The sequence below is a fragment of the Streptomyces sp. NPDC093568 genome (assembly GCF_044764945.1).
GTDB lineage: Bacteria > Actinomycetota > Actinomycetes > Streptomycetales > Streptomycetaceae > Streptomyces.
The window spans coordinates 837954-893483 of the sequence record NZ_JBIWJD010000002.1; the positions used below are offsets into that span (position 1 = coordinate 837954).

The window sequence follows — 55530 nt, forward strand, 5'->3', positions numbered from 1 at the left end:
AAGGGCCTCTCGTGGGAGCGGGAGGCCCTTCGACGTATGCCGAGGCGTCTGCCTCGGTCAGGGGGCGATAGGTCCGCTCCCCCGGTGGGCGCCACCACACCGGGTCGGTGCACCGCACGCCCTCCCGGCGCAGGCCCGCCCTTTGGATCTTGTTCGTGGCCGTCACCGGGATCCGCTGCACCACCCGCACGAAGCGGGGTGACATCTTCGTCCCCAGGTCCGGCTGGGCGAGCAGGAACGCGGTGAAGGCCTCCGGATCGAAGTCGCCCGCGATCGTCGCCATGACCTGGTCGCCGGTCACCGGATCCGGCACCGCGTAGACGGCGACGGCGTCCGCGCCCTCGTAGCGGGCGAGGATGTTCTCGATCATCGCCGCGGACAGGTTCTCCCCGTCGACCCGGAGCCGGTCGTCGCCGCGGCCCGCGAAGTAGAGGTAGCCGTCGGCGTCCCGGCAGAACAGGTCCCCCGTCCAGTACCAGCCCTCCCGCCGCCGCTCCGCCTCCGCGCCGGGATTGCGCCAGTACCCCTCGAAGGGGTTCGGCCCCTGGTTGACCAGTTCCCCGATCGCCTCGTCCCCGTTGACCAGCCGCCCGCCCGCGTCGAACACGGCCGGCGGACACTCCGCGCGGGTCTGCGGATCAAGGACGACGAGCCCGGGCCCCGCCCGCCCCACGGCCCCCGGCGGCGTCCCCGGCGACCACTGCACGGCGGCCCCGCCCTCGGACGACCCGTACCCCTCCACCAGCCGCACCCCGAACCGCCTCTCGAAGGCGGCGGCGTCCACGGCACCCGCCTCGGTGCCGAAGCCGAGCCGCAGCGGGTGATCCCGGTCGTCGGGACGCGGCTCGGTGGCGAGGAGGTACTGGATCGCCCGGCCGACGTAGGTGAAGTACGTCGCCCGATACCGCCGTACGTCGTCGAGGAATGCGGACGCGGAGAACCGCCGCCGCAGCGCGATCCCGGCGCCGGCCGCGAGGGCGGGTGCCCAGTCGGCGATCACCGCGTTGCCGTGGAACATCGGCATGCAGACATAGTGCACGTCGTCGGGGCGGACGCCGAACTGGTCGGCCAGCGAGCGCCCGGCGGCGGCCAGCCGGCCCTGGCTGCAGATCGCGGCCTTGGGGGCGCCGGTCGAGCCGGAGGTGAAGTAGAGCAGCAGCCGGTCGCGCGGGGCGGCCCGGGAGGGGTCGGGGCGGGCGTCGGCGTACGGGGCGAGCAGGGCGTCGTACTCCGGTGTGCCGGTCAGCAGCAGGCGCAGGCCGGGCAGCTCCAGGCCGTCGAGCAGCGGCAGCCGGGCCCGCTCGGTGATCAGCACGCGGCACTCGGTGTGCAGGATGTCCCGGGCGAGCTCGGGCCCCCGGCGCGTGGGGTTGATCCCGGCGACGGCGGCTCCCGCGAGGGCGGCCGCGCCGAGCCACAGCGGGTACTCGGAGGTGTTGTCGAGGAGCACGCCGATGTGCGGTTCGGCCCCGGGTGGCAGGAGGTCGGCGAGCAGCGCGGCCCGGACGGCGGCGCCGGCGGCCACCTCGTGCTGCGTGAGCACCGCGTCCTCGAACCACAGCCCCGGCCGATGGTCACCCCACCGCGCCGCGACGAGCTCCGCGACCGTACGCCGTCCAGTGGAGTCCCTGGAGTCCATGGGCGCGCACGGTAGTTGACATACCGTCAGATGTGGAGGGTCATGGGGTCATCGTGACGCCGTCGACGACTACGGTGTCGGCGGCTCCGCCGGGGTCCTCGCCGAAGCCGATGCCGAAACCGTCGAAGACCTGGTTGTACGTGACCACGAAGCCCACGCAGAAGACCACGACCACCCCGAGGAACGCGAGGATGCCCAAGGTGGCCGCCGTCTGCCGGACGCGGCCCGGAGCGTGGGCCGTGGCCACCACCCGCGCGCCCTCGGCGTAGTGGACGGTGACGAGGTCGCCCTCGACCGTCGTCCCGGGACCGCCCTCCTCCTCGAACCGGACGACACGGCCGTCGCGCGCGGTGAACTCGTACACGTGGTGCAGGGTGGTGTGCACGGACGTGTCGCCGTGGCCGCCGCTCACGGTCGTGTACGCCCGAAGACAGCGCGCCCGCGCGGTCAGCCCGCTGTTCCACGCACTGCGTATCTGCAGCGAGCGGCGCACCACCCGGTACGCCATGAAGAGCGCCCCGGCCATGATCAGGCCGGGTACGAGGTAGAAGAAGAAGTCCATCGTGCGGTCCCCCGAGGTCGGTACGCCGACCCCGATCGGCCGGCGTGGAAGGGATCTACCCACGCCGGCCTGGGTGCTGACTCAAGGGAACCTCAGAACGTGACGTCCGAGCACGCGTAGAACGCGTTGCCCGTGTCGGCGATCGTCCACACCGCGAGGATGACGTGGTGACCGCTGAGTCCGGACGGCAGCCGGCCGCTGTGCGAGAGCGTGGACGGCGGGCGCTGCCCGTTGTACGGGACCGTGAAGAACGGCGTGAGGTTCAGGTCGGAGCGGGACAGGTTGTGGTTCTGGTTCCAGCCCGGCTTGGTGACGTAGTATCGGAAGTCGGTCGTGGCGTGCATGGCCGTGAACTGCCAGCGGAACGTGTAGTTCTGACCGCCGGTCACCCGGGTGGTCGGCCAGGCGCCGCCGGACGGCGTCTTCGGCGCGCTGAGCTGGCTGAACTGGCCGAGGCCGGCGTTGCATATCTGGCCGTCGGCCGGTCCGGAGCCGGGGAAGCCCTTCGGGCCCTCGACGCTCTGCGGCTCCCACTGGATGGAGCCGCAGTTGGTCACGGTGCCGTTCTGGCAGAGCTTCTGCCGGCTGATGGGGAGATCGGTGTAGCCGTGGCTGCTGGCGCCGCCGCCGGAGAGCACGACGGCCCCGGCCGTGGTGAGTCCGAGCGCGGCGGCGTACCACTTGGTCCTTCTGCGCATGCTGCTGCTCCTGGGAACGTGGGGGAAGTTCGACGAGCTTGCAGGTCTAGACCAAGTCCCAGATTATTGCTGACCATTGAACATGTCCATACCAATCAGGGACCCTGTTCGCCGCGTCCCGCGCAGAACGCCACCGTCAAGTCCTTGACCAGCGTCTTGCGTTCGTAGTCGTCCAGCTCGACCAGGCCCCGCATGGTCAGCCGCGTCACCGTGTCCTCCACCGAGTCGACGACCGAGTCGACCATGCTGGCCCGGTCCTGGGCGTCCAGCGCGGCGATCCGCCGCCGGTGCATGGCCGCGGCGACCTCGGGCGCGTACTCCACCCGCACCGGCCGCACCGAGAACACCTCGAGGCCGACCATGCCGGCGTCCCGCACCGCCAGCCTGGTCAGGGTCTCCGCCGCCGCGTCGACCGACGCCCGCGCGGTACCCGGCATCTCCACCGGCACCCGGACCAGCGCCGCCTCGACGCACTCGCGCAGATACGACTCGTGGTCCTCCACCCCGAGCGTGGCCCGCGCGGTGTCCTTCACCCGCCACACCACCAGCACGACCACCCGCAGCGCGACCCCGTTGCCGTCGGCGGCCGGCATCGGCTCGCTGCGCCAGTGCCGCAGCCGTACGTCGACCCGGCGGCGCAGCAGCAGCGGGTTGACCCACATCAGCCCGGTGCGCCGGACCGTCCCCCGGTAGCGGCCGAAGAGCCCGAGCACCCAGGCCCGCCCGGTCCGCCCCCGCGCCAGCCCGCCCAGTCCGAACAGGCCGAGCGCCCCGGCCCCCGTGAACGCCGCCCACTGCGCCGGGCCCAGCCCGGTCCCCGCGGACACCGGCAGCCCGAGCGCCTGAACCATCAGCGGCGGCAGCGCCCCGGCCCACCACGAGGTGGCCAGGCAGCCGACCGCCCCGCAGGCACCGGCGAGCACCCCGGCCGCCCCCGGCAGCACCTGGGCGGGCCGTTCCACCAGCTCGGGGTCGACCTGTGGCGCGGGGCGCGGCTTCGGCTGCACCGGGCGGCGCAGCCGCGGCTGTTCGCCCGTGCCCTGCCGGCGCGCCACGACCGTCGGCCTGAGCGGCACCGAAACCGGCCCGGCCTCGTCGCGGAACAGCAGATGCACCGGGATCTCGGTGGTCGCCTCGTTCTGGATCAGCCGCCCGGGCCGGACCGGCGGCTCGGCCGGCCCCGCGAGCCCCTCGGGCTCGGGTGTGTGAGAAGTGGTCGTGGTCATGCGTGCCTCCAGCCTCCGCGCCAGATGCGTCACAACAGGGGTTGCCGGGATGCCGGGCAACAGGAGTGGTCGGAATTCCGGTTCACGCGAACAGCCGCCGCCAGGTCTCCGGCCCCGGGTAGCCGTCCGCGGCGCCGCCCCGCCAGCCCTGGGCGCGTTGGAAGGCCTCGACGGCACGCCGGTCCGCCTCGCTCCAGCGCGGACCGGGCCCCATCTCGTAGTGCTTGCCGAACCCCTTCTTCACCAGCTGCTCGCCGAGCTGGGTGACGTACTCGTTGTCGGCGCCGGGCCGGAACATCGCCCGGCCCGGATAGCCGGCCACCCCGTGCGAGGCCGGCTGCTCGGGCGGGCGCGAGCCGGTCGTCGCGGCCGGGACGTCCTTGCCCTTGCCCGTCACCAGCAGCCTCCATGTCCCCGGCCCCGGCAGCCCGTCGGCGTCCTGCCCCCGCCAGCCCTGCGCCAGCTGGAAGGCCTGGGTGGCCCTGCGGTCCGCGTCCGACCAGCGCGGCGAGGGGCCGCCGGTGTAGTACCGACCGGCGCCACGGGCCACGAGCAGTTGGCCCAGCCGGGCGACGTGCCTGTTGTTGGCGCCGGGCCCGAAGTGCGCCCGCCCCGGGTACGGCGTCGGGGGCTCGGCGTCCACCGGGCCGGCGGTGTCCGGCTTGGCCGCCCCCGGCTCCCCGGCGTCCGGCTCGGTGGCGGGCGGTTTCTCGGCCGGGGGCTGCTCCCCGCCCTGCTCCTCGCCGTCCTGTTTCGTACCCGCCTTGAGCCCCTTGTAGCGGTAGGCGACATAGCGGTCGGAGTGGTTCCAGTAGGCGTATGGGGTGCTCCGCCGGCGGGCGTGCGGCGGGGCCGCCTCGTAGGCGATGTAGTAGGTGTGCGTGTGGTCCGTCCAGCCGCCGAAAATGACGACGTGCGACCCTTTCTGGGGGTTCGCCAGATTGTGGAAAAGCAGCATGTCACCGGGCTGCAGATCAGCCTTGGTGATCCGCACGCCGTACTGGCCGAGGCTGCCGGTCCATTCGTTTCCGGGAAGCTTCCAGGCCATCGAGACGAAGCCCGAGCAGTCCTGCCGGTATCCGTCCGACCAGTACTTGGACATGCTGTACGGCACTTTGGCCGCGACCCATTTCTTGGCCCGTTTGATGATCTCCGCGCGGGTCGTCGCGGGTGTCTTGATCGGGCCGGAGGGCTGGGCCGGCGTGCCGCCGGGGCCGTGCAGCGGGGCCTTGCCTCCCTGGGGCGTCTCGGGCTCGTCACCTGCGGGAACGGCGGGTCGGTCGAGGGTGTGGGGGGCGGCCACGGCAGGGGCCGTATGGCCTACGGCGATGGTCGTGGAGGCGGCTGCGGCGAGGATCAGCGCCCGGGTGGCGGCCGGGTGACGGCCGGTCGTGGAATGCGGCAGTACGCGTTGCCAGTGAACGCATCCGGGGCAGTCGCAGTCACTCGCCGGATCGAATTCCTCGAATACCGGAGAACGAGCCTCCATGCGATTCCCCTCACACTCCAGTCGGAAATGTCCGCGGCTGTACACTCCGTCAGTTTCTCAACTGTCTTCCGGACTCGCATGTTGACGGTCCGAATGGTTTACGCCCCCCTCCGGACCTGCGCACCTTCCCGGCCGGCTGGTCCGGAGCACCCCCCGAGGTCATGTAGAGTTAACGCCGTCAGCACGCGCCGCTAGCTCAGTTGGTTAGAGCAGCTGACTCTTAATCAGCGGGTCCGGGGTTCGAGTCCCTGGCGGCGCACAGACAGTGAAGGCCTCTCGCGACTGCGGGGGGCCTCCGCTTTTTGAGATGGTCGGCGCACAGACAGCCCGCGGCTGCGCCGCGCGCTTGGGGGCTCTGCCACCCACACCCCCCCCTTCAGCCGGAAGCCCCTCGTGCAAGCGGGGGGCTTCTCGCGTGTTTGGCCGGATACCCTCTGGCCATGGCAGCTCGTGACCTGCAGGAGCGGATCAAGAAGCTCATCATTGACCGGCGGCTGGCCTCGGGGGCCCCGTTGCCGACGGAGCCCGAGCTGATGGCTCACCTGGGTGCCAGTCGCAATTCCGTGCGCGAGGCGCTCAAGGGTTTGCAGGCGATGGGCATCGTGGAGATCCGGCACGGCTTCGGCACCTACGTCGGCACGATGTCCCTCGCCCCCATGGTCGAGGGCCTCGCCTTCCGCACGGTCGCCGGGCACCACCGGGGCGAGGACACCCTGCTCCAGCTGGTGCAGCTGAGGGAGGCCGTGGAGACCGGGCTGGTCTCGCGGCTCGCGGGGCGGCTCCCGGACACCGACCTCGTTGAACTGGACGCGCTCGTCGACCGTATGGAAGAGCAGGCCGCGCTGGGCGGTGACGGCATCGCCGAGACCGACCGGGCGTTTCACGCCACCCTCTACCGGGGGCTGGACAACGCACTGCTGGGCGAGGTCATGGAGGCGTTCTGGGACGCCTTCCACCGGGTTCACACCGACCTCGGTGGCGCTCCGCAGGATCCCCTGGTCACCTGCCGGCAGCACCGGGAGATCGTGGACGCGGTGCGTTCGGGCGACGCGATACGGGCAGAGGAGGCCATACGGGAGCACTTCGGCAACATCCGCGCTCGCGTGTCCACAACGGGTACACAACACCCCCACAGGTGCCACAATGAGCGCGTATGACCGGTAAACACCTCGTTTCGCATCTTGCGATCATGTGGAACGGCGTAGAACCCTGGGGATGGGTTTACCAAGATGCTGCGAATACGCGGCAGTTGGGGGGCAAGGAGCCGGTTGCCGGTTTTTGCGGGGAGTAGGGGGCCCCGTTCATGACCGCATGCCGAGGGGGGCATGATGCAACCGGAAGGTCGCGTTTCCATGTCTAAGGTGTGGAAGATGTGGTGACTGCGGCCCACCACTGATACGCCTGTGAAGGTCGAGGGGGATCGACACAGTCGTTAAGGAACCGACAGACACGCGGGTGACCTGCGTGTGGGGGGATGACTCATGACGTCGACGCCGACGGGCGCCCGGCAGAACTTCGACCCGTCTCAAACCACCCAACTACGGGTGCCTTCGCAAACGCGCACCGGCGCGTTCCGCCGGATCAAGAAGACGCTGCCGAAGTACGACTACGAGCACTACAGCCGTCTGGCCGGCCCCCTCACCCAGCCCGATCCGAACAAGCCGTACCGGGTCGAGTACCGCTCGCTGATCTCGCAGGAGCCGCACCGCATCAGGGTCGCGCTCATGCTGGCCGCGGCGCCGGTGCTCTCGCTGGTCCTGCTGTTCTGGCTGCTGCAGCCCGAGCACTGGACCGAACGGGACTATCCCGCCTACGACTTCCTGCCGGCGCTCGACATAGTCATGCTCGTCTCGATCGGCCTGATCGAGTTCTTCCGCTGCATGAACGTGCTGTCCAACGCGCACGCCACGCTGGTCGCCCGCGACCCGATCCCGGTGGTGCCGGAGACCGGCACGAGAGTGGCCTTCCTCACCTCCTTCGTGCCCGGCAAGGAGCCGCTGGAGATGGTGACGAAGACCCTGGAGGCGGCCGTCAAGCTGCGCCACCGGGGTCTGATGCACGTCTGGCTGCTCGACGAGGGCGACGACGCGGAGGTCAAGGAGGTCTGCGCCCGGCTCGGTGTGCACCACTTCTCCCGCAAGGGCATCGCGAAGTGGAACCAGGCCAAGGGCCCGCACCGCGCCAAGACCAAGCACGGCAACTACAACGCCTGGCTGGACGCACACGGCGACGACTACGACTTCTTCGCCTCGGTCGACACCGACCACGTGCCGCTGCCGAACTACCTGGAGCGGATGCTGGGCTTCTTCCGCGACCCGAACGTCGGCTTCGTCATCGGCCCGCAGGTCTACGGCAACTACGACAACTTCGTCACCAAGGCCGCCGAGTCCCAGCAGTTCCTCTTCCACGCCCTCATCCAGCGCGCGGGCAACAAGTACGGCTCCCCGATGTTCGTGGGTACGTCGAACGCCGTACGCATCAAGGCGCTCAAGCAGATCGGCGGCCTGTACGACTCGATCACCGAGGACATGGCGACCGGTTTCGAGATCCACCGCCACAAGAACCCGGCGACGGGCAAGAAGTGGCGCTCGGTCTACACGCCGGACGTGCTCGCCGTAGGTGAGGGCCCGAGCGCCTGGACGGACTTCTTCACCCAGCAGATGCGCTGGTCGCGAGGGACGTACGAGACGATCCTCAAGCAGTACTGGAAGGGCTGGTACTCGCTGCCGCCGAGCAAGCTCTTCAACTACACCATGATGATCATCTTCTACCCGATGTCCGCCCTCAACTGGATCCTGGCGGCGCTGAGCTGCGCGCTGTTCCTGGGCCTGGGCGCCTCGGGTGTGAACATCGACCCCACGATCTGGCTGATGCTGTACGGCAACGCCTCCGCGCTCCAGATCGGCCTGTACGTCTGGAACCGCCGCCACAACGTCTCGCCGCACGAGCCCGAGGGCTCCGGCGGTGTGGCCGGCATGGTGATGTCCGCGCTGTCGGCGCCGCTGTACGCGAAGGCGCTGATCGACTCGGCGCTGCGCAAGAAGAGCAAGTTCGTGGTGACGCCCAAGGGTGATTCCGCCAGCCCCGACCGGTGGTTCGGGACGTTCCGGTACCACTGGTACTTCATCGCGATCTTCGGCGCCTCGATCGCCGCCGGGTTCGTCTACGGGCACGCCCACCCCGCGATGATCATCTGGGCGACGTTTGCCATGCTGATCACGGCGACGCCGATCTTCGCCTGGCGCTACATGCTGCGGCAGGAGAAGAAGAAGCCCGCCGCGACCGTGCCGGCCCAGACCGGGCCGCAGGACGCGGTGGCGACGGGCGGCGCGACCGCGGCGCAGTACCAGCCGCAGCCGCTGCCCACGCACGCCGCGCCGCCGCACGCACCGCACGGCCAGCACGGCCAGCACGGCCAGCACGGCCAGCACAAGCCGAGCTGGGCCGCGTCGGGCAGCGGTGGCAATGACCAGACGATGCAGATCGCCCTGGGTGGACTTGGGGGACGTAAGGAATGAACGACCGTGCAGGCCGCCGCCGCGCCCGTCGACTCGCGATAGGTACGGCGGTGGTACTCGCGCTGGCCGGAATGAACGGGCCGTGGCTCTATCGAGTCGGCACCGAGAAATACCACCAGTACCAAATCAACAAGCCCGAGTACAAAGCCGAGAACGGCAAGTGGGAGATCGTCGATTTCCCCGAGGAGTACCGCCAGAACACCATCCACGCGGCGCTCCTGCACACCGGCAAGGTGCTGCTGATCGCGGGCTCGGGCAACAACCAGGACAACTTCGACGCGAAGAAGTACGACACCCGGATCTGGGACCCGGTCAAGGGCACGATCAAGAAGGTGCCGACGCCGAACGACCTGTTCTGCACGGGCCACACCCAGCTGTCCAACGGCAACCTGCTGATCGCGGGCGGCACGAAGCGGTACGAGAAGCTCAAGGGTGACGTCACCAAGGCCGGCGGCCTGATGATCGTCCACAACGAGAACCCGGACGAGCCGATCACGCTGCCCGCGGGCACCAAGTTCACAGGCAAGGAGAACGGCAAGACGTTCGTCTCCAAGGACCCGGTGCTGGTGCCGCGCGCGAAGAAGGTCTTCGACAAGGCGACCGGCGAGTTCCTGCGCAACGACCCCGGTCTCGGCCGGATCTACGTCGAGGCGCAGAAGAAGGGCGCCAAGTACGAGACCGGCACCCAGGACAACTACCGCATCCAGGGTCTGAGCGGTGCCGACGCCCGGAACACCTACGGCATCGCGCAGAAGCTCGCGCTCGACAAGAAGGACTTCCAGGGCATCCGGGACGCCTACGAGTTCGACCCGGTCGCCGAGAAGTACATCAAGGTCGACCCGATGCACGAGGCCCGCTGGTACCCGACGCTCACCACCCTGAGCGACGGCAAGATCCTCAGCGTCTCCGGCCTCGACGACATCGGGCAGCTGGTGCCGGGCAAGAACGAGGTGTACGACCCGAAGACCAAGGAATGGACGTACCTGACGAAGGTGCGGCAGTTCCCGACGTACCCGGCGCTGTTCCCGCTGGAGAACGGCAAGATCTTCTACTCGGGTTCGAACGCGGGCTACGGGCCCGACAACGTGGGCCGTGACCCGGGCATCTGGGACGTGGACACCAACAAGTTCAGCAAGCTGCCCGGTCTGAGCGACTCCAAGCTGATGGAGACCTCGGGCACGGTGCTGCTGCCGCCGGCACAGGACGAGAAGTACATGGTGATCGGCGGCGGTGGCGTCGGCGAGTCCAAGGAGTCCAGCGAGAAGACGCGGCTGATCGATCTGAAGGCGGACGCCCCGAAGTTCGTGGACGGGCCGTCGCTGGAGAAGGGCACGCGGTATCCGCAGGCGTCGGTGCTGCCGGACGACACCGTGCTGGTGTCGGGCGGTTCGGAGGACTACCGGGGTCGCGGCGACTCCAACATCCTCCAGGCGCACCTGTACCGGCCGGGCGCGAGCGAGCTCGACCGGGTCGCCGATCCGCTGGTGGGTCGTAACTACCACTCGGGGTCGATCCTGCTGCCCGACGGGCGCGTGATGTTCTTCGGCTCGGACTCGCTCTACGCCGACAAGGCCAACACCAAGCCGGGCAAGTTCGAGCAGCGGATCGAGATCTACACGCCGCCGTATCTGTACCGGGACGCGCAGCCCTCGCTGTCGGGCGGGCCGCAGACCATCAAGCGGGGCGGGACGGGCACGTTCACCTCTCGGCACGCGTCGTCCATCGAGAACGTGCGGCTGATCCGGCCGAGTGCGTCGACGCATGTGACGGATGTGGATCAGCGGTCGGTGAAGCTGGACTTCAAGAAGTCCGGGGACAAGATCACGGTGGATGTGCCGACGAACCGGAATCTGGTTCCGTCGGGGTGGTACATGCTGTTCGTGACGGACGATCAGGGGACGCCCAGCAAGGCGCAGTGGGTCAGGGTGCCTTAGACGCAGGAACGCTCCCGCACCTTGTTCTTCGGGTGCGGGAGCGTTGTGGTTTTCGCACACGCGGCGGAGCCGCATATGTCACGGCCCCGCGCCCCTAGGGGGTTGTCGCCTTCGCCAGTTTCAAGGCGTAGTCCGCCCACCACTCGCCCGCCTTCGGGCCGCCCTTGCACTCGCCGTCCGACTCTCCGGGGCGCTTGACCCAGACGTAGGCGTCGACCAGGGGGTCGGACGTCTTGGTCGTCGGGGTCTCCCCCAGTGCGCGGCCGGGCGGGTTGCACCAGCGTTCGTTCGGGTCGCCCTCGGTGTAGGGGCCGTTGCCGTTGCGGCTGGTGTCGATGACGAACGGCTTGTTGCCCACCTTGCCGGAGAGCTGCTTGCCGTACGCGATCGAGTCCTTGGTGGTGTAGAAGTTGGACACGTTGACGGAGAAGCCGTCGGCCTGGTCGATGCCCGCCCACTTCAGAGGCTCGAAGATCTGGTCGGGATGGCCCCAGCCGGCGTTGCCCGCGTCCACGTAGACCTTGGTGTTCTTCAGCGACTTCAGCTTGCCGATGGCCCCCTTGAGGAGGTCGTAGCGCTCCTCGTGGAACTCGTCCGGGGTGCAGCCGTCCACCAGGTGCAGCAGCGCGTCCGGCTCCAGGATCACCGTGGCGGCGCGGTCCTCGATGCCCTTGGCCACACCGTCGATCCAGTCCCGGTAGGCGTTGCCGTCGGCGGCTCCGCCCTGGGAGTACTGGCCGCAGTCGCGGTGGGGGATGTTGTAGAGGACCAGCAGGGCCGTACGGCCCGCCTTGTCGGCGGCCTCGGTGTAGCCGCGTGCCTCCTGCTCCGGGTTCTCCGGGCCGATCCACTCGCCCGTCGGCTGCTGCGCTATCTTGCGGATCTCCTCGGCGTCCTCCTTCTTGCCGTCCTTCTCGTAGGCGGCCACCTGCTGTGCCGCGTTCCCGTCCGGGTTCACCCAGAACGGGTCGGTGTCCTTGGGCTGTTGGGTGATCCCGGCGCCGGCGTTGTCGTCCGGTTCGTCCTTGTCCCCGGAGGAACATCCCGCGATCAGCAGTGCCGCCCCCAGCACCATCGCGGACGTCCGCGCGCGAGCGCCCCTCCAGGCCCCCCTCTTCAGGTACATCCAGCTCCCCCTCGGGTGCTTCGTTCGAGGCTCAATCCTGACATACGTGTCGTGAGGCACACGAGGTCGCCGAGCCTTGTCGGGGACCTGTTACAGCCACTATGACGGGCTTCGTCGAACGGGGTGCGGTGCCGCCCTCGGGGCGGTGTCCACCGGGGAACAGGGGAAGGGGAGGGTGCGGTGATGCACCGGTCCACCCGGGAGATCCGGCTCGCGCAGGCGTTGGTGGAGTCGGCGGACACCCTCGCCGACGACTTCGAGGCCGCGCACTACTTGTCCCGCGTCGCCGACCACTGTGTGGGGTTACTGGCCGCGCGGGCGGCCGGTTTCATGCTGATCGAGGAGGGGCGGACGGTGTCGCTGGCGGCGGGCGGCATCGGGCGGGAGGTCGCGCTGGAGCTCCTGCGGGCCCAGCACGGCGGCGGGCCCTGCCCCGACAGCTATGGCTCCGGCCGGCCGGTGCCGCCGGTCTCGATCAGGGCGGCCCGGGCCGACGGGCGCTGGCCCGAGTTCACCGAGCGGGCGCTCGCGCACGGCATCGCCACCACCTACGCGGTCCCGCTGCGCCGCCGGGAGCGGCTGCTGGGCGCGCTGGGCGTCTTCGGCGCCGACCTGCCGGGCGGCTCCCCCGCCGAGGACGACTCGACGCTGCGGCTGGCCCAGCTCGTCGCCGACTGCGCGGCCCTCGGGCTGGAGAACGGCACCCGGTACGCCCAGTGCCGCACCCTGGCCGGTCAGTTGCAGCGGGCGCTGTCCAGCAGGGTGCGCATCGAGCAGGCCAAGGGCATGCTGGCCGAGCGCTGGAACACCCCGGCCGACGACGCGTTCGTGGCGCTGCGGCAGTACGCGCGGCGCCATCAGCTGCCGCTGGACCGGGTGGCGCGGGCGGTCATCGACCGGGTCGCGGACGACGCCGAGCTGCGCCGGGAGGCGGGGCGGGCGGACGAGGAGGGACGCCCGTAGCGCCCCCTGGCCCGTTCCCCCAGGTCGTGTTCCGTTCTAGAGTCGTGCCCGGACGACCCCAGCCCCCGGTCGGACCGTCTCCACCGTGGTCATACAGACCTCCCGCGTCGTGCGCCGGGTTACTCCCGCGGCCCGTGCGCCCGCGGTTGAGGACCAGCCCGGTCGACGGCTTCGGGGGGAGCGGGTCGTCGACCGGGCCAGGTGGGGCCCGATGACGGCCTACAGCACGGCCCCGCTGAGATACGCCGAGACGATCAGGTTGGCCGTGTAGCCGCGGGTCGCCCGGTCGAAGGTGCCGGCGCAGGTGATCAGGCGCAGTTCGGCGCGGCCCGGTCGGTGGACGCCGTAGGCCTGGTGGGCGTCGAAGCGGTCGCGGGGGACGGTCCGGACGTCCTCCACGGTGAACACGGCGACGCGGCCGTCGGCGCGGATCACCCGCAGCGTCGCGCCCGGCCTGAGCGCGCCGAGGTGCCGGAAGACGGCGGGCCGGGTCTCGGTGTCGAGGTGGCCCACCATGAGCGCCGCTCCGGCCGCTCCGGGCCGCACCCCGGCCGCGTACCAGCCGACGGCGCCGGCCTGCGCGTAGGGCGGTGGGTCGGGCGCGCCGTGCGCGTCGAGGCCCCGGGCGACGACCGGTGCCCGCACGTCGAGTCCGGGGATGTCGAGGCGCAGCGGCCGGGCGTCGCCGCCCAGCGGCCGGGTGACGGGCGGCAGTCGCACCGACGCCGGCCGTCCGACCGCCGCGACGTCACCGGCGACCGGATCGGACCGGTCCTGCCGTACGTCGGTGACCTCACGCCCCCACAGCCACAGCCCGAGCAGCAGCAGGGTCCAGACGACGCCCGTCAGGACGCGGCCCGCGTGGGTGGAGCGCTCGTGGTCGGCCATGGTCAACGGTGCCGTCTGCTCCTGCGGGCGCTGCGCAGGGCGACAGCGGTGGCGGCGACGCCGGCCAGGATCAGGCCGGTGACGGTGTGCGCGGTGCCGGGGCCGGCCGCGCGGGCGTCGACCATGGCGAGCTTCGTCGTGCCACCGCCGCCGGCCCGGACGGGGGCCACGGGAGAGGCGGGGGCCGAGGGCTCGGGACCGTGCCGTACGGACTGCTCCGCGCCTTTGCGTACGACGGTGACGGCGGCGGTTCGGGACTTCTGCCCGCAGGCGACCTTCACGTCGTAGGTGCCCGCCTTGGCCGTGGAGCGGACGCGGCTCTCGCCGGCGAGGGTGCCGTCGGCGACGACGGTGAGGCGCGCGTCGGCGACGAACGCCTCGGAGACGGCCGTGGCGGTGCGCTGGGGGCATCCGCCGACGCGCAGCGTGATGTCGCCCCCGGGGCGTGGGGCCGACGGACTCAGCGAGACGCCCCCGTCCGACGCGTGTGCCGTCGGGGTTAACACGGCCACGCCCAGAGCGGCCGCCGCACAGAGAGTGACCCGCAGTGATCCCATCGTGAACCTCCAGATATCTGGAGACTCCCCCCGGAGGGCGGGCCCCGCATCCTCAGCGGGGCCCGTACTGCTCCGTACGGGTCATATGACCGCCGCCGAGGGTTTCAGACCCGGTCGACGAGGTCCGCGATGGAGTTGACGATCTTGGACGGCCGGTACGGGAAGTTCTCGACCTGCTCGGGCGTGGTCAAGCCGGTGAGCACGAGGAAGGTCTGCATCCCGGCCTCCATGCCGGCCAGCACGTCGGTGTCCATGCGGTCGCCGATCATGGCGCTGGCCTCGGAGTGGGCGCCGAGGGCGTTCAGGCCGGTCCGCATCATCAGCGGGTTCGGCTTGCCCGCGAAGTACGGCTGCTTGCCGGTCGCCTTGGTGATCAGCGCGGCGACGGCGCCGGTCGCGGGCAGCGGGCCCTCGGCCGACGGGCCGGTCTCGTCGGGGTTGGTGCAGATGAACCGGGCGCCGGCGTTGATGAGCCGGACCGCCTTGGTCATGGCCTCGAAGGAGTAGGTGCGGGTCTCGCCGAGGACGACGTAGTCGGGCTCGTGGTCGGTGAGGACGTACCCGATGTCGTGCAGCGCGGTGGTCAGGCCGGCCTCGCCGATGACGTACGCCGAGCCGCCGGGGCGCTGGTCGTCGAGGAACTGGGCGGTGGCCAGCGCCGAGGTCCAGATGTTCTCGATCGGCACTTCCAGGCCCATGCGGTTCAGCCGGGCGTGCAGGTCGCGCGGGGTGTAGATCGAGTTGTTGGTGAGGACGAGGAAGGGCTTGCCGGACTCCCGGAGCTTCTTGATGAAGGCGTCGGCGCCGGGGATCGGTACGCCCTCGTGGATCAGCACACCGTCCATGTCGGTGAGCCAGGACTCGATGGGCTTTCGGTCTGCCATGTTGCTGTGACTCTCCTGCGTGCGGGATGAGCGGGGGCGCCGGAACCACGGCGTGCCGACGCCCCCAGCGTAGTCAGGACCGGCTGATCCTGACCCCGTCGATCACCCAGTACCAGTTGTTGGAGCCGGTGTAGCGGAACCGGAAGTTCACGCTGGAGGCGCCGGAGGGTACGTCGACGGTCAGCGACTGGGGCTGCGAGACGACATCGGAGGTGTAGCTCTTGACGACGGTGGGGGTGCCGCCGTTGAAGGAGGCGAGGACCTGGGCCGTCTGGGCGCCCTCCTGCCGGTAGAAGGTCGTGAAGTCCAGCCGCACCTTCGTCCTCCCGGTGACGTCGTACACGGGGGTGACCAGGGTGGAGTCGTAGGAGCCGGAGAAGGTCCGGTCCGACCACTCGTCGGAGTCGGCGACCGCGAAGACGCCGCGGGCGCGGACGTTGAGCTCGCGCCACTGGTCGCGCTGGGTGCGGGACCAGAACTCGTCGGTGGCGAAGGCCCAGCCGCGCCACTCGGTCATCCCGCCGGTGCCCATGGCGTTGTTGATGACGGACCAGCCGCTGGGCGGGGTGTGTGTGAAGCCGAGCACGCCGGCCGGGATGCCGGTCTCGTCGACCCGTCCGGCCAGTGCGGGCTGGAGCGCCTCGAAGGGGTCGGTGGAGCGCTCCTGGATGGGCTTGCCGTCCAGGCCCCAGGCGGGGTCGGGGGTGATGCCGAGCTGCTTGAAGACGGTGGCGGCGACGTCCACGAGCCGGGTGTCGATCGGGCGGGCGCCCGCGGCGATGCCGGGCCCGGTGGCGAGGACGAAGGTGCGCCGCTCCTCGATCGAGGATCCCCCGTGGCCGCCGGCGTTCAGATGGCCGTGGTCGGTGGCGACGATCACGGTCCAGCGCTCGGTGGCGTGGCCGGGCCGGGCCTTGATCGCGGCGCGCAGTCTGCCGAGGTAGGCGTCCTGGACGGCGATCTGGTCGAGGTAGGCCTGGCTGCCGGCGCCCTGGTTGTGGCCGACGATGTCGGACTGGCCGAAGTAGACGAACAGGACGTCCGGGTTCTGGTCGCGGATGATCGCCTCGGCCTCGCCGGCGATGGTGGCGTCGTGGCCGGTGTAGCCGTCGGCGTCGCCGTCGAGGACCAGCTTCGCGTCCGCGCCGGGGGTGACGGTGCCCTGGGTGTCCAGGGGCTTCCAGTCGACGGCCGCGTAGGTGGACAGCGCCGGGCGGACCTGGGCGAGGCGGGCCAGGAAGCCGGGGTACTGGGCGTACTTCTTGCCGGCGAAGGTGTTGTCCTTCACGCCGTGCTTGTCGGGCCACACACCGGTGGAGATGGTGGACCAGCCGGGGCCCGAGGAGGTGGCGGCCATCGGGCTCGCGTACAGCAGCGAGGTGCCGTAGGTGCCCTCGCTCATCATGGCCTTCAGGTGCGGGGCGTTCGCCGCGTCGATGCGGTCGTGGCGCAGCCCGTCCATGCCGATGACGAGCACCTTGTCGTCGCTGGTGCCGTTCGGGAGCGTGGGGACGGCGTGGGCCTGGGAGGCGCCGGCGGTGCCGAGTGCCAGGGTGGCGGCGGTCGCGGCGGTGGTGGTGAGGACGGTGCGGCGGGACAGGTGTGACGTCACGTGATCCTCCTGGGGCGGGTGGGTGCGGGCATGGCGACGCCCCCGGTGGTTCCAGGGGCGTCGCGGGTGGGGCGGCTTCGCGGATGTGGCCTTGGTGGTATCGCCTCGGCGGGTGGATTCGAGGAGGCGGCTCAGCTGCCGGTGGCCGACTTCCAGGCGTCGACGTACGACGTCAGGTTCTTGTCGATGTCGTCCCAGTCGGGCTCGAAGACCTCGACCCCCTCGATGATCTTGGCGAGGGCGATGGCGTTGGCGTCGGTGGCCTTGACGTCCTGGCGGGCGCTGAAGCCGCCGCCGATCTCGCTGACCTGCTGCTGGGCGCCCTGGCTCAGCATGAAGTCGAGGAGCTTTCTGCCGTTCTCGGTGTGCGGGGCGTCGGTGACGAGGCCGGCGGCGTAGGGCAGGGCGAAGGTGGTGGGCCTGCCGCCGTCCTTCGCGGGGAACCAGATGCCGAGGTTCGGCATGGACTTGGACTGGGCGAAGTTCATCTGGACGTCACCGTTGGCGACGAGGAGTTCGCCCTTGTCGACCTTGGGGGCGAGCTTGCCGGTGGAGGCGGACGGGCCGACGTTGTTGGACTGGAGCTTGCCCAGGTACTCCAGTGCGGCCTTCTCGCCGCCGAAGTCGTGCATGGCCTTGATGAGGACGGCGGTTCCGTCGCCGGCGACGCCCGGGGTGGAGTACTGGAGCTTGTTCTTGTACGTGCCCTCCAGCAGCTGCTCCCACGTGGTGGGCGGCTGCTTCAGCTCCTTCTTGTTGTAGATGAAGCCGAAGTAGTTGTTGACGACCGAGGTCCAGGTGGCGTCGGCGCTCTTGTCGGCGCCGTTGACCTGGTCGGAGCCCTTCGGGGCGTACTTCTGCAGCAGGCCCTTGCCGTCGGCCTGCTGGATGAAGGGCGGGAGGGTGACGAGCACGTCGGCCTGCGGGTTGTTCTTCTCCCGGGCGGCGCGCTGCACCATCTCGCCCGAGCCGCCCTCGACGTACTCGACCTTGATGCCGGTCTCCCTCTCGAAGTCCTTGAAGACCTTGTCGTACCAGCCGTCGCCCTTCTCGCCCTTGAGGCCGTCGGCGCTGTAGACGGTGACGACCTTCTCGTCGGAGGCGGCCGAGTCGCCGCCGCAGGCGGACAGCAGCGGGGTGGCGAGCAGGGTGAGGGCGAGGGCGAGCTTGAGGGTGTTTCTGGGCATGACGGGGTGAACTCCTTGCACGGGGAGGGGCGTCGGGGTCAGCGGTAGGAGGCTTTGGTGCGGACGCGGGAGACGGCGAACAGGGCGAGCAGGGTCGCCGTCATGAGGACCACCGCGAGGGCGGAGCCGGCGAAGAGGGCGCCGCGGTCGGTGGCCGCGTAGATCAGGACGGGAAGCGGGGTCCAGTCGGGCGGGTAGAGCATCATCGTGGCGCTCAACTCGCCCATGGACAGGGCGAAGCAGAGGCCGGCGGCGGCGGTGAGCGAGGGCAGCAGCAGGGGGAGCCTGACCCGCCACAGGACGTAGCCGGGCCGGGCGCCGAGGGAGGCGGCGGCCTGTTCGTAGGCCGGGTCGAGGCGGGCGAGGGCGGCGGACACGGACTGGTGGGCGAAGGCGGTGACCAGGACGGTGTGGGCGAGGATCACGATCTCCCGGGTGCCGTTGAGCAGGAACGGCGGCTGGGAGAAGGCGACCAGGATCGCGAGGCCCACCACCACGGAGGGCACGGCGACCGGGAGGACGAAGAGCGCGTCGAGCACCCTGCGGTGGCGCCGCTTCAGCCCGGCCGCGGCCAGCGCGGCCCAGGTCCCGGTGGTCAGGGCGAGCAGGCTCGCGGCGGCGGCCGTGAGGAGGCTGGTGGTGAGGGCCTGGAGGGCCTCGCCGCGGGTGGCGGACGAGTAGTTGCCGGTGGTGAAGCCGGAGGGCAGCACGCTCGACCAGTTGGTGGCGAAGGAGGCGCCGAGGACGACGAGGAGCGGAAGGGCGAACAGGGGCAGGAAGAGGACGAGGAAGACGGCCCATACGGCCCACTTGGCCCCGCGGCTATGCACCAGCACGGCGGCTCACCACCCGGTAGAGGCCGTAGAGGCCTACGGAGATCAGGACGTTGACGACGGCGACCACGCAGGCGCCCGGGTAGTCGGACTCCAGGATCGCCTTGCTGTAGACGAGCATCGGCAGGGTCGTGACGCCCTTCGCCCCGGTGAACAGGACGATCCCGAACTCGTTGAGGCACAGCACCAGCACGAGGCTGCCGCCGGCGGCGAGAGCGGGCACCGCCTCCGGGAGGATCACCCGGCGCACGATCCGCAGCGGCCGCGCGCCGAGCGAACCGGCCGCCTCCAGCTGGGCGGTGTCCAGTTGGGAGAAGGCCGCGAGCAGGGGGCGTACGACGAAGGGCGTGAAGTAGGTGATCTCGGCGAGCAGCACGCCCCAGGGGGTGTTGAGGAACTGGAAGGAACCGACGATGCCGGTCGTGCCGTAGATGAACAGCAGGGCGAGGGTGATCAGGAAGGACGGGAAGGTGAGGAAGACGTCGACGAAGCGGGCGACGATCCTGGCCCCCGGGAACGGCACGAAGGCGATGATCAGCGCGAGCACGAAGCCGAGAACCAGACACCCGACGGTGGAAGCGACGGCAATCCACACGGTGGTCCACAGCGCCTCACGGAAGGAGGTCGAGGCGAAGACGTCGGCGTAGGGCTGGAGGGACGTCCCCCCGGTGTCCGGCTGAAAGGACTGCTGGACGACGAGGGCGAGGGGGTAGAGGAAGAAGAGGGCGAGCAGGACGACTGGCGGGAGAGCACCCACCCAGGGGCGCGGGGCCTTGTTGAGTTCGCGGCTGCCGCCGCGCGGGCGCGACCAGCCCCCACCCCGCCGCACCCGACGGACAACCTCAGTCATGGCCCACCCCTGCGGCCAGCAGCACCGCATCGTCCGGGGAGAAGTGCAGGGTCACATCGTCCCCGTGGACCGGCGGATCCTTGAGTTCCCGCACGTCCGCGATGACCCGGTGACCGTCGACCTCGACATACAGCCGGTGCGTGGCGCCCCGCCACTGGATCTCGCTCACCGTCCCGGCGAGCCGGTTCGGCCCGTCGCCGAGGCCGACCAGGTGGGGCCGGACACAGAGCGTCGCCTTCGCGCCCGGCGCCGCGCCCACCGTGTCCACCTTCAGCTCGCCGCCCCCGAAGGTCACGCCGCCCGAACCGACCGTCACCGGCAGCAGGTTGGCGTTGCCGACGAAGGAGGCCGTGAACTCGTTGGCCGGCGCCCGGTACAGCTCCCGCGGCGTGCCGCAGGCCTGGAGCCGGGCGCTGTCCATCACCGCGATCCGGTCGGCGAGGGTGAGCGCCTCGACCTGGTCGTGGGTGACGTACAGGATCGTCACGTCGGGCAACTCGCGGTGCAGACGGGCCAGTTCGGCGAGCATGCCGGAGCGCAGCCGGGCGTCGAGCGCGGAGAGCGGTTCGTCGAGGAGGAGGACGCCGGGGCGGATGGCGAGCGCGCGGGCGATGGCGACGCGCTGCTGCTGGCCGCCGGACAGCTCGCGCGGGTAGCGGCGGGCGTAGGCGGCCATGCCGGTCATCTCCAGGGCCTCGGCGACCCGGGTGCGGATCTCGGCCTTGGGCACCTTGGGCGACTTCTGCGCCCTCAGTCCGAAGGCGACGTTCTCCTCGACCCGCATGTGCGGGAACAGGGCGTACTGCTGGACGACCATCCCGATGCCCCGCCGGTACGGCGGCAGGGCCGTGACGTCCCGCCCGCCGAGGTACACCCGCCCGGAGGCGGGCCGTACGAACCCGGCGACCGCCCGCAGCGCGGTGGTCTTGCCGGATCCGGACGGCCCGAGCAACGCCATGACCTCGCCGGGCTCGACGGTGAGGTCGAGGGAGTCGAGGACGACGTTGCCGTCGTAGGCGACCGTCACCGAGTCGAAGCGGATGCCGGTCATGTGAGCACTCCCGGCAGGTCGGCCACGCTCCGAAGCACATGACTCGCCCCGGCCGCCCGCAGCGCGTCCGCGTCGTGCGCGCCGGTCAGGACGCCGGCGACCAGGCCCGCGCCCGCGCGGACGCCGCTGAGCATGTCGTAGGAGGTGTCGCCGGCGACGGCGATCTCCCGGACGTCGTCGGCGGCCGAGGTCCGCAGCAGGGCGGTGAGGACCATGTCCGGGTACGGCCGCCCCCGGCCCCCGGCGTCGGCGGGGCACAGGGTGAGCGGCACCAGGTCCCGCCAGCCGAGCGCGTCGAGGATCGCGTCCTGGGTGACCCGGGCGAAGCCGGTGGTCAGGACGACGGTGCGGCCGCCGCCCTGGAGCTCCTCGATGGCCTCGCGGGCGCCGGGGACCGGTGCGACGAGCCCGCCGTCGACGAGTTCGCCGTACGCCTTCTCGAAGGCCGCGTTGGCGCGCCTTGCCTTGTCCTCGTCGCCGAACAGGTGCCGGAAGACGGAGATCTTGGACTCGCCCATGGTGGCGCGGACGTAGGCCAGCTTGTCGGCGTGGTCCGGGGAGCCGGGCTCGACGCCCAGTTCGGCGGAGGCCGCCGCGAAGGCGCGCTCGACGAGGCCGCCGTCGGCGACGGTGGTGCCGGCCATGTCGAGGACGACCAGCCGGATGTCCTGATGGAGCGTCATGTCTGTCACCAACCCAGTTCGTTCGCGGTCGTCTCGGCTATCGCGGGCGAGCAGGTCATGCCGCGCCCGCCGGGCCCGGTCACCAGCCACACCCCGTCGCGCACCTGCTGGCGGTGCACCACCCGCGTCGTGTCGGTGCACTGCGCGTACACGCCCGCCCAGCGGCGGCGGATCTTCGGCAGCGGGCGGCCGAGGAGGGACTCGACGACCTCGGTGAGGTGGTCGTAGGGGTCCTCCAGGGTGTCGAAGGCGAAGGGGTGCTCGTACTCGTGGGTGTCGCCGATGGTCAGCCCGCCGTCGGCGCGCTGCACCATCAGCAGCTGCATCCGGTGGGCCGCGGCGGTCTCCGTCTGCGCCTGACCGGCGTTGAGCTCGTCGAGCGCGGTGGAGGCGTAGGCCGGGTAGTAGCGGAAGCTGTCGGCGTCGGCGACGGAGGTGGTGAGTGGTTCGCCGAGCGGGTCGGTCTGCATCATCTGCAGGCGTACGCGGCGCACCGGCAGGTCGGGCCCGGCCAGCTCGCGGACCAGACCGCCGAGCCAGGCGCCGGTGCACAGGACGACGACGTCGCCGCCGTGCACGTCTCCGTGGTCGTCGCGGACGGCGTCGCCGCCGATGACCTCGCGGACCTCACGGCCGGGCTTGAAGGTGTAGTTCGGCGACTTCAGCAGCTCCTGCCGCAGGGCGAGCTGTGCGGTGCGCGGTTCGACGGCCGCGTCCCGCTCGCAGTACAGGGCGGCGGTGAACTCGCCGCGCAGGGCGGGGTTCAGGGCGCGCGCCTCGTCGGGGGTCAGCAGCTTGTGACCGCGGGCGGCGGCGTCCTCGCGGGCCACGGCGGCCTCGGCTACGGCGAGTTCGAGGTCGCCGCGGACGGGGGTCAGGGAGCCGTTGGGCCGGAAGCCGAGGCCCGGCACGCGGTTCCCGATCTCCTCCCACAGTTCCCGGGCCCGCAGGGCGGTCTCCAGCTCCGCACCGCCCGCGCGTCCGCTCACCCAGATCTGGCCGAAGTTGCGCAAGGACGCGCCGCGAGCCTCCGCCTCTCGCTCGATCTGTACGACCTCATGGCCGCGTTCCACTGCTTGCCAGGCGTGCATGGTGCCCACCACGCCGGCTCCGACGACTATCACTCTCACGACGGCCACGCTCCTCGGGATCGGGGAACCGGAAAGGTCCGGCTGCCAACGAGAGCGTGAACTGGCTATCACATTTGGGCTAGACCCGTTATCTGTTCGTGATATTCAAGGGCGTGACAAATCGGTCGATTTTCCGACCATTCAGCCGCGTAGATGTGCGCTGAAGGAGAAGCGGTCCCCCCGGTACAGCGTCCGCACCCGCTCCAGCGGCAGGCCCTCGGTGTCCCGTGAGACGCGGTGGATGAGCAGCATCGGCAGCGCGGGCGGCGTGCCGATGAGCAGCGCCTCGCGCGGGGTGGCCAGCACCGTCTCGATGCGCTCGTCGGCGTCACCGAAGCCGATGCCCTGCCCGTCCAGGAAGGCGTAGAAGGAGGAGTCGGGGTCGAAGTCGACGTCGAGGCGCGGCACCCGGGCCACGGCGACGTACGTGCTCTCCAGGCCGACCCGCTCGTCGTCGGCGAGCAGGACGCGCTCCAGGTGCCAGACCGGCTCGCCGCGCTCCAGCCCGGTCTCGGCGGCGAGTCCGGCGGGGCAGGGGAAGCGGTCGAGGGTGACGAGGGTACGGCCGGGGGTGCGGCCCTGGCGGCGTACGCCCTCGGTGTAGCTGGCGAGGGAGAGGGGCTGTTCGAGCTTGGGCCCGGCGACGACGGTGCCCCGTCCCCGCCGCCGCAGCTTGCCCTCGAGGACCAGCTCGCGGATCGCCTGCCGGACGGTCTCGCGGGCGACCTCGTACTCCTCGGAGAGGTCGCGCTCGGTGGGCAGCGGGTCGCCCTCGCCGAGTGCGCCGATGAGCTGGTCGAGCCGTGCCTTCACCGCGTAGTACTTCGGGATCCGGCCGTGCTCCGGGATGCCCTGGCGCACGGGGGCGCCGGGGGCCTGGTCGTTCGGGTAGTCCACGCAGGGATCGTCGCAGACGGGCCGGGCGGGGCGGGCGGCGGCTCCCGGCCGGGAAGGCTCCCCCGGAGGGTGCGGCTCCCGGCCGGGGCCTCGGCTCAGCGACGCCGGACCCCTGGTCTCAGCGGCGCCGGGTCTCGGGCTCAGCGACGCCGGGCCCCTGGTCTCAGCGGCGCCGGGTCCCCGGCTCAGCCACGCCGCGCCTCAGGTCTCTACGGCGCCGGGCCCCCGACTCAGCCACGCCAGGCCCCTGACCTCTACGGCGCCGGACCCCCGGCTCAGCGCCGCCGCGCCCTTGGTCTCAGCGGCGCCGGGTCCCCGGCTCAGCCACGCCGCGCCTCGGGTCTCTACGGCGCCGGGCCCCCGGCTCAGCGCCGCCGCGCCCCTGGTCTCTACGGCGCCGGGTCCCTGGCTCACCGGCGCCGCGCCTCGGACTCAGCGTCGCCGTCGGGCGAGGAGGAGGCCCGCGCCGATCAGGAGGAGGGCCGCCGTGGCGGCGAGGGCGGCGCCGGGGCCTGTCGTGAGGCCGGTGCGGGCCAGTTCGTCGGCGAGGGTGAGCTGGTGGTCGGAGCTGTCGGAAGGCGGTGTGGCCCCCGGGTCGGCCGGGCCGGCCGAGGCGTCGCTGTCGGCGGGCTCCGAGGGGCTGGTCGGGACGGCCGTACCGGACGGGGCGGTCCCCGCGTCGGTGGGCTCGGCCTCGATCTTGAACCGGTAGTCGTTGGACTGACCGACCCAGTCGCCGTCGCCCTCGTGGCGCTGCACTACGGCCGCGTTGGCGGTGACGTCGTTCGGTACGGCGTCCGAGGTGAGCGCCAGCCGGACCTTGACGGTGAGGGTCTTGCGCGGGCCGACGGTGAAGCCGGGGAAGTCGTCGAAGGCACCGACCAGTTCGTCCTCGTCGGTGGTCTCGAAGCGGACGGGGAGCGGGCGGGGGTCGTCCGGGGCGCCGTAGAACTCCAGACGGGGCTGGGACGGCCGCAGCGCGCGCTTGCCGTCGACCAGGACGACGACGGGGTGGATGCCCGAGCAGGTCCGGGCGGTGGTGTTGGTGAGCTCCAGATACCAGGTGCCGAATCCGCCGCCGGCCGCGTACGCGCGGGGGCCGCCGTGCAGCCGGGTGGTGAGGGGGAAGGCGCCGTCCTCGGTGGCACAGCTGGGCAGCTCGACGGAGGAGGCCGCGCGCACCGGGGCCGCGGCGGCAAGAAGGGCGGCTGCTGCGAGGCAGAGGGGGACAGGTGTGTGCAGTCGCATGATCACATGACCATGCCGGGTGGGAGCGGGGATGCGGTGAAGCCATTCCCTACCGCCGGGCAAAGACCGCTCGATCAGCGCACGGGAATCCCGTGGGCCACCCCGATCAGCACCCGCGCCCCCGGCTCACTCCCCGGCCCGCCCGAACAACGGCGCCAGCAGCAGCTGCGCCGCGCCCTCGGCCACGCCCCGCCCCCCGTCGGAGGCGACCCGTACCGGCACCGCGTCCCCGCCCGCGCGCCCGGCGCGTTCGTCGAGCACGGCGGCGACCCCCCGTACGAAGGTCTCCGGCGCGGCGGCGACCGTGCGGCCGCCCAGCAGGACGAGGTCGACGTCGAGCAGGGCGACCAGGTTGCCGGCCGCGGTGCCGAGCACGCGCGCCGCCTCAGCCACGTCGCCGCGCGCCACCGCGGCCAGGCACAGCGCCTCCACGCAGCCGCGGTTGCCGCACCCGCAGGGCGGCCCGTCCAGCTGGACGACCTGGTGCCCGAACTCCCCGGCTCCCGTACGGGTGCCCCGGTGCACCACTCCCCCGATCACCAGGCCACCGCCGAGGCCCGCCCCGAAGTGCAGATACGCGAAGGACGCCGATTCCCCGGCGGCTCCTTCGACCGCGAGTCCCAGCGCGGCGGCGTTGGTGTCCTTGTCGACGACGACCGGCAGCGAGAGCCGGCGGGCGAGCACGTCCCGCAGCGGGAAGCCGTTCCACTCCGGGAATCCGGTGACCCGGTGCAGCACACCGCTGCGGTGGTCCAGCGGCCCGGGCAGCGCCACGCCGACGCCGAGCACTTGAGGCGGACGGTCGCTGAAACCCCCTAGGGGCGCGGGGCTGTCACATGTGCGGCTCCGCCGCGTGGGCGCGACCAGCCCCCTCCCTCCCGCACCCGACCACCCACCCTCCCCGACCAGCTCCCCAACCTCCCGCACAGCCCCCTCGACGACCGTCTCCGCCCCGGCCCCGAGATCCAGCGCGGCACTCCGCCGCGCAACCACCGCACCGGTCAGATCGCAGAGCACGACCGTCAGCTCGTCCCGGTCCAGATGGACCCCCACCGCGTGCCCGGCCTCCGGCACCAGCCGCAGCACCGTCCGCGGCTTGCCGCCCGTCGACGCCCGCCGCCCCGCCTCCGCCGCGAGCCCCTCCTCCCGCAACCGGCCGGTGATCTTGCTGACCGCCTGTGGGGTGAGCCCGGTGCGCTCGGCGAGTTCGAGCCGGCTGATCCCCTCGGGACCGGCCGTGCGCAGCAGATCGAGCACGAGCGCGGCGTTGTGGCTGCGCAAGGCGCCCAGCTGCAACGATGTGCGGCTCCGCCGCGCGGCGCCGCCCGCCTCGCCGTCGCCCCGGCTCTTCGTCCTGTTCACACCTCCCATTGTCCCCGGCGCTTGCACTTTGGCAACAGCGTTGCGAAAGTGGTTCCATGAGCGCTACTCCCCTCCGCGTCGGCCTGGTCGGCTACGGCCTGGCCGGCTCCGTCTTCCACGCCCCGCTGATCGCCACCACCGAGGGGCTCGCCCTGGACACGGTGGTCACGTCCAACCCCGAGCGGCAGAAGCAGGCCCTGGCCGAGCACCCGGACGTGCGCGTCGCCGCCACGCCCGACGAGCTGCTCGCCCGCGCCAGTGACCTCGACCTGGTCGTCATCGCGTCCCCCAACAAGACGCACGTGCCGCTCGCGACCGCCGCCCTCGAGGCGGGCCTGCCGGTCGTCGTCGACAAGCCGATCGCCGGCACGGCGGCCGAGGCCCGCGCGCTGGCGGCCCTGGCCGAGGAACGCGGCCTGCTCCTGTCCGTCTTCCAGAACCGCCGGTGGGACAACGACTTCCTGACCCTCCGGCACCTCCTCGCCGAGGGCGAGCTGGGCGACGTATGGCGCTTCGAGTCCCGTTTCGAGCGGTGGCGTCCGCAGACGAAGGGCGGCTGGCGGGAGTCCGGCAACCCGGCAGAGATCGGAGGTCTGCTGTACGACCTCGGGAGCCACGTCGTCGACCAGGCGCTGGTGCTCTTCGGCCCGGTCACCCAGGTGTACGCCGAGGCCGTCGTCCGCCGCGCCGGCGCCGAGACGGACGACGACACCTTCCTCGCGCTCACGCACGCGAACGGCGTCCGCTCCCATCTGTACGCCTCCGCCACGACCGCCCAACTCGGCCCGCGCTTCCGGGTGCTGGGCTCCGAGGCGGGCTACATCAAGTACGGCCTGGACCCGCAGGAGGCGGCCCTGCGCGAGGGCCTCCGGCCCGGCGCCGGCACGGACTGGGGCGTCGAGCCCGAGTCGCTGTGGGGCCGGGTCGGAGCCGGCGAGTCCCCCCTGACGGGCGGCGGCCGACCCGAACCCACCCTCCCCGGCGACTACCCGGCCTACTACGCGGCCGTCGCCGAGGCACTGCTCGACGGCGGTCCCAACCCGGTGACCGCCCTGGAAGCGGCGGCCGCCCTCGACGTACTGGAGGCGGCTCGCCGCTCGGCCCGCGACGAAGTGACGGTGACGCTGTGACCCACAAGACGCACAACCCCGAGATCACGCCGAAGTTCCACCCGGAGATCACCCCGCCGCTGGAGGAGCTGGAGGCCCAGGAACGGCGGCTGGTCTTCCGCGGGTTCAGCTTCGACGACGCCTGGGCGCTGGGCTCCCTGCTGGTGGAGATGGCCCGCGAGCGCCAGGCCCCGGTCGCCATCGACATCCACCGGGCCGGCCAGCAGCTCTTCCACGCCGCCCTGCCCGGCTCCACCCCGGACAACGACGCCTGGATCGCCCGCAAGCGCCGGGTCGTCGAGCGCTACGGCACCTCGTCCTACATCGTCGGCGCCCGCTTCCGCGCCAAGGGCACGACGTTCGAGGACTCCTCCCGCCTGGACCCCGACACCTACGCGGCCCACGGCGGCTCGGTCCCGATCAACGTCGAGGGCGTGGGCGTGATCGGCTCGGTGACGGTGAGCGGGCTGCCGCAGCTCGACGACCACCGGATGGTGATGGAGGCACTGGAGGAGTTCCTGGGGAAGCGGTAACGGCAACGCCCCGCTTTCAAGGGGCGCGGGGAACTGCGCGACCGGCCACGAACCACCCGCAGACCCCCGCCCCTCCCAGCGGAGCGCCTACGCGTCCTTGAACTCCTGCCGCTGCCGGCCGAGCCCCTCGATCTCCAGCTCGACGAAGCTGCTGACGGAGTGCCTGAGCAAGCGGTAACGGCAACGCCCTGCTCTTGAGGGGCGCGGGGAACTGCGCGACCGGCCACGGTCCACCCGCGGCCGACGAACAACGCGCGGTTCCTCCGCTCTCCCAGCGGAGCGCCTACGCGTCCTTGAACTCCTGCCGCTGCCGGCCGAGCCCCTCGATCTCCAGCTCGACCACGTCTCCGGCCCGCAGATAGGGCTTCGGCTCGGGCCGCCCCATGGCGACCCCCGCCGGGGTCCCCGTGTTGATGACATCACCGGGGTACAGCGTCATGAACTGGCTGACGTACCGCACGACCTCCCCCACCGGGAAGATCTGCTCGCCCGTCGTCCCGTCCTGCTTCAGCTCACCGTTGACCCACAGCCTGAGCGACAGCTTCTGGGGGTCCGGCACGTCGTCCGCGGTCACCAGCCACGGCCCCAGCGGGTTGAACGTCTCGCAGTTCTTGCCCTTGTCCCAGGTCCCGCCGCGCTCGAGCTGGAACTCCCGCTCGGACACGTCGTGCGCGACCGCGTACCCGGCGACGTGCGAGAGCGCCTCCTCGGCGGACTCCACATAGCGGGCCGTACGACCGATGACGACCGCGAGCTCGACCTCCCAGTCGGTCTTGGCCGACCGCCTCGGGACGAGCACGGTGTCGTTCGGGCCGACGACCGTGTCCGCCGCCTTGAAGAAGACGACCGGCTCGGGGGGCGGCTCGGCCCCGGTCTCGCGGGCGTGGTCGTGGTAGTTCAGCCCGATGCACACGACCTTGCCGATGCGGGCCACCGGCGGTCCGATCCGCAGCCCGGCGGCGTCCAGCACGGGCAGTTCACCGGCCTGCGCGGCCGCCCGGACCCGCCCCAGCGCCGCATCGTCGGCGAGCAGCGCTCCGTCGATGTCCGGGACAACCCCGGAGAGGTCCCGCAGAACCCCCTCGGCGTCGAGCAGGGCGGGCGTCTCCGCTCCCGCCGTACCGACTCGCAGCAGCTTCATGATCACAATCTCCCTCGATCGCGGGCGCCCGCCGACGGGTGCAGCCATCGGAGGACTGGTCGATCCTCCAAGGTCGACGGCCACTCCGCAATACCCGGTTCACGTACTGGACCGTAGGCTCGGGCGTCAGCGGTAGAGCACGGCCCGCTCCACCGCGCTCCACGTCGTGCTGGTCACCACGTACAGCGCGGCGGCCAGCGGTACGACCGCCACGGTGATCAGCGTGAAGAAGGACATGAACGGCATGACCTTGGTCATGGCCCCCATCCCCGGCACCGGCTCGCCGCCGGACACCGGCACCGCCGGATTCTCGGCCATCATCCGCTTCGTACGGCGGAAGTTGAACGCGGCGACCGCGGCGACGATCACGAACAGCGCGGCGTAGACGAGCCCCGCGCCTCCGAGCGCCCCGCCCTGGCCGAGCGCGTCGGCCCACCGGTCCCCCAGGGGCGCGGCGAACAGCTGGTGCGTCAGCAGCTCGTTCGCCCGGCCGCCGATCGTCGTGTTCGAGAACAGGTGGTAGAGCACGAAGAAGGCGGGCAGCTGGAACAGGCCGGGCAGGCAGCCGGCCAGCGGCGACACCTTCTCCTTGGCGTGCAGCTCCAGCACCGCCTGCTGGAGCCGCTCGGGGTTCTTGCCGTGCTTCTTCCTCAGCTCGGCGATCTTCGGCTGGAGCTCGGCGCGCGCTTTCTGCCCGCGCGCGGCGGCCCGGGACAGGGGGTGCACGAGCAGCCGTACGAGCGCGGTGAACAGGATGATCGCGGCGGCGGCCGCACCGGCGCCGAACAGCGGGGTGAGCAGATCGGCCAGCCGCTGAACAAGGTCGGCGAATACGGACATGGGTGAGCCCTCCGGGGGTCTCGTCGTGCCGGATGGAGAGATGCCGGGAAACGGCATGGCGGCATGACGACCCGCGCGGGGTCACACATCAGGGATGAACGGTCTGGAGTGCGTGCCCTACGCGGCGGTCGCCGGGAGGGCGTGCCCGGGTGCCCTGGGCCGTGGCCGGCCCGAGGCGTCGGGGTCGCGCTGGGACAGGAAGGCCGTACGGCGGGCCCGGTCGCGGATGGCCGTCCGCACGCGTGTGGGTGCCACGGCGGGCGCGGCGCGCGAGGCCAGGAGGGAGCAGGCGGCGAAAGCGGAACCGGCGGCGGCGGTCGCCGCGAGCGCGACGGTCGCGGAGAGGCTGCCGGTGTCGAGGAGCGCGATCTCCAGGACGAGCAGCACGAGCGCGGCGGCGGGCCGCGGATTTAGCCAGCTGCGGATCATCGGCGGTCCCTCCCCTCGCGCGCACGGCGTACGCCGTTCGTCCTGACGTTCGTTATACAGGATCCGTCACGCCGGCTCGGCCTCGATGGGGCTCAGCAGCCGCTTGGGCTTGAGCAGTGCCCGGCTGACCGGATCCGCCGGGTCCGGATCGAGCCCGGGGCCCGGCTCTGTAAGGACGTCCTCGACCGGTACGACGGTTGCGCAGGCGGGGCACTCGCCGTACGGCCCGAGTTCCGTACCGCAGTCCGCGTGCCGGAAGTAGCGCAGCCGGGCCTCCCCGAAGTGCTCGCGCCCCCACAGGCCGAGCGAGCGCAGGGTCGGCCACAGGGCGATGCCGCGCTCGGTGAGGACGTACTCGTCGCGCGGGGGCGACTCCTGGTACCGCCGCTTTTCGAGGATCCCCTCCGCGGTGAGCGTCTGGAGGCGGGCGGCGAGGACGGCGCGCGGGATGCCGAGGTGGACGAGGAAGTCGTTGTAGCGCCGGACGCCGTAGAGGGCGTCGCGGATGACCAGCAGTGTCCAGCGTTCGCCGACGATCTCGAGCGCCCGGGCGATCGAGCACTGCTGTGTCGCGTAGTCCTTGCCCAATGCCATGCGGTCCACTGTAACCCTTTTCCACCTTTAAGGTTCAGTGAATGAACTCATGATGCTACGGTGGAACGCATGCCAAGGTTCAATGACCGAACTCTCGTCGGGGCCACCCCTCGGGCCACTCCCCGCACCGCCCCCGACGAGCAGCCGCCCGCACGCCGCCGCGCCACCCTCGCCCTCACCAGCGCCGCCACCGTCGTGGCCCTGATGACGTACACGGCGCCGATCGCCACGCTGCCCCAGACCGCCGCGTCCCTGCACACCCCGCTCTCCACCCAGGCCTGGCTCCTCAACGGCACCCCGCTCGGCCTCGCCGCCCTCCTGCTGGTGGCCGGCAGCCTCGCCGACGACTACGGCCGCCGCCGGATCTTCGTCGCCGGCACCTTCGCCCTGGGCATCACCACGGCGCTCGGCGCCCTGACGACCACCACCTGGCTCTTCACTCTCACCCGCATCGCCCAGGGCGCGGCGAGCGCGGCGATCCTCGCCAGCAGCCTCGGCCTGCTCGTCCACGCCTTCCCCGACCCACGCGGCCGGCTGCACGCGACCGGCGTCTGGGGCGCCTTCGTCAGCGGCGGCATCGCCCTGGGCCCGGTCCTCGCCGGCGCGCTCGCGAACTGGCGGATCTCCTACGCCGTCCTCGGCGCCGCCGCGCTGACCGTGGCGGCCCTGTCCACGCGCGCGCTGTCGGAGTCCCGCGCCCCGCGCGGCGGCCGCCCCGACCTGGCCGGGGCACTGACCTTCGGACTGGCCCTGGTCTCCCTGGTGGCGGCCCTGACCCTGGGCCGGGACGGCTGGCTGCGGGCCCCCGTGGGCCTGCTGCTCCTCGCGGCCGTGGCCCTGCTGACTCTCTTCGTCGCGGTGGAACGCCGCACCACGACCCCGATGATCGACCTGTCCCTGCTCCGCCGCCCACGCTTCCTCGCGTCCTCGGCCGGCGGCCTGTTCACCGGCCTCGCCGTGATCGGCCTGTTCAGCTTCCTGCCGGCCCTGCTCCAGCAGACCCTCGGCCTGTCCGCGATGGAGACGGCGTGGCTGTTCCTGCTCTGGTCCGGCGTGTCCTTCGCGGTGGCCCTCCAGGCCCGCAGGCTCGCCGGCCGGGTGCCGCCGCGTATCCAGCTCGCCCTCGGTTTCGTCCTGCACGCGGGCGGCGCCCTGGCGATGCTGGGCGCGCTCGACTCGGGTTCCTGGCTCCGGCTGCTGCCCGGCCTGATGGTGGCCGGCGTCGGCGGCGGCCTGCTCAACGCCGCGCTGCCGCTGCTCTCGGTGGAATCGGTACCGCCGCAGCGCGCCGCGATGGGCTCGGGCGCCCAGCAGACCTTCCGCTACATCGGCTCCTGCGCCGGCGTCGCCCTGACCATCGCCCTGGCCACGTCCTCCGGGGGCGGACTCGCCCGGGGCGCGGACATCGCCATGGTGGTCTCGGCGGGCCTGGCGCTGGTGGCCGCGGTGAGCGTGGTGGCGCTGCGGGAGCGCGCGGCCTGAGACACCGCCGCCTCAGCGCGGCCGCATCGACACGAGCTTGCCCCACACCACCAGCCGGTACTTCGAGCTGTACTCCGGGGTGCAGGTGGTGAGCGTCAGGTAATACCCGGGTTCCTCGTATCCGGCGCCCGGCTCGACGGTGGACCGCGGGACCGGCCGGATGACCCCGCTGTCGTGGGCGGCGGTCTGCGGCAGCGTCCGGTCCACGGCGTACGTGTACGTCGCGCCGCGCGTCTCGACCCGGACGGTGTCGCCGCGCGCCAGCCGGTTGATGTACCGGAAGGGCTCGCCGTGGGTGTTGCGGTGCCCGGCGAGCGCGAAGTTGCCCGCCTGGCCCGGCTGCTGGGTGCCGGGGTAGTGGCCGGCGTACCCCTTGTCGAGGACGCCGCTCCTGCCGACGCCCTCGGCGACGGGGACGCGGAGGTTCAGCCGGGGGACGGTGAGGATGGCGTAGGCCCGGGACCAGTCGGGTACGGGCGCGGCGGCCGGCCGGCGCCGGGTGCCCGCGGACGGCTCGGGCTCGGCGGCGGCCGGGGGCGCGGCCGTCCCTTCCGCCTCCGCCGGAAGGGACGCACTACGGGAACCACCGCCGTCCCAGGCCCGCTCGAGCGCCCGGACCTCCCGCCGGGCCTCTTCCCTGGCCTCCCGGTTGGTCCACCACAGCTGATGGACGACCAGCAGCAGAAGCACCGCCCCGACGGTGACGAGCACCTCCCCGCCGCCCCACAACACCCGCCGCCGCAGGGCACGCCGCCGGAGCCCGCTGTGCTGCACGACGCGGACCCGCACCATCCGTGAGCCTCCTTCGCCGGGGCCCGCACGATAGGGGCCGGGGCGCGAGGTCTCCAGACCCGTGCGCGTCCGACTCCCCGCGCACTTCCTCCACAGGTTTGAGAAAGGGCCGTCAGAACCCTCGACAACCCCACACGCCACACCCGATGCTTCGTGACGGCACGAACGGGACAGGCCTCGACGCCGGTTCGACGACGACCGGCGTTGGACGAAGCGGAGAAGTCATGATCCGACGCAGAACTCTGCTGGCGGCGACAGGCGGCGCACTCCTCGGCAGCGCCGCGGCCACGGGCACCGCGCACGCGGACGCGACCATCACCGTCAACCCCGGAACGTCGTACGGCACCTGGGAGGGCTGGGGCACCTCGCTGGCCTGGTGGGCCAACGTCTTCGGCGCCCGGGACGACTTCGCCGACCTCTTCTTCACCACGAAGTCGGTGACCTACAACGGCGCGACACTGCCCGGCCTCGGCCTCAACATCGCCCGCTACAACCTCGGCGCGTGCAGCTGGAACAGCGTCGGCGGCGAGACGATGGCCGAGTCGGCGAACATCCCCGGCTTCAAGCAGATCGAGGGCTTCTGGCAGGACTGGAACAACGAGGACCCCACGTCCTCGGCCTGGGACTGGACGGCGGACGCGACCCAGCGCGCGATGCTGCGGAAGGCGACGGCACGCGGCGCGACCACGGAACTCTTCGCCAACTCCCCCATGTGGTGGATGTGTTACAACCACAACCCGTCCGGAGCCGCGGACGGCGGCAACAACCTCCAGACCTGGAACTACCGCCAGCACGCGTCACATCTGGCGGCAACGGCGTTGTACGCGAAGTCGAACTGGGGCGTGAACTTCGCGACGGTCGACCCCTTCAACGAGCCCGCCTCCACCTGGTGGACCGCCACCGGCACCCAGGAGGGCTGCCACCTGGACCCGGCGGTCCAGGCGGCCGTACTCCCGTACATGCGCAGCGAGTTGGACAAGCGCGGCCTGACGGGCGTACGCATCTCGGCCTCGGACGAAACGAACTACGACACGGCCCGCTCGACGTGGTCCTCCTTCAACTCCGCCACGAAGGCCCTGGTCAGCCAGGTGAACGTGCACGGCTACCAGGGCTCGGGCGGCCGCAGGGACCTCCTCTACACGGACGTGGTGACGACGTCCGGCAAGAAACTGTGGAACTCGGAGACGGGCGACGGCGACGGCACGGGCCTCACCATGGCCTCGAACCTCTGCTACGACTTCCGCTGGCTGCACCCGACGGCCTGGTGCTACTGGCAGGTCATGGACCCGACGACGGGCTGGGCGATGATCGCGTACGACGCGAACACGCTGCAGCCGACCACCGTCCAGACCAAGTACTACGTGATGGCCCAGTTCAGCCGCCACATCCGCCCGGGGATGAGGATCCTCGACACGGGCGTGAGCTACGCGGCCGCCGCCTACGACACGTCGGCCCGCCGCCTGGTGATAGTCGCCGTGAACACCTCCACGTCCGCCCAGACCCTCACCTTCGACCTGTCCCGCTTCACGACGGTCACCGGCGGCTCGGGCGGCGCGGTCCCGCGCTGGAACACCGTGACGACGGGAGGGGACCAGTACCGGGCGTACTCGAACACGACGCTGAGCGGGAAGGCGGTGGCGGTACCGTTCGCGGCGCGGTCGGTACAGACGCTGCAGATCGACGGGGTGACGATCTGAGCCGTGCACGTCCTCGTCGGCCGACTCCCTCGTCGCCCGCTTCGACCAGGCAATATCTAGCCCCTCTTCCCGCCTCTCCCCTCCGCTGTGTCATCCACGGGCAGTACGGTGTCCCCCATGCGCCCCGACACGCCTGCCGAAAACGTCGACCACACCGCCGAAGCGGCACGCCTGGAGCGAACCGCCGGCCTCTATCCCGAGGACGCCGAGGCCCTGCTCCTGCGGGCCGCGGCCCACCTGGAACTGTCCGGCGACCGCCCCGCCGCGACGACGCTCTACGACCGCCTGCTGGCGGCGTCGACGCCCCTGGAGGACCCCCACCTGATCCGGGCCCTGAAGGCCTCGAACCTGTGGGAGTACGGCCATGAGGCAGAGGCCCGCGCGATCATCGACGGCGTCCGGGCGGCGTCCCCCCGGGACCCGGCCCCCTGGGTGATCATCGCGGAGTCGCTGGAGTCCCACGACGAGCTGGAACAGGCGCAGGAGACCTTCACGGAGGGCGCCCGCCTCCTCCTGACCGACGTGGCGGAGCCCCCGTACTCCACGCACCCCCTACTCTTCGGCCGCCACCGCGTCCGCCGCATGCTGGGCCTGTCCCACGACGAGTGGGACACCCTGGCGGACACCCTGCACTCGATGCCGGTCTCCCTGGACGAACTCCACGACCCCAAGCGCGTGTGGTCCCTGGGCTCGGACAACCCGGCGGAACTGGAGGCGGAGATCTCCCGCCTCCGCGCGGAACTGGGCGCGTACAGGGAGGCCCTCTCCCGCCCGTTCCCGGTGGCGGTCCTGCACTGGCCGGCCCCCGAGCTGACGGAACTGATCACGGCGTACCCGTCCCTCACCACGGAGTACCCCTCCCACGAGGACCACCTGACGACGATAGAGGCGGCCCTGAGGGAACTGTCCGCCTCCGGCACCCCGAACCTGGGCATCGTGACCGGCACGGTCCCGTCCTACGAGGCCTTCGCAGCCTCGGAACTCTCGTCCCCCGAGGACACGACCCTGCTCCCGCAGTACGCGACAACGCTGGCGGCCCGGGGGCGGGCGGTGGCTTGGCCGCCGCAGCGGGGGGCGGCTTGTTGGTGCGGGTCGGGGACGGCGTATGGCGAGTGCCACGGAGCACAGACGCAGGCCTGACGCCCCCCCACCGAGGGCTACCCGCCAAGCCCACCCGGCGTGCCCCGACACCCGAACGCGCCGCAACCCCGCCCCACCCCCCAGCCGACCTGCCCCGTCCCAACCTGGGCCACCCATCCCTCCGGGCCGCCCGCTCGCTTCTCCCCCGTGCTGGAGCGAGCCGGGTCAAGGGTGGCCCGCAGGGCCATCGGCGCAGCCGACGCGGAACGCAGCGCAGCGGAGTGAAGCGCCCTTGACGCGGCTCGCGGAGGCACGACACTGCCGAGGAAGCGGGCGGCCTAACAGCACTCACATAGAAGCGGGACGCCCAGCACCCTCTCCTGTTAGAACTGATCCACATGGGCACCGGGGATCCGAGGAGTGGGCGTGTCTGAGGCGGGGGACCTGAAGCATCCAGGCGTCTACGAAAAGCTAGTCACGCAGGACCTTCGAGCTCAGCTGACCAAACTCGAAGCCGCGGGTTGGAAGGCCATCGACGCGGAGGTCAGCGAAGAGTCGACACCGAATGTGCTCGCCCGACACCTCGGCGAGGCCATCGGGCGCCGGTTGGCTCAGCTGCCGCAAGTGCAGCAGGTGGCTGTCGCTAACCAGATCATGGAGTCGCTGGCCTCTCACGCGCCCGATCCGGATCTGGACGCCATCGGCAGCACCATCGCCGAGGGGCCTCGCCAGTTGCTCGCCCTCGCCGAGCAGGAAGAACCCGGCGTCTACGCGATCCGCCCCCTCACGCCTCTCTCCGAAACCTCGCTGATCACAAACTCCCCGGAAGACCCCAGCCTGGGCGCGGAGTTGAGAGCCGAGCTGGCCACGGCAGACCGCATCGATCTTCTCTGTGCCTTCGTGAAGTGGTACGGAATTCGAGTCCTGGAGGACTCCCTGCGCGCCGCGAAGGAGCGGGGCGTACCGATCCGAGTCATCACGACGACCTACATCGGTGCCACTGATCGCCATGCCCTAGACCGGCTGGTCCGCGATTTCGGCGCCGAGGTCAAGGTCAACTACGAGACCCGCTCTACGCGTCTGCACGCTAAGGCGTGGCTGTTTCGCCGGAAGAGCGGCTTCGACACCGCCTATGTGGGCAGCTCCAACCTGTCGAAGGCCGCTCTCCTCGATGGCCTGGAGTGGAACGTACGGCTGGCGTCGGTCGCCACGCCTGCGGTCCTCAAGAAGTTCGAGGCGACCTTCGATGCGTACTGGAACGACATCGCCTTCGAGCCGTACGACCCTGACAGTCACGGCGACCGCCTCGATCAGGCCCTGGCTCAGGCAAGCGGCACAGCGTCCACAACCGACCTGAAAATCAATCTCTCAGGCTTGGAGGTACGTCCCTTCCCGCACCAACGGGACATGCTCGAACGCCTCCGTGTCGAGCGAGAGATTCGAGGGCGGAACCGCAACCTGCTCGTGGCAGCCACCGGCACCGGTAAGACCGTGATGGCGGCATTGGACTATCGCAACCTGTCCAAGGCCCTGGACGCCAGGCAGCCGAGATTGCTGTTCGTGGCCCACCGCAAGGAGATTCTCAAGCAGTCCTTGCGCATGTACCAGGAAGTCCTCGATGACGCCTCCTTCGGAGAACTGCTCCACGGCGGGCAAGAGCCACAGAGTTGGGACCACGTATTCGCGAGCGTCCAGTCCCTCAACGTCCGGCGCCTAGAGCAGCTCGCTCCTGACCACTTCGATGTCATCGTCATCGACGAGTTCCATCACGCCACCGCTGCCACGTACCGACGAGTCATCGACCACTTCGAGCCGAAGCAGTTGCTGGGACTCACTGCCACCCCTGAGCGGATGGACGGGCTCAATGTGCAGGACGAGTTCTTCGACGGTCGCATCGCTGCGGAGATGCGCCTGTGGGAAGCCCTGGAGAACGACCTCCTTTGCCCCTTTCACTACTTCGGAATCCCAGACGGCACAGATCTGACGAACCTCGGGTGGAGCAAGGGAACCTACGCCGGCAACGATCTCGGGAACCTCTACACCGGCAACCACGCCCGCGCCCGCATCGTGGTCAAGCAGATCCGGGACAAGGTGTCTAACCCGGGGGCCATGCGTGCTCTGGGCTTTTGCGTGACCAAGTCCCACGCGCACTTCATGGCCGACTTCTTCCGGGAGGCTGGTTTCCAAGCCGTGGCGCTGGACAGCGACTCGCCGTCCGACGTACGCACCCAGGCACTCGCTGACCTGCGCGACGGTAAGCTTCAAGTCATCTTCTCCGTCGACCTGTTCAACGAGGGACTCGACATCCCTGACGTCGACACGCTGTTGCTCCTGCGCCCTACCAACAGCGCCACGATCTTTCTCCAGCAGCTCGGCCGCGGGCTACGCCGCACGGAGACGAAGCCGGTACTCACCGTCCTCGACTTCATCGGCCAACACAGGGCGGAGTTCCGATTCGAGGAGCAGTTCCGAGCCCTGACAAACCTCTCCCGCAACCGACTCGTCGATCACATCGAGCACGATTTCCCACAGCTCCCTTCCGGATCTCAGATCATCCTGGAAGGCAAGTCCAAGAAGCTCGTACTCGACAACATCCGTACCCAACTCGGAGCCACAGTGAGGACGCTGGTCAACGAGGTGAAGACGTACGGCACGGGCCGGCTGGCTGACTATCTCCGCGAGAGCCAGCGTGAGATCAAGGAGCTGTACAAGAGCGACAACTCGTGGACGACTGTGCTTCGGCGAGCAAGCGTCGTCAAGGACCTCGCGCCAACGGAAGAACCTGCTCTCTTGAAGCGCGTCCACGCCTTCCTCCACGTTGACGACCCAGACCGGGCCGAGGCATACCTACGCCTCCTCGCCGAGGACGCCCCCTCTTACGAAGCTCTGGGCCTAACCGACCAGGCCTACGCCCGCATGCTCTTCTTCAATCTGTGGGACAACGCCGGCGGCTTCACGAGTTACCAGCAGGGCCTCGAGTCGCTACGCGATCAACCTGTGTTCCGCGACGAACTCCGCCAAGTCCTGTCACACGTCATGGAACAGGCGGACCACTTCCCCATTCCCCTGCCGGACCGCCACCGCCACATCCCCCTGACGGTGCACAGCTCGTACAACCGCTCCGAGATCCTGGCCGCTCTCGGCGTAGCCCGTTTCGGTGGTCAGATGCCCCGATCCTTCGCCCAGGGCGTCCAATGGGTCGAGGAGATCCAGACCGATGCCCTTCTCGTCACCCTGGAGAAGAACGAGAAGGACTTCTCCCCCACCGTCCGCTACAAGGACTACGCCCTGAGCCCCACGCTCTTCCACTGGGAGTCCCAGAACGCGATCGCCGAGAACTCGCCCACGGGTCTGCGCTACCAGCGCCACACACAACAAGGCAGCCACGTCCTGCTGTTCATGCGCCGCTACAAGAACACCGACATCGGCAAGCCTCAACCGTGGATGCTTCTGGGGCCCGCGACCTACCAGAAGCACACGGGGAGCAAGCCGATGGGGATCACATGGCAGCTGGAGCATGAACTGCCGGCCGATGTATGGACGTATGCGACGATCACCGCGGGCTAATCAACTGCCATCGCCGGAGAACGGTCGAGAAGGTCTCGCAACTCAGATAGGGAATCCTTGACAGCGATCCACCTCTTCCAGGCGTCGCCAACCGACATCTGCTGGAAGAGCGGGCTAGGGAGGCTCTCGTAGGGGTACTTCCCAGCGGTTGTCGATCGATGTGCCGCCTCGCCTCGCCCCGCTGCCAGGGTTCGAAGGGCCGCAATCAGGCTTGCACACTCTTCTCGCACCAAATTTTTACTGAACCCGAGGGGCTCGAGAAGGCGACACAAGTCCTTGTCGGATATCCCATGACTGGCACCGACAACCTCATCTCGATACCAGTTACTCACCCGGCCAATTAGGGTCTTCCTGTTCAGTATGGGCACTTCGCCGGAATCAACCCTCTTCACCTTCCCGCCGCTCGGTTTCATCTTCTTCACCTGAGCCGGAGAGGCATAGAAGTCGACGAAATAGCCCTGCCCCTCGAGCAAGTTTCCGATATTCCGTCGGAAATGAATGGTGAGGGCGTGGAGACAATGATGTTGCATGGCCTTATCGTCTTCCTGCGCCCAGCGAGCCAGATACTCCAAACACTGGGTCTCTACAAACTCCTCCAGTTCGGAGCTGCAGAGAATCAGGAAGGCCCTCACTCGAACACGGACATCATCAAAGTACTCGTCCGTCATGTCATCCGGGTCAGGCGCGATTACGCCATCGCCGGTGAGCATACGAAGTTCCCGAGCCACCGCGTTGACGTTCGACTCAAGCGAGGAAACAGCTTCCCACTCAGTCACCTAGGACACCTCTGCCAGCGCGATTACGCTACCCGGCAACTCGGCCCGGATTCCAGAAATATCCTGAATCTGCTGACCCCACGCACTAAAACGCGTCTTAACTGCGAGGGGCGTCTTCGTTGTACTACTGACGGCATCCACAAAGTCGCGATCCTCTTCACAGAGAAGCTGGAACTGCGCCTTCACGTCCTCCGCGTGATCGACTTGCCAGCGCCTCAGCTCAGGATCGATCAAGAAGTGGATCTGGACGTCAAAGATCGCCCTGTTGAAGGACCGCTCAAATCGTCCACGCGTAAACTTCCTGCACACGTCGTCGCCGAAAATCTCGCGGGCTGCGTCAATCGCGGCATCCAGTGCGTCAGCCGCCGTGCGAACCTTCAACCCTGAGTCAGAATCCCAGGATGCCGTAAGCTGTTTGGCTGTCCCGTCCAGGAAATTCTTCAGATTCCCTTCGTAGGGCTGGACACCAAAGTGAAACGCCATGAACCTCAGAAGAAGCTCTGCGTCCACCATGCGACGATCTGGTTTGCTCTTATTCAAGAGCGACCGCAGCGCGAGGCTTGCCCCAGAGCGTTCATCCACAAAATCCATGAACTTGCCAGGGAAGAGCGCCTGCCGCAATTCTTGCGGGGAAAGCTTAAGACTTCCCGAGTTGAGACGATAAAATACCGTGTACAGGAAATCTTGACTGTGCCACTTACGCAGCAACACGGCCCGGATCGTCGCATTCTCGAACCTGACGGCCTCAACCGGGTAGTTGTCCTGCATCTCGTCATACGTTATGCCGTTGAGCTTCTTGGTTTCCGTCAGACCAAAGAGCTTCAAGCGCTCGGGAAGCCACTCAACATCTCGCGGGTCAGCCGGGTCCGCACAGAATTGCCGAATCGCGAGAAGACGCTGCTTACCATCGATAACCATGTATCGACCCGGCGTATTCTGATCCTCGGCCAGAACGATCTGCGGTACCGGGTAGCGCTGAACCAATGACTCTATATACCTGGACTTGGCGACCTTGGTCCACGCGTCTCGGCGCTGAAAGCTCGGGTTGAGATCGATGCGCCCCTTGCGCATCTGACTCACGACGGTCTCGACTGTCCAGTCGACTGTCGTGGTGGCGGCCTCGTCATCGTCCCAAGCCGTGAGGTCCTGCTCGTCCTCACCGGACTCATCGACGTAATCGTCCAAGTCAGTCATGCCGCGAAGTGTATATGCCACAGGTTTGCCGCTGTCACTGAACGACAGGAACAACGAGCCGACGATCGCCACTCAACGCGTAGTACCTGGGCTGGAGTTGAGCTTCGGCGACCGTCGACTCGGCAGCGATCATCGCGACAGGACTACAGTCTCAGCCTCGAAGTGTGTTTGCGCTCGATCCAAAGTCTCGTCCACATCGAGGCCGTGTACTCGAAGCCAGTGGAGGAGGTCGGCGATGGCATCGACTACCGATCTCTCCGTCACAGCCGCACGAAGCCGGCCCCATTCCCCTGTCCGGCACGGCTGCCCCTCCCTGTAAAGGTCAAGCACTTGCTCGGCTCTTGAGACGTGGGCATCTCCGTGGTGCGGGTTCGACACGGTCCCGCCGGTAGCAAGCTCGCACCACGTCACCTTGCAGTCAGCAAGGACCTGGACGCCCCAGCGCTCGGCCGTGGCACTAATCAGGGCCACGCCGCGTCCCGTTTCAGCATCGGTGCACGCTTCGACAAGCGTCGGTAGCTCACGAGTATCTGGGTCACAGACTTCTAGGCGGAGGCGAGTGCCACGCATGGAGACACAGAGGGTGACTGGAGTGCCCGAGCCGACGTGGTTGATCACGTTCGAGACGAGCTCGCTGACGCACAGTTGAGCCGCGTCAGTTACCTCATGAAGCCCCAACACTCCCAGATGGCCACGCAGAGCTCGGCGTAACACTGCCACCTCCGCCGGATCGGCCAGGAACGAGAGGTTCCAGCACCTCCTTGGCGTGCATGTAGCGCAGTCCATGCCTCAACTCCTCCACTCTCACAGTAGGTTGCGTCCCGCAATGGGTCGCTCACCAAGAGTTGCAGTGGAACTCCCAAAATGGAACTCTCAAGCGCGGCTAACCGGGAGCACTCGCAAATCCTGAGCGCCCCCGGCGTGCGCTGTCTTGCTGTCGCACTCGTGCAACCAGGACGATCCAAGTGATCGACATGAAGGGCTAACCACATGGCAGTCGGACCCACCACACGCAGGCGCCAGTTGGGTGCTGACCTTCGTCGCCTCCGCGAGCTCAAGGGTTTGACCCTCGAGGACGCGGGTGCACGTGTCGGCATCTCGAAGGCCACGCTCAGCCGCTACGAGACCAAGGAGGGCACGGTGAAGTGGCCGGCTGTGGATGCCCTCTGCCGCGAATACGGGGCCTCTGACGAGGAACGTCTCGCCCTGGTAGAACTCGCGAAAGGGTCCAAGATCCAAGGCTGGTGGCGATCGCTCGCCGACCCTATCCCCGAGTCCATGAACCTTATGCTCACGCTTGAGGACGAAGTGGTGCGCGAGGACCACTATGCGTGCATGTACATCCCTGGCCTCCTACAAACGCGCGCATACGCCGAGGCTGTTCACCGGGCGTCAGAGATCCAGTGCCCGGAGCGGGAAGTCCAGCACATGGTCGACATCCGCATGAAACGCCAGGAGTTGCTTGAACGAGATGAGCCACCCCGTGTCTGGTGCGTCATCGACGAGGCGGCGCTCCGACGCCGAGTGGGCGGTCCCGACGTCATGCAGGAGCAGCTCCGACACCTACTCGCCGCGTCCCAACGACCTCACGTAACTGTCCAGGTGCTGCCGTTCTCAACCGGCGCACATGCCGCGGCGGTTGGCAGCTTCGCCGTCCTTCGAGGTCCAACGCCAGAGTTGGACGTGGTCTACGTGGATCTGATCGGTGGGGGGCTGTTCATGGAGAAGCAGCAGGAACTGGAGCGCTATAGGTTGGCGTTCGAATACCTCAGCGCACAGGCTCTCGATCTCGACTCGTCGGCCGAGGTCATCGACCGTATAAGCAAGGAGTCCTAATGACGGCGCCCTCGACACATGAGTGGTTCAAGTCTTCCTACAGCGGCGGGAGCGGGACCGAGTGTGTGGAGTGCGCGCTTGTTGATGGCGGCATCCTCGTGCGCGACTCCAAGTGTGAGGCAGGCCCCGTAGTCACTCTTGGTAGCGGCGCATGGCATTCCTTCCTGGATGTTGTGCTGAAGTACGGACGTTCGGCGCGTTGACGACGGGTTCCCTCGGCAGACCTTCTTCCGCTGTAGGACACTCCTCATAGGGCAGCTGACAGCAAGGAGCGGACGATCGTGAGCGCACAACACGAGGAGACACCCGGGCACGCACCGCTGTCGCTGAAGACCATCGGCGACATTCGGGCAGCGCTCCGGTCCGGACACGGCTTTCCGGGCGACCGGGAGTCCTTCGAAGCTGATCTTCAGCGTGCGCTGGAGGCTTCGACGGAGACGGATCTCAACGCTGTCGCCCTGGTGATCGTCGACTATCGGGGCAGGATCCGGCTCTACCAGGACCCCCACTTCGACATCGCCGTGCAGGAAGGTGTCGACCTGGTGGCGCGGCTGAAGCAGGAGGCGCAGGGCCGGTGAGCGGCGTGATCGCGGCTGTGACGGTAAGGGCGGCCGATCGAGCGAAAGCGCTCGGAGCCGAGCAGGCGCTGGAGACACTCCGGCAGGAACTGGAACAGGTTCCCAGGCTCGGAGTCCTGCTCGGGCCACCGCGTCAGGACGGAACCGAAGTCCGCAAGACGAGGCTCGAACCAAGGGACGGGGTACCGGGCCTGGCAGTGGCATACGTCTATACACCGGCACCACCGCCTCCGACCGTGGCCATCGTCGCCGTGACCCCTGACGATGGTGTTCCCGCTGAGTGATTCCTCCGAGCAGGTTCCCAGGCCAGTGGCCCCCGCGCAGGCGAGACGACCGCCCGGGAACAACCATTACTCGCAATCGCGGGCAGAAGCGCGCAAAGTCCTCGTCATACCTTCTGTTTCCTCCTGGCCGCTGTGGTCCCTTCGATGACGAAACCTTGCATCTCTCATCGCGGTCACCGTCGGCCATCGGTTCCACGTCTGCTGCTGCCGTCTTCCTCCGGCGGCCCCTGTACGTCCTTTTGAACCCCCTGCTGCCGGCCCGCGGAACTGGCAGCGGCGGGGAACCCGACGTGGCCAGCCGCCAAAATCCCCCGGTCCCGCCGCCTTCGGCAAGCCGACTTTGAGCTCGCATCCACAAGGCTAGACATCTCCCACCGGGACGAACTCGCCCTTCACAACAGGGCGTTCAACGCACTGACGGCCGCCGCCTGCTACGAAGACGCCGCCAAAGAGTTCATCAACAAGGCGCTCGGCTTCTGGAGCAGTCAACATTCGAGTGCTCTCAAGGCGCCCGAGGGAGAGAGTGATGGACGCCGTGGGCGTGTGCCGAGGACGACGCGAGGCGGATGCTCGTCGAATTGGGTGGTGGACGCCGGCATCCCCCCGTAGCTGATGGGGCCTCATGAGCTGGCTCATCTGATTACCCCTCATGGCCGTGGCCCGTTTGGCAGTCCCGATGAGCACGCCAGGACATATCGGATTAGCCTCCGAAATGAGCGCTGAGTGGATCTTTAGTCGCGCGCTCTACTCATCAACCAAGGAGGAGAAATGCGCAAGCTCCAGAAGGCCGCTGTTGCGGCCGCGATGGTCGGGACCCTCAGCCTCATAGCCACCGGCACCGCCTCCGCGCAGCCCGCGTACGACGGGCACGGGCATTGCAAGTCCCACGACTTCAACATCGACATTCTCGGTCAGGTAGGGGTGCTTCCCGGCCTCGCGGGCAACGCAGTCAACGGCGAAGGCAACCCTGGCGCGATGTACAACCACGTCGGCTCCAGTTGCGGCGGTCACTGAGCAACAGGGATTCCGTCACGTAGGTCGACGAACTGGGCCACGGCGACCCCGGCACTGGGCCGGGGCACCGTGGCCTCAGTGTTCATACGCTCCAGTGATCCCGATCCGGCAACTCCACCCAGACATCCGCCGGGCCCACCACGGACCGTGCGTCCGTCAGGCGCAGGCCCGCCCAGGCGCAGCAGTACGCCACCGCGTTGTGGCGGTAGAGGTAGGACGCCAGGACCTCCTCGGACGTGGAGTCCAGGTCGGGAGCGCCGCCCGGGTGGAGATCCCAGCCCTCTATGACCCCGTCCCGGGTGATGCTGCCCTGGTTACCGCTCTTGGGGTTGGCATAGAAGCCGTAGCTGATCGTGCCGGTGGACAGGCGGGTCTGTATGCCTGGCATGGACGGTGCGTATCCCCAGGGCTGGGTGATGACGCAGCCGCCCGGGACCGTCGTAACGCCGACGATGCGCAGGGATTCGTCCCCGTCGTAGGCGAACAGGTCGTCTAGGAGGTCGGTCACGTCGGCGGCGGCCGCCGGTGTCGCCTCCAGGCGGCGTATCGCCTCGTCGGCGTCGATGCCGGCCACGCAGGCCAGGCCCAGGCCGTCGTAGTAGTCGATGTCGGTCAGTGACTCGACCAGGCGTCTGCCTTCCCGCGCCGCGGTTCGCTCCTTCTCGGTCAGGCCGGGTTCGCCGTCCGGGAGCGGGAAGAGGTCCGGGGTGGGGCCGGCCAGGCTCAGGCGTCCGGGTGACCAGCCTGCGATCAAAGGGCGCCAAGGGTCGGCTCCCGCGGCGGCCAGGGCCCGGGCGTTGGCGGGGCGGTCGGACATGACGGCTTCCCACAGTGCTGTCGTGCCGTACTCGAGCGCGTCCACGTCGGGCACGCGCCCGGCCAGTTCCGCGACTACCTCCGGGGAGCCCCACGCCGCCGCTCTGTGCAGGGGGCGGCTCTCTCCGCGGCCCCAGCGTTCGGGATCCGCGCCCTGCTCCAGGCGGCGCCTCACGTCGTCGTAGTCCTGCCAGCCCTCCCAGTTCATGCCCGCCCAGCCGTGGCCGTCCTCACGAGCCGTCACCATGCCTCCTCCTGCGGCGATCCGAGGAAGCGGTCGGCTCCCTCCCCTCCACGCACACCTTCGCAGGCGGGTCTGACATTCGGTCGACCAAAGTCGCAGGGCCGTAGACCATCGGCCGACGACGGGACCTGCGGGGCGTGGCCAGACTCTGTTCTGCGCCGGACCGGCGCCTGTCCGGCGACAGCAGATTGTGGAAGAGCGACAGCGGGAACGGGGACGCAGCATGGGGCGGGGGACATGACGCGAACGGAGGACAACTCGGGTGTGGGTGGCATGGAGGGGCGCTCGGTCATGGGCGGCCCGGCTTTCGGCAAGGACACCGTGCTCGCCGAATCCGCCTGGGTTCTGACGCTCTTTTGCACTGCCTGCGGCGCCGGCGTCGGCTGGCTTGTCACCCTTCTCGCCGACTGGCTTGTGACGCTGTCCTGGGCGCCCTTGCAAGGGCCGGCCGAGCTCGTGACGTCCGTGCCGGAGCCCCGGCTGACCGTCGGGGGCATCGCCGTGGGGGCAGTTCTGGGCCTGGGGGTCGGGTTCGTCGCCGTGCATGAGTCGCTGACGGTGCGCGTCTCGGGCAGCCGGGTGGTCCTCGGCGTACGGGACTCCTCGCAGGAGTTCGCGCGGGACGAGGTCTCCCTGGCCGTGCGGGACGGCAAGCAGCTCGTGCTGCTCGGGGCGGACGGCATGGAGATCGCCCGGGAGGACTGCGGGCTGCCCTGGGCTCGGGTGGCCGAGGCGTTCGGTGCGCACGGGTATCGGTGGGCGGACGAGGATCCGTACCGGGAGGAGTTCCGGCGCTGGGTGCCCGGGATGCCGGGGCTGCCCGAGGGGGCGGACGCTTTGTTGCGGGCCCGTGCGGCGGCGCGGGAGAAGGACGGGGGCGCGGAGGACGCGCGGGAGCTGCGTGGGGAGCTGTTGAGGCTCGGGGTCGTCGTGCGTGATGAGGGGAAGCGGCAGTACTGGCGGGTGCCGGTGGGGGGCTGACGCGCCGGCACCACCCCGTGCGTTGCGGCCCGGGGCTGCTGAGAGGATTGCGCCGACCGTGGAGGGAGAAGGGGGGATGAGCGTGATCGAGTTCGTCTTGGTCGGCGTGCTGCTGTTCGCCGTCTTCGGATGTGTCTGTGTGGTGTGGGCCTCGCGGGGTGGTCCTCGTTGGGTGCGCGTGGTCGCCACCGTGACTCTGGGGCTGGGCGAGGTGGTGCGAGTGCTGGGTCGTAGCAGTCGGAGGTCGGGGGCGGGGTCGAGCTCCGACTCCGGCGACTGAACGGCTAAGCGGCTGAGCGGCTGAGCGGCTGAGCGGCTATGCGGCTGAGCGGCTGAAGTCGTACGGGTGCCTCACGTGAACGCGGGCCGCGCCGTTCGGTGTTGAGTTGAACGGCGCGGCTCGCGTCTACGGGCGGGTGCTCACCCCGCTGCCGGCGGCGGTGGGCCCGTCGTCGCCGTCGCCCTGCCCTCCGCCAGGAGCCACTCGTGGTGCAGGGCGCCCAGCGGGATCTTCGTCTGGAAGACGGGGGTGCCGAAGATGGTCAGTTGGAAATTGAGGGTGCCGGTCAGGTCCACGCCGCCGTACAGGGCGTAGGCGCCGGTCGCCGAGCCCGTGCCGTCGGCCGAGCCCTCGGCCGAGCCGTCCGCGTGGGCCCGGATGTACGGGGCCAGGTCGGCGGTGACGCCCACCGTGCCGTAGAGGCCGACGGTGGCCTCGGCGCCGAGCGCGGCCTTGACGTCGCCCGCTGCCGTGACCGTCGCCTTCAGCGGCTCGCCCGTCATGTCGGACTCGCTGACCGGGGTCCAGCCCTTCGCCCAGGAGAAGGAGCCGCCGACGCGGAAGTCGCCCTTGAGGTCCTGTTCGACGTCGACGGTGACCTTGCCGTCCGCGTTCACCTGGATGTAGCAGGTCAGGTCCAGGTTCACGACCACGGGGATCGGGCCGACCTGAATCACCGGGTCGGAGTGCAGCTTGGCGAACGGGATGCGGATCGGCTGTCCGCCGGTCGAGCCGGCCGCGCGGCCCTTCAGGGACCACTGGGAGGCCCAGTCGCCGGACAGGCCCAGGAAGGCGGCGCCCGGCGAGGCACCCTGGCCGGAGCCGTCGTACGAGAACGCGACCTCGGGGGCCAACTGGACGAAGCCCTCCACCGACGCGGCCGCCGACGCCGGGGCGCCCTCGGCCGTGGCGACCGCCGCGCCCACGTCGAGCCGCAGGCTGCCCAGCGGGAGCTTCGCGCCCTCGGGGCCGAAGGTGAGGTCACCGGTCTTGGCCCAGGAGACCTTCACGCCCTGGACGAGCGGCTCGACCTCGATGGCCGACGGGTCCACCGGGACCTCGCCCTCGGCCTTGCTCTGGCCGAGCACGGAGTTGAGCTTCGCCGGTTCGGTCTCGACGGTCGTACCACCGCTGTCCTGCGCGGTGCCCACGACCTTCGTGACCTCGGCGAGTACGCCGTCCGGGGCACCGGGGGCGGGGGCGCTGGCGATGATGTCGCCGACGGTCACCGGGGGTTGGGGTGTGGGGCTGGAGGACGGGTCTCCCGAGGGGGTGGCCGTCGGTTTCGTGGCGGACGGGGCCGAGATGACGGCCCGGCCGGTCTTCCTGTCGTACGAGGCGACCTTGAGGGAGGACTTCTTCGCCGTTCCTCCCCTGGCTCCTTCGGCCACGGCGGTGGGAGTGGCCGAAGCGGACGGGGCCGATACGACGGCCAGTTGCTCCTGAACCTCGGCGGGCTCGGGGCTCTCGGAGACCGTCGAGGCGGCCTTGTCCGTGGTGGCCGGGGAATTGGTGGAGCAGCCGGTCGTCAGTACGGCCGCCAGAGCGATCGCCGTCAGTAAGGCATGACTCTTGAGCTTGGGTCTGTGCATGCGTGTTCCTCGGGAGCGGTTTATGGGGGTGCGCTGCAGGAGGTGACACATGGGGGGCGGCGCTGGGCGCCGACGAATTGTTACCCCCCAGTAGTCATGCATGAGCATGCCAGTACGGCGGAGATGGCATCCGCTTTCTTTTCAGGGGATGGCGGTGACGTGGGTCACAGCTGAGCCTGGGTCAGTTCCCGCAGCCGCTTCCGGGGTTCTCCGGTTCCTCCGGGCTCTCCGGGTCGTCGGGAGTCGGCTGCGGGTCGGGAGTGGGCTCGGTCGTCTCCGGCGGGGTTTCGGTCTGAGGAGGCTCCGGGTTCTCGGGCGCGCTCGGCGGTTCCGGGTACTCCGGCGCGCTCGGGGTCTCCGGTGGGGTCTGGGTCTCCGGCGGACTCGGGGCCTCCGGCTCCGGAGGCGCAGGCGGAGTCACAGGAGCCGGAGGCGCAGGCACAGGCACAGGAGGAGGCGGAGGCGGCGGAGCCACCGGCGCCGGCTCGACCACCGTCACCGGCTCCGTCACGGTCACCGGCTCCGGTTCCGGCTCCACCGCCACCGGAACCGAACCACCACCCACAGACCCGTCATCCTCCACGACCACCACCCGGCGCTCACGATCAACCGACCGCCGCACCTCAGGCTCCTTCGCCACCACCGCGGCATCCCCGGGAGCCCCCGGCCCCTCGCTCGGCCGAGCCCCCACCGGCGCCTCCGCGAGCGGCACCCGCGTCGGGGCCGGCGTCACGGCGGGACCCCCCGTGCCGAGGGCGAGCATCATCGCGAGGGCCGCTCCGGCCACCGTCGCCCCGGCCGCGACGGCCGCCGGAGCCTTCGTGCCGGCGGCGCCGGTCACCGCCTGCCGGGCGGTGTGCAGCACGCCGCTCAGCGTGGCGCTCGCCCCCGCCGATCCCGCCGCGAGCGGCAGCAGGAACTTGCCCGCGCCGCCCACGGCGAAGACCAGCAGGGCCGGGCCGACGAGTGCGGGCAGGCGGTCGTTGGCGCGCATGAGCACCGCGAGCCTGCCTCGGCAGTCGGCGCAGGCGTCCACGTGGGCGAGCAGCCGTTCTGACTGGCGGGGTGTCGCGTTGCCGCGTACGTACGCCGGCATGCGCACCCAGTGGACCTCGCAGGCGGGGTCGTCCGGGGCGCCGGTCTGGTTGCGCAGGAAGGCCTGGCGCATGCCCTCGCGGGCACGGTGGAGCAGTACGGCCGTCGCGCCCTGCTTGGCGCCGATGCGCTGCCCGACCGTCTCCAGCGGCTGGCCCTCGGCCTCCGCCAGCCACAGCGCCCGTACCCAGCGTTCGGGCAGTTGACCGAGGACCCGGACCAACAGGTCGACGGACGAGACCTGTTCGGCGGGGTCGGCCACACCCTCGGCGTGGTCGGCGATCTCCGTCCGCTCGGCGGCGGACCGCGGGTCGTGCGGGGTCTCGCGCGTGTCGCCGGCGGCCGTCGCCGCCAGGTGCCGCACCGTCGTCATCAGGTACGCCGGTACGTTCTCGATCTCGTGGCCCTCCGAGAGCCGGCGCCACACGCGGAAGTGCGCCTCGGCGACCAGGTCCTCGGCCATCCACGGGTTGTTGCGGGTGAGGGAGCGTGCGAACGCGACCAGGCGGGGCTGCTGTTCCTCGCAGATACGGGCGTACGAGGCGGTGGCGGACACGGGAGGTGTCGCCTGGGCGGGCACCTTGGGGAAACCGTCGGACATGGCGGGAACGCTCCGGTTGCACGCTGACCTGATGGGCGCGGACGGGTTTGTCAGCGTAGATGACTTAAAACTCAACTAAACGGTTCGGGTGAGTTAGATCACAGGGGCCGGGTTCCGGTTCGGCGTAATCAACAGGCCCGCGGCCCGGTCGAGGAGGCGGAAGAAAGCGCCATCACAGCGCCGTCACCCGTCCCGACCCATCCCCCATCACCACCCGTCATCACCCGTCATCACATCCGGACCGGAGAACACCGACCATGCGCCTCGTCCTCGCCCAGCCCGTCCGCGCCCGCCTCGTCAGCCCCGACCACCCGGCCCTCTCCGTACGGCCCACCCTGCGCTACGACGTCACCGAGCCGTTCGCCGTGCACATCGACTTCCCCGCACACGTCTCGGCCGACGAGCACGGGGTCACCTGGACGTTCGCCCGCTCGCTGCTGGAGGAGGGGCTGGCCGGGGCCGCCGGGATCGGGGACGTGCGGATACGGCCGTGCGCGCGGTCCCGGTCGCGGACGGTCATCGAGTTCCGCGCGCCGCAGAGCACGGCCACGGTCCGGTTGGGGACGGCGGCGCTGCGCCGGTTCCTGCAGCGGTCGTACGCCGTCGTCGAGCCCGGGAGAGAGGACCTGGGGCCGGTTCTCGACCACGGACTCATGTCCCTGCTCGACGGGGTGTGAGGCTCAGTGGGTCTCGATGGGGGTCAGGACCCGGGTGCTCGTCTGCCGGTAGATCACCGAGCTGCGAAAGCTCACCACCTCGCGGCGGGCGCTGAAGCGGTCCATGAGGAAGGCGTGCAGATGCTCGATGTCGGGGACGGCCACATGGACGAGGAAGTCGTCGTCGCCGGAGACGACGAAGACCGAGACGACCTCGGGGAGTTGGGTGAGGTAGCCCTCGAAGTCCTGGATCACCTCACGGCTCAGGGGACGCAGCCGGGCGAAGACCAGCGCCTGGAGCGAGCGGCCCAGCAGGCGTGGCTGCACGGCCGCGTGATAGCCGGTGATCACTCCGCGGGCGCGCAGGGCGCGGACCCGTTCCAGGCAGGTGGAGGGTGCGATGCCGACCCTGCGGGCGAGCTCGCGGTTGGTGAGCCGTGCATCACGCTGGAGATGGGTGAGGATCGCCGAATCAGTGTCGTCCATGGCCGTCATTCTTCCGGGGCTTCCGAATTTGGTTCGGCCGGGCCGCTCAACTCCCGTACCACGGCCTACATTTCACTGGCCCTGATGTGTACCGAAGGGAACCCTCGCCATGACGACCGCCGCCGCCCGTCCCGTCGCTCAGTCCGCGGAACAGCCCGTCGCACAGGCCGCGGAACACCCCGTCACGCAGGCCGCGGAACACCCCGTCGATCAGGCCGTCGACCACTACGACCGGTTCCTCGCCGAGCACTACACCTGGATGCTCGGCGGTGATCTCGACGCGCTCGCCGCGGGGCAGCGTGCGGCGCTCGCGGGGTGGGGGTTGACGCCCGGGTCGGCGATCGGTACGGCGGCCGGGGCGCTGGCCGTGGATCTGGGGTGCGGGCCGGGGCAGGCGAGCCTCGCGCTGGCCGCTCTGGGCTTCGACTCCGTGCTCGCGGTCGATCTGAGCCGGCCGCTGCTGGACGAACTCGCCGCGCACGCCGCCGGTCTGCCGGCCGTGCGGGTGGTGCGGGCGGATGTGCGGCGCGCGGTGCGCGAGCTGGTACGGCCGGGGTCGGCGGGAGCCGTCGTATGCCTGGGTGACACGCTGACGCATCTGCCGACGCGCGGGGACGTCGCCGCCCTGTTCGCCGACGTCGCCGCCGCGCTCGCGCCGGGCGGGACGGCCGTGTTCGCCTACCGCGATCTGACGGTCCCGCTCACCGGGACCGACCGGTTCCTGCCGGTCCGGGCCGGCGAAAACCGGATCATGACGTGCTTCCTGGAGTACCCGGACGACTACGACGACTACACGGTCGTCGTCCACGACCTGATCCACACCCGGGACGACTCCGACGCCAACTGGACCCTCACCGCCCGCAGTTACCGCAAGCTGCGGCTCTCCCACGCCTGGGTTCTGGAGCAGCTGCGCACGGCCGGGCTGCGGGTGCGGCACGAGGAGAGCGGGCCGGGCGGGATGCGGACGGTCGTGCTCGAACGGGCCTGATCGCCCGCGCGCGCGGGCCGGAACCGCTCCGACCCGGGCTCTGACGGGTGCCCGGAAAATGCTTTGTCCCGCGAGGTCGGCCCGCCCTACAGTGAGCCGACTTCGATGAGACGTTCTCCTGGAAACAGGCCGCAGAGCGGGAGCGTCCCACCTCGCCGAGGTGCCGGAGGGGCGGCAGCTGACTTTGTCGACCCCTCGTTTCGGAGGTCCCGTTCATGATGAACGTCGGAATCGGCCTGCCCATCGGCGACCCGGCCGCCCTGCTCACCTGGGCCCGGCGCGCCGACGCCGGTCCCTTCAGCACCCTCGGTCTGCTCGACCGGCTCGTCTACGACAACCCCGAGCCGCTGGTGGCACTCGCCGTCCTCGCCGGCGCCACCACCCGCGTCCGCGTCCAGACCGAGGTGCTGCTCGCCCCGCTGCGGGACACCGCCCTGCTGGCCAAGCAGGCCGCCACGCTGGATCTGATGACCGGCGGCCGCCTCGTCCTCGGCCTGGGCATCGGCGGCCGGGACGACGACCACCGCGTGGCGGGCACCGACCCGCGCACCCGGGGCCGTCGCCTGGACGAACAGATGGCGCTGATGTGCCGTCTGTGGCACGGCGAGCCCTACGGCGAGGGCGCCGGCCCCATCGGCCCGGTGCCGGCCCGCATCGGCGGCCCGGAGATTCTCTTCGGCGGCTTCAAGCCCGCCGCCCTCGAACGCGTCGCGCGCTGGGGCGACGGCTTCCTCTCGGCGGCGGCGCCCTCCTGGGCGGGCGGCCTGTTCGACACCGTGCGCGGCTTCTGGAAGGAGTACGGCCGTGACGGCGCACCCCGCCTGGTCGCGCAGGTCAACGTCGCGCTCGGCCCGCAGGACGTGCTCGACGACGCCCGTGCCCGGATGCACGCCTACTACGCCTTCACCGGCTCGCCGGACCGCATGACGGCCGGGCTGCTCACCACCCCGGCCGAGATCCGCGGCGCGCTCACCGCCTTCGGCGACCTGGGCGCCGACGAGGTGATGCTCTACTGCTACGGCCTCGACCCGGACCAGGTGGACCGCCTGGCGGATGTGCTGTGATCCGGCCCGAGTCCGTCTCACAGCGCCCGTAGGGCCGCACGACGCACGGACGCCCCGGCGTGCTGCGAGGGCCGCGAGCCCGCACAGCGCGCCGGGGCGCGGCAGAACCGTCAGAGCGGGTTGAGGCGGGCCTTGATCAGGCAGAACTCATTGCCCTCGGGGTCGGCGAGCACGTGCCACTGCTCCTCGCCGGTCTGGCCGATGTCGGCCGGGCGCGCCCCGAGCTTCAGGAGGCGTTCGAGCTCGGCGTCCTGGTCGCGGCCGGTGGCGTTGACGTCGATGTGCAGCCGGGACTTCCCCGGCTCCGGCTCGTCCCGGCGGCTGAGGATGATCGTCGGCTGCGGACCGCCGAACCCTTCGCGCGGACCGATCTCCAGGGTGCCGTCCTCCTCGCGGCCGAGCACCACGAAGTCCAGGGGCGGCGGCGGGGACTACGGCCCCAACAGCGGCGGATTCGACCAACTCGGCTTCGGGACACTGGCGTTCACGCGGGACAGGGCCACGGCGACGGATACGGCCGGCTCGGCCGGCCCGTCCGCGTCCGCCGCGAGCCCGTCCGCGTCCGCCGCGGGGCCGGATCCCCGACCGCAGTCCGGGGCCACGGCATCGCCCTCGGCGTCGGCGTCCCCGGCGTCCACCGCCTCCGGAGGCGACCTCGCGGCCACCGGCACGAACGACGTCATCGGCTGGACCGCCGCCACCGGCATCACGGCCCTGGCCGGCGGCCTCCTCCTGCTGCGCCGACGCGACCGGGGGCGGCGCGAGTCGCGGTAGGGCCGGGAAACGCGGCTTTCTACGTCCCCGCCGCCTTCGCGGCCCCGGCGCGAGCCGGCTTGGCCACCGCCGTGAGCGGGCGGGCGATGTCCTCCAGCGAGCGGCGTTCCGCGCGCACCGAGAAGAACACCGCCACCAGGCCGGCCAGGCACATCAGGGCCGCGCCGATCTGGAAGGCGAGGACCGTGTCGCCGACCTTGCCCGTCTCGGTGAGGTCGGCGAACAGCAGCGGGCCGCTGATGCCGCCCGCCGCGGTGCCGAGGGCGTAGAAGAAGGCGATGGACATCGCCCGGGTCTCCATCGGGAAGATCTCGGAGACGGTGAGGTAGGCACTGGAGGCGCCGGCCGAGGCGAAGAACAGCACCGCGCACCAACAGGCGGTCATCGTGGTCGCGTTGAGCACGCCCTGGTCGAACAGCCAGGCCGTGCCGAACAGCAGCAGGCCCGAGAGCAGGTACGTCGAGGAGATCATGACGCGGCGGCCGACCGTGTCGAAGAGCTTGCCGAGCAGCAGCGGGCCCATGAAGTTGCCGACCGCGATGACCGCGAAGTAGTAGCCGGTGTTGCCGGTCGGCACGTCGAAGAACGTGGTCAGGATGGCGCCGAAGCCGAAGGTGATGGCGTTGTAGAGGAACGCCTGGCCGATGAACAGGGAGAAGCCGAGGACCGC

At 70.1% G+C, this 55530-nt stretch carries 53 protein-coding genes and 1 tRNA gene (1 of these 54 cut by a window edge); 21 read left to right on the forward strand and 33 right to left on the reverse strand.

What is annotated here, in order from left to right; genetic code table 11:
- From ACIRD7_RS13200 to ACIRD7_RS13220, 5 genes are all read right to left on the reverse strand, one after another.
- The coding region (locus ACIRD7_RS13200) for an AMP-binding protein (protein ID WP_403452882.1) at positions 1 to 1639 on the reverse strand (1639 nt) is incomplete at its 3' end.
- Between the two features lie 40 nt (positions 1640 to 1679).
- Positions 1680 to 2201 (reverse strand): hypothetical protein, encoded by a 522-nt coding sequence (locus ACIRD7_RS13205; RefSeq protein ID WP_403452883.1) that lies wholly within the window; start codon positions 2199 to 2201, stop codon positions 1680 to 1682.
- Positions 2202 to 2293: 92 nt separating this feature from the next.
- Complete coding sequence (locus ACIRD7_RS13210) at positions 2294 to 2899, reverse strand: lytic polysaccharide monooxygenase (RefSeq protein ID WP_403452884.1); 606 nt, start codon at positions 2897 to 2899, stop codon at positions 2294 to 2296.
- Between the two features lie 95 nt (positions 2900 to 2994).
- Entirely contained in the window at positions 2995 to 4125 is a 1131-nt protein-coding gene (locus ACIRD7_RS13215) for an SPFH domain-containing protein (protein ID WP_403452885.1), read from the reverse strand.
- A gap of 82 nt (positions 4126 to 4207) precedes the next feature.
- Entirely contained in the window at positions 4208 to 5614 is a 1407-nt protein-coding gene (locus ACIRD7_RS13220) for a peptidoglycan-binding protein (RefSeq protein WP_403452886.1), read from the reverse strand.
- Positions 5615 to 5799: 185 nt separating this feature from the next.
- On the opposite strand from ACIRD7_RS13220, the gene ACIRD7_RS13225 reads away from it, so the two are divergent.
- The 4 genes from ACIRD7_RS13225 (at position 5800) to ACIRD7_RS13240 (ending at position 11066) form a co-directional block, all read left to right on the forward strand.
- Positions 5800 to 5873 (forward strand) — tRNA-Lys (locus ACIRD7_RS13225).
- A gap of 181 nt (positions 5874 to 6054) precedes the next feature.
- Positions 6055 to 6771, forward strand: coding sequence for a FadR/GntR family transcriptional regulator (locus ACIRD7_RS13230; RefSeq protein WP_403452887.1), 717 nt, complete (start codon positions 6055 to 6057; stop codon positions 6769 to 6771).
- Between the two features lie 324 nt (positions 6772 to 7095).
- On the forward strand, positions 7096 to 9132 hold the full coding sequence (locus ACIRD7_RS13235) for a glycosyltransferase family 2 protein (RefSeq protein WP_403452888.1): 2037 nt from the start codon (positions 7096 to 7098) through the stop codon (positions 9130 to 9132).
- Positions 9129 to 11066 (forward strand): galactose oxidase-like domain-containing protein, encoded by a 1938-nt coding sequence (locus tag ACIRD7_RS13240; protein ID WP_403452889.1) that lies wholly within the window; start codon positions 9129 to 9131, stop codon positions 11064 to 11066. Before ACIRD7_RS13235 ends, ACIRD7_RS13240 begins: the two co-directional genes overlap by 4 nt.
- Before the next feature lie 94 nt (positions 11067 to 11160).
- Here the strand turns inward: ACIRD7_RS13240 and ACIRD7_RS13245 are convergent, their stop codons facing one another.
- Positions 11161 to 12192 carry a glycoside hydrolase family 6 protein gene (locus tag ACIRD7_RS13245; RefSeq protein ID WP_403452890.1) on the reverse strand — a complete coding sequence of 344 codons (1032 nt, stop codon included), beginning with the start codon at positions 12190 to 12192 and terminating at the stop codon, positions 11161 to 11163.
- A 183-nt stretch (positions 12193 to 12375) separates the two neighbouring features.
- On the opposite strand from ACIRD7_RS13245, the gene ACIRD7_RS13250 reads away from it, so the two are divergent.
- Positions 12376 to 13155, forward strand: a complete 780-nt coding sequence (locus tag ACIRD7_RS13250) for a GAF and ANTAR domain-containing protein (RefSeq protein WP_403452891.1) — start codon at positions 12376 to 12378, stop codon at positions 13153 to 13155.
- Positions 13156 to 13374: 219 nt separating this feature from the next.
- Here the strand turns inward: ACIRD7_RS13250 and ACIRD7_RS13255 are convergent, their stop codons facing one another.
- The 13 genes from ACIRD7_RS13255 to ACIRD7_RS13315 form a co-directional block, all read right to left on the reverse strand.
- Complete coding sequence (locus ACIRD7_RS13255) at positions 13375 to 14043, reverse strand: class F sortase (RefSeq protein WP_403453081.1); 669 nt, start codon at positions 14041 to 14043, stop codon at positions 13375 to 13377.
- Between the two features lie 2 nt (positions 14044 to 14045).
- The gene (locus tag ACIRD7_RS13260; protein ID WP_403452892.1) at positions 14046 to 14600 is read right to left on the reverse strand and encodes a hypothetical protein; all 555 of its coding nucleotides are present in this window, start codon (positions 14598 to 14600) and stop codon (positions 14046 to 14048) included.
- Between the two features lie 104 nt (positions 14601 to 14704).
- The gene (locus ACIRD7_RS13265; protein ID WP_403452893.1) at positions 14705 to 15484 is read right to left on the reverse strand and encodes an HAD-IIA family hydrolase; all 780 of its coding nucleotides are present in this window, start codon (positions 15482 to 15484) and stop codon (positions 14705 to 14707) included.
- Positions 15485 to 15557: 73 nt separating this feature from the next.
- A complete protein-coding gene (locus tag ACIRD7_RS13270; RefSeq protein ID WP_403452894.1) occupies positions 15558 to 17096 on the reverse strand; it encodes an alkaline phosphatase family protein in 1539 nt (512 codons plus the stop codon).
- Positions 17097 to 17227: 131 nt separating this feature from the next.
- A complete protein-coding gene (locus ACIRD7_RS13275) occupies positions 17228 to 18283 on the reverse strand; it encodes a 2-aminoethylphosphonate ABC transporter substrate-binding protein (RefSeq protein ID WP_403452895.1) in 1056 nt (351 codons plus the stop codon).
- Between the two features lie 38 nt (positions 18284 to 18321).
- Positions 18322 to 19119 (reverse strand): ABC transporter permease, encoded by a 798-nt coding sequence (locus tag ACIRD7_RS13280; RefSeq protein WP_403452896.1) that lies wholly within the window; start codon positions 19117 to 19119, stop codon positions 18322 to 18324.
- Positions 19106 to 19966, reverse strand: coding sequence for a 2-aminoethylphosphonate ABC transporter permease subunit (locus ACIRD7_RS13285; RefSeq protein WP_403452897.1), 861 nt, complete (start codon positions 19964 to 19966; stop codon positions 19106 to 19108). Before ACIRD7_RS13285 ends, ACIRD7_RS13280 begins: the two co-directional genes overlap by 14 nt.
- Positions 19959 to 21017 (reverse strand): ABC transporter ATP-binding protein, encoded by a 1059-nt coding sequence (locus ACIRD7_RS13290; protein ID WP_403452898.1) that lies wholly within the window; start codon positions 21015 to 21017, stop codon positions 19959 to 19961. Before ACIRD7_RS13290 ends, ACIRD7_RS13285 begins: the two co-directional genes overlap by 8 nt.
- Entirely contained in the window at positions 21014 to 21700 is a 687-nt protein-coding gene (locus ACIRD7_RS13295) for a phosphonatase-like hydrolase (protein ID WP_403452899.1), read from the reverse strand. The genes ACIRD7_RS13290 and ACIRD7_RS13295 overlap by 4 nt, the downstream gene beginning before the upstream one ends.
- A 5-nt stretch (positions 21701 to 21705) precedes the next feature.
- Positions 21706 to 22791, reverse strand: coding sequence for a TIGR03364 family FAD-dependent oxidoreductase (locus ACIRD7_RS13300; protein ID WP_403453082.1), 1086 nt, complete (start codon positions 22789 to 22791; stop codon positions 21706 to 21708).
- A gap of 180 nt (positions 22792 to 22971) precedes the next feature.
- Positions 22972 to 23727 (reverse strand): GntR family transcriptional regulator, encoded by a 756-nt coding sequence (locus tag ACIRD7_RS13305; protein WP_403452900.1) that lies wholly within the window; start codon positions 23725 to 23727, stop codon positions 22972 to 22974.
- A gap of 432 nt (positions 23728 to 24159) precedes the next feature.
- A complete protein-coding gene (locus ACIRD7_RS13310) occupies positions 24160 to 24975 on the reverse strand; it encodes a hypothetical protein (RefSeq protein ID WP_403452901.1) in 816 nt (271 codons plus the stop codon).
- Between the two features lie 126 nt (positions 24976 to 25101).
- Entirely contained in the window at positions 25102 to 26346 is a 1245-nt protein-coding gene (locus ACIRD7_RS13315; RefSeq protein ID WP_403452902.1) for an ROK family protein, read from the reverse strand.
- 47 nt (positions 26347 to 26393) lie between these two features.
- Here ACIRD7_RS13315 and ACIRD7_RS13320 point away from each other — a divergent pair, with 47 nt between their 5' ends.
- Entirely contained in the window at positions 26394 to 27467 is a 1074-nt protein-coding gene (locus ACIRD7_RS13320; protein ID WP_403452903.1) for a Gfo/Idh/MocA family oxidoreductase, read from the forward strand.
- Positions 27464 to 27979 (forward strand): heme-degrading domain-containing protein, encoded by a 516-nt coding sequence (locus ACIRD7_RS13325; RefSeq protein ID WP_403452904.1) that lies wholly within the window; start codon positions 27464 to 27466, stop codon positions 27977 to 27979. Before ACIRD7_RS13320 ends, ACIRD7_RS13325 begins: the two co-directional genes overlap by 4 nt.
- A gap of 283 nt (positions 27980 to 28262) precedes the next feature.
- Here ACIRD7_RS13325 and ACIRD7_RS13330 read toward each other — a convergent pair whose 3' ends face one another.
- The 4 genes from ACIRD7_RS13330 to ACIRD7_RS13345 form a co-directional block, all read right to left on the reverse strand.
- Positions 28263 to 29120: a fumarylacetoacetate hydrolase family protein gene (locus ACIRD7_RS13330; protein ID WP_403452905.1), complete on the reverse strand. Its 858-nt coding sequence runs from the start codon at positions 29118 to 29120 to the stop codon at positions 28263 to 28265.
- Between the two features lie 126 nt (positions 29121 to 29246).
- Positions 29247 to 29960, reverse strand: a complete 714-nt coding sequence (locus tag ACIRD7_RS13335) for a YidC/Oxa1 family membrane protein insertase (RefSeq protein WP_403452906.1) — start codon at positions 29958 to 29960, stop codon at positions 29247 to 29249.
- A gap of 117 nt (positions 29961 to 30077) precedes the next feature.
- Entirely contained in the window at positions 30078 to 30389 is a 312-nt protein-coding gene (locus ACIRD7_RS13340; protein ID WP_403452907.1) for a DUF6412 domain-containing protein, read from the reverse strand.
- A gap of 66 nt (positions 30390 to 30455) precedes the next feature.
- Positions 30456 to 30983: a winged helix-turn-helix transcriptional regulator gene (locus ACIRD7_RS13345; protein WP_403452908.1), complete on the reverse strand. Its 528-nt coding sequence runs from the start codon at positions 30981 to 30983 to the stop codon at positions 30456 to 30458.
- 69 nt (positions 30984 to 31052) lie between these two features.
- On the opposite strand from ACIRD7_RS13345, the gene ACIRD7_RS13350 reads away from it, so the two are divergent.
- The gene (locus ACIRD7_RS13350) at positions 31053 to 32465 is read left to right on the forward strand and encodes an MFS transporter (protein WP_403452909.1); all 1413 of its coding nucleotides are present in this window, start codon (positions 31053 to 31055) and stop codon (positions 32463 to 32465) included.
- Between the two features lie 12 nt (positions 32466 to 32477).
- Here ACIRD7_RS13350 and ACIRD7_RS13355 read toward each other — a convergent pair whose 3' ends face one another.
- Positions 32478 to 33257, reverse strand: a complete 780-nt coding sequence (locus ACIRD7_RS13355; RefSeq protein WP_403452910.1) for a class E sortase — start codon at positions 33255 to 33257, stop codon at positions 32478 to 32480.
- 224 nt (positions 33258 to 33481) lie between these two features.
- Here ACIRD7_RS13355 and ACIRD7_RS13360 point away from each other — a divergent pair, with 224 nt between their 5' ends.
- From ACIRD7_RS13360 to ACIRD7_RS13370, 3 genes are all read left to right on the forward strand, one after another.
- Positions 33482 to 34954 carry a beta-1,6-galactanase gene (locus ACIRD7_RS13360; RefSeq protein WP_403452911.1) on the forward strand — a complete coding sequence of 491 codons (1473 nt, stop codon included), beginning with the start codon at positions 33482 to 33484 and terminating at the stop codon, positions 34952 to 34954.
- A 117-nt stretch (positions 34955 to 35071) separates the two neighbouring features.
- Entirely contained in the window at positions 35072 to 36094 is a 1023-nt protein-coding gene (locus ACIRD7_RS13365) for an SEC-C domain-containing protein (protein ID WP_403452912.1), read from the forward strand.
- Between the two features lie 360 nt (positions 36095 to 36454).
- The gene (locus tag ACIRD7_RS13370) at positions 36455 to 39601 is read left to right on the forward strand and encodes a DUF3427 domain-containing protein (RefSeq protein ID WP_403452913.1); all 3147 of its coding nucleotides are present in this window, start codon (positions 36455 to 36457) and stop codon (positions 39599 to 39601) included.
- On the opposite strand, the gene ACIRD7_RS13375 is transcribed toward ACIRD7_RS13370, so the two are convergent.
- From ACIRD7_RS13375 to ACIRD7_RS13385, 3 genes are all read right to left on the reverse strand, one after another.
- Complete coding sequence (locus ACIRD7_RS13375; RefSeq protein WP_403452914.1) at positions 39598 to 40377, reverse strand: hypothetical protein; 780 nt, start codon at positions 40375 to 40377, stop codon at positions 39598 to 39600. The genes ACIRD7_RS13370 and ACIRD7_RS13375 overlap by 4 nt on opposite strands.
- Positions 40378 to 41571: a DUF262 domain-containing protein gene (locus ACIRD7_RS13380; protein ID WP_403452915.1), complete on the reverse strand. Its 1194-nt coding sequence runs from the start codon at positions 41569 to 41571 to the stop codon at positions 40378 to 40380.
- A 129-nt stretch (positions 41572 to 41700) separates the two neighbouring features.
- Positions 41701 to 42357, reverse strand: a complete 657-nt coding sequence (locus ACIRD7_RS13385) for an ATP-binding protein (RefSeq protein ID WP_403452916.1) — start codon at positions 42355 to 42357, stop codon at positions 41701 to 41703.
- Between the two features lie 204 nt (positions 42358 to 42561).
- Between ACIRD7_RS13385 and ACIRD7_RS13390 the strand changes: the two genes are divergently transcribed.
- From ACIRD7_RS13390 to ACIRD7_RS13405, 4 genes are all read left to right on the forward strand, one after another.
- Positions 42562 to 43407 carry a helix-turn-helix domain-containing protein gene (locus ACIRD7_RS13390; RefSeq protein ID WP_403452917.1) on the forward strand — a complete coding sequence of 282 codons (846 nt, stop codon included), beginning with the start codon at positions 42562 to 42564 and terminating at the stop codon, positions 43405 to 43407.
- Positions 43407 to 43610, forward strand: coding sequence for a DUF397 domain-containing protein (locus ACIRD7_RS13395; RefSeq protein ID WP_403452918.1), 204 nt, complete (start codon positions 43407 to 43409; stop codon positions 43608 to 43610). Before ACIRD7_RS13390 ends, ACIRD7_RS13395 begins: the two co-directional genes overlap by 1 nt.
- A gap of 78 nt (positions 43611 to 43688) precedes the next feature.
- On the forward strand, positions 43689 to 43985 hold the full coding sequence (locus ACIRD7_RS13400; protein ID WP_403452919.1) for a DUF6247 family protein: 297 nt from the start codon (positions 43689 to 43691) through the stop codon (positions 43983 to 43985).
- A gap of 1052 nt (positions 43986 to 45037) precedes the next feature.
- A complete protein-coding gene (locus tag ACIRD7_RS13405; protein ID WP_403452920.1) occupies positions 45038 to 45283 on the forward strand; it encodes a hypothetical protein in 246 nt (81 codons plus the stop codon).
- Between the two features lie 82 nt (positions 45284 to 45365).
- Here the strand turns inward: ACIRD7_RS13405 and ACIRD7_RS13410 are convergent, their stop codons facing one another.
- Positions 45366 to 46346 (reverse strand): ankyrin repeat domain-containing protein, encoded by a 981-nt coding sequence (locus ACIRD7_RS13410; protein WP_403452921.1) that lies wholly within the window; start codon positions 46344 to 46346, stop codon positions 45366 to 45368.
- A 234-nt stretch (positions 46347 to 46580) separates the two neighbouring features.
- On the opposite strand from ACIRD7_RS13410, the gene ACIRD7_RS13415 reads away from it, so the two are divergent.
- Positions 46581 to 47324 (forward strand): hypothetical protein, encoded by a 744-nt coding sequence (locus tag ACIRD7_RS13415; RefSeq protein ID WP_403452922.1) that lies wholly within the window; start codon positions 46581 to 46583, stop codon positions 47322 to 47324.
- 76 nt (positions 47325 to 47400) lie between these two features.
- Positions 47401 to 47604, forward strand: coding sequence for a hypothetical protein (locus ACIRD7_RS13420; RefSeq protein WP_403452923.1), 204 nt, complete (start codon positions 47401 to 47403; stop codon positions 47602 to 47604).
- Positions 47605 to 47744: 140 nt separating this feature from the next.
- Here the strand turns inward: ACIRD7_RS13420 and ACIRD7_RS13425 are convergent, their stop codons facing one another.
- Both ACIRD7_RS13425 and ACIRD7_RS13430 read right to left on the reverse strand, forming a co-directional pair.
- Positions 47745 to 49196: a hypothetical protein gene (locus ACIRD7_RS13425; RefSeq protein ID WP_403452924.1), complete on the reverse strand. Its 1452-nt coding sequence runs from the start codon at positions 49194 to 49196 to the stop codon at positions 47745 to 47747.
- Positions 49197 to 49377: 181 nt separating this feature from the next.
- On the reverse strand, positions 49378 to 50892 hold the full coding sequence (locus tag ACIRD7_RS13430; protein WP_403452925.1) for a sigma-70 family RNA polymerase sigma factor: 1515 nt from the start codon (positions 50890 to 50892) through the stop codon (positions 49378 to 49380).
- 257 nt (positions 50893 to 51149) lie between these two features.
- Between ACIRD7_RS13430 and ACIRD7_RS13435 the strand changes: the two genes are divergently transcribed.
- Positions 51150 to 51569, forward strand: coding sequence for an SsgA family sporulation/cell division regulator (locus ACIRD7_RS13435; protein ID WP_403452926.1), 420 nt, complete (start codon positions 51150 to 51152; stop codon positions 51567 to 51569).
- A gap of 3 nt (positions 51570 to 51572) precedes the next feature.
- Here the strand turns inward: ACIRD7_RS13435 and ACIRD7_RS13440 are convergent, their stop codons facing one another.
- Positions 51573 to 52034, reverse strand: coding sequence for an Lrp/AsnC family transcriptional regulator (locus ACIRD7_RS13440; protein ID WP_403452927.1), 462 nt, complete (start codon positions 52032 to 52034; stop codon positions 51573 to 51575).
- A gap of 109 nt (positions 52035 to 52143) precedes the next feature.
- Between ACIRD7_RS13440 and ACIRD7_RS13445 the strand changes: the two genes are divergently transcribed.
- Both ACIRD7_RS13445 and ACIRD7_RS13450 read left to right on the forward strand, forming a co-directional pair.
- Complete coding sequence (locus ACIRD7_RS13445) at positions 52144 to 53022, forward strand: methyltransferase domain-containing protein (protein WP_403452928.1); 879 nt, start codon at positions 52144 to 52146, stop codon at positions 53020 to 53022.
- A gap of 218 nt (positions 53023 to 53240) precedes the next feature.
- On the forward strand, positions 53241 to 54086 hold the full coding sequence (locus tag ACIRD7_RS13450; protein WP_403453083.1) for an LLM class flavin-dependent oxidoreductase: 846 nt from the start codon (positions 53241 to 53243) through the stop codon (positions 54084 to 54086).
- A gap of 110 nt (positions 54087 to 54196) precedes the next feature.
- Here the strand turns inward: ACIRD7_RS13450 and ACIRD7_RS13455 are convergent, their stop codons facing one another.
- Positions 54197 to 54502, reverse strand: coding sequence for a VOC family protein (locus ACIRD7_RS13455; RefSeq protein ID WP_403453084.1), 306 nt, complete (start codon positions 54500 to 54502; stop codon positions 54197 to 54199).
- Here ACIRD7_RS13455 and ACIRD7_RS13460 point away from each other — a divergent pair.
- Positions 54465 to 54860, forward strand: a complete 396-nt coding sequence (locus ACIRD7_RS13460) for a hypothetical protein (protein WP_403452929.1) — start codon at positions 54465 to 54467, stop codon at positions 54858 to 54860. The genes ACIRD7_RS13455 and ACIRD7_RS13460 overlap by 38 nt on opposite strands.
- A 19-nt stretch (positions 54861 to 54879) precedes the next feature.
- On the opposite strand, the gene ACIRD7_RS13465 is transcribed toward ACIRD7_RS13460, so the two are convergent.
- Positions 54880 to 55530 carry the 3' portion of an MFS transporter gene (locus tag ACIRD7_RS13465; RefSeq protein ID WP_403452930.1) on the reverse strand. The gene runs 843 nt beyond the window's last position, so only the last 651 of its 1494 coding nucleotides appear in the window; its start codon lies beyond the right edge, outside the window; the stop codon is at positions 54880 to 54882.

What these genes read in the sequence shown, in the direction of transcription:
- ACIRD7_RS13205 (WP_403452883.1), bottom strand. Translation starts at nt 2,201, where the DNA reads ATGGACTTCTTCTTCTACCTCGTACCCGGCCTGATCATGGCCGGGGCG.
- ACIRD7_RS13210 (WP_403452884.1), bottom strand. Translation starts at nt 2,899, where the DNA reads ATGCGCAGAAGGACCAAGTGGTACGCCGCCGCGCTCGGACTCACCACG.
- ACIRD7_RS13215 (WP_403452885.1), bottom strand. Translation starts at nt 4,125, where the DNA reads ATGACCACGACCACTTCTCACACACCCGAGCCCGAGGGGCTCGCGGGG.
- ACIRD7_RS13220 (WP_403452886.1), bottom strand. Translation starts at nt 5,614, where the DNA reads ATGGAGGCTCGTTCTCCGGTATTCGAGGAATTCGATCCGGCGAGTGAC.
- ACIRD7_RS13230 (WP_403452887.1), top strand. Translation starts at nt 6,055, where the DNA reads ATGGCAGCTCGTGACCTGCAGGAGCGGATCAAGAAGCTCATCATTGAC.
- ACIRD7_RS13235 (WP_403452888.1), top strand. Translation starts at nt 7,096, where the DNA reads ATGACGTCGACGCCGACGGGCGCCCGGCAGAACTTCGACCCGTCTCAA.
- ACIRD7_RS13240 (WP_403452889.1), top strand. Translation starts at nt 9,129, where the DNA reads ATGAACGACCGTGCAGGCCGCCGCCGCGCCCGTCGACTCGCGATAGGT.
- ACIRD7_RS13245 (WP_403452890.1), bottom strand. Translation starts at nt 12,192, where the DNA reads ATGTACCTGAAGAGGGGGGCCTGGAGGGGCGCTCGCGCGCGGACGTCC.
- ACIRD7_RS13250 (WP_403452891.1), top strand. Translation starts at nt 12,376, where the DNA reads ATGCACCGGTCCACCCGGGAGATCCGGCTCGCGCAGGCGTTGGTGGAG.
- ACIRD7_RS13255 (WP_403453081.1), bottom strand. Translation starts at nt 14,043, where the DNA reads ATGGCCGACCACGAGCGCTCCACCCACGCGGGCCGCGTCCTGACGGGC.
- ACIRD7_RS13260 (WP_403452892.1), bottom strand. Translation starts at nt 14,600, where the DNA reads ATGGGATCACTGCGGGTCACTCTCTGTGCGGCGGCCGCTCTGGGCGTG.
- ACIRD7_RS13265 (WP_403452893.1), bottom strand. Translation starts at nt 15,484, where the DNA reads ATGGCAGACCGAAAGCCCATCGAGTCCTGGCTCACCGACATGGACGGT.
- ACIRD7_RS13275 (WP_403452895.1), bottom strand. Translation starts at nt 18,283, where the DNA reads ATGCCCAGAAACACCCTCAAGCTCGCCCTCGCCCTCACCCTGCTCGCC.
- ACIRD7_RS13285 (WP_403452897.1), bottom strand. Translation starts at nt 19,966, where the DNA reads ATGACTGAGGTTGTCCGTCGGGTGCGGCGGGGTGGGGGCTGGTCGCGC.
- ACIRD7_RS13290 (WP_403452898.1), bottom strand. Translation starts at nt 21,017, where the DNA reads ATGACCGGCATCCGCTTCGACTCGGTGACGGTCGCCTACGACGGCAAC.
- ACIRD7_RS13295 (WP_403452899.1), bottom strand. Translation starts at nt 21,700, where the DNA reads ATGACGCTCCATCAGGACATCCGGCTGGTCGTCCTCGACATGGCCGGC.
- ACIRD7_RS13300 (WP_403453082.1), bottom strand. Translation starts at nt 22,791, where the DNA reads ATGCACGCCTGGCAAGCAGTGGAACGCGGCCATGAGGTCGTACAGATC.
- ACIRD7_RS13310 (WP_403452901.1), bottom strand. Translation starts at nt 24,975, where the DNA reads ATGCGACTGCACACACCTGTCCCCCTCTGCCTCGCAGCAGCCGCCCTT.
- ACIRD7_RS13315 (WP_403452902.1), bottom strand. Translation starts at nt 26,346, where the DNA reads ATGGGAGGTGTGAACAGGACGAAGAGCCGGGGCGACGGCGAGGCGGGC.
- ACIRD7_RS13320 (WP_403452903.1), top strand. Translation starts at nt 26,394, where the DNA reads ATGAGCGCTACTCCCCTCCGCGTCGGCCTGGTCGGCTACGGCCTGGCC.
- ACIRD7_RS13330 (WP_403452905.1), bottom strand. Translation starts at nt 29,120, where the DNA reads ATGAAGCTGCTGCGAGTCGGTACGGCGGGAGCGGAGACGCCCGCCCTG.
- ACIRD7_RS13335 (WP_403452906.1), bottom strand. Translation starts at nt 29,960, where the DNA reads ATGTCCGTATTCGCCGACCTTGTTCAGCGGCTGGCCGATCTGCTCACC.
- ACIRD7_RS13340 (WP_403452907.1), bottom strand. Translation starts at nt 30,389, where the DNA reads ATGATCCGCAGCTGGCTAAATCCGCGGCCCGCCGCCGCGCTCGTGCTG.
- ACIRD7_RS13345 (WP_403452908.1), bottom strand. Translation starts at nt 30,983, where the DNA reads ATGGCATTGGGCAAGGACTACGCGACACAGCAGTGCTCGATCGCCCGG.
- ACIRD7_RS13350 (WP_403452909.1), top strand. Translation starts at nt 31,053, where the DNA reads ATGCCAAGGTTCAATGACCGAACTCTCGTCGGGGCCACCCCTCGGGCC.
- ACIRD7_RS13355 (WP_403452910.1), bottom strand. Translation starts at nt 33,257, where the DNA reads ATGGTGCGGGTCCGCGTCGTGCAGCACAGCGGGCTCCGGCGGCGTGCC.
- ACIRD7_RS13360 (WP_403452911.1), top strand. Translation starts at nt 33,482, where the DNA reads ATGATCCGACGCAGAACTCTGCTGGCGGCGACAGGCGGCGCACTCCTC.
- ACIRD7_RS13365 (WP_403452912.1), top strand. Translation starts at nt 35,072, where the DNA reads ATGCGCCCCGACACGCCTGCCGAAAACGTCGACCACACCGCCGAAGCG.
- ACIRD7_RS13380 (WP_403452915.1), bottom strand. Translation starts at nt 41,571, where the DNA reads ATGACTGACTTGGACGATTACGTCGATGAGTCCGGTGAGGACGAGCAG.
- ACIRD7_RS13385 (WP_403452916.1), bottom strand. Translation starts at nt 42,357, where the DNA reads ATGGACTGCGCTACATGCACGCCAAGGAGGTGCTGGAACCTCTCGTTC.
- ACIRD7_RS13390 (WP_403452917.1), top strand. Translation starts at nt 42,562, where the DNA reads ATGGCAGTCGGACCCACCACACGCAGGCGCCAGTTGGGTGCTGACCTT.
- ACIRD7_RS13395 (WP_403452918.1), top strand. Translation starts at nt 43,407, where the DNA reads ATGACGGCGCCCTCGACACATGAGTGGTTCAAGTCTTCCTACAGCGGC.
- ACIRD7_RS13405 (WP_403452920.1), top strand. Translation starts at nt 45,038, where the DNA reads ATGCGCAAGCTCCAGAAGGCCGCTGTTGCGGCCGCGATGGTCGGGACC.
- ACIRD7_RS13410 (WP_403452921.1), bottom strand. Translation starts at nt 46,346, where the DNA reads ATGGTGACGGCTCGTGAGGACGGCCACGGCTGGGCGGGCATGAACTGG.
- ACIRD7_RS13415 (WP_403452922.1), top strand. Translation starts at nt 46,581, where the DNA reads ATGACGCGAACGGAGGACAACTCGGGTGTGGGTGGCATGGAGGGGCGC.
- ACIRD7_RS13420 (WP_403452923.1), top strand. Translation starts at nt 47,401, where the DNA reads ATGAGCGTGATCGAGTTCGTCTTGGTCGGCGTGCTGCTGTTCGCCGTC.
- ACIRD7_RS13425 (WP_403452924.1), bottom strand. Translation starts at nt 49,196, where the DNA reads ATGCACAGACCCAAGCTCAAGAGTCATGCCTTACTGACGGCGATCGCT.
- ACIRD7_RS13430 (WP_403452925.1), bottom strand. Translation starts at nt 50,892, where the DNA reads ATGTCCGACGGTTTCCCCAAGGTGCCCGCCCAGGCGACACCTCCCGTG.
- ACIRD7_RS13435 (WP_403452926.1), top strand. Translation starts at nt 51,150, where the DNA reads ATGCGCCTCGTCCTCGCCCAGCCCGTCCGCGCCCGCCTCGTCAGCCCC.
- ACIRD7_RS13440 (WP_403452927.1), bottom strand. Translation starts at nt 52,034, where the DNA reads ATGGACGACACTGATTCGGCGATCCTCACCCATCTCCAGCGTGATGCA.
- ACIRD7_RS13445 (WP_403452928.1), top strand. Translation starts at nt 52,144, where the DNA reads ATGACGACCGCCGCCGCCCGTCCCGTCGCTCAGTCCGCGGAACAGCCC.
- ACIRD7_RS13450 (WP_403453083.1), top strand. Translation starts at nt 53,241, where the DNA reads ATGAACGTCGGAATCGGCCTGCCCATCGGCGACCCGGCCGCCCTGCTC.